The organism is Tautonia sp. JC769, from assembly GCF_040717455.1.
Lineage (GTDB): Bacteria > Planctomycetota > Planctomycetia > Isosphaerales > Isosphaeraceae > Tautonia.
Window position 1 is genome coordinate 115343 of sequence record NZ_JBFEFH010000009.1, and the last position, 57671, is coordinate 173013.

The 57671-nt window shown below is 66.7% G+C and carries 45 protein-coding genes, 3 tRNA genes and 2 pseudogenes (1 of these 50 cut by a window edge); 21 read left to right on the forward strand and 29 right to left on the reverse strand.

Annotated elements, in window-relative coordinates; translation table 11 throughout:
- A protein-coding gene (locus tag AB1L88_RS11560) for a 2-oxoacid:acceptor oxidoreductase subunit alpha (RefSeq protein WP_367096812.1) crosses the window boundary here: on the forward strand, positions 1 to 166 show its 3' end. Its footprint begins 1796 nt before the window's first position; the window shows 166 of its 1962 coding nt (coding positions 1797–1962); the start codon falls outside the window, past its left edge; the stop codon is at positions 164 to 166.
- 78 nt (positions 167 to 244) lie between these two features.
- The gene (locus tag AB1L88_RS11565; RefSeq protein ID WP_367096813.1) at positions 245 to 1300 is read left to right on the forward strand and encodes a 2-oxoacid:ferredoxin oxidoreductase subunit beta; all 1056 of its coding nucleotides are present in this window, start codon (positions 245 to 247) and stop codon (positions 1298 to 1300) included.
- 204 nt (positions 1301 to 1504) lie between these two features.
- On the opposite strand, the gene AB1L88_RS11570 is transcribed toward AB1L88_RS11565, so the two are convergent.
- The 4 genes from AB1L88_RS11570 to AB1L88_RS11585 all read right to left on the reverse strand — a co-directional run bounded on the left by AB1L88_RS11570 (position 1505) and on the right by AB1L88_RS11585 (position 3981).
- Positions 1505 to 1672, reverse strand: coding sequence for a hypothetical protein (locus AB1L88_RS11570; RefSeq protein WP_367096814.1), 168 nt, complete (start codon positions 1670 to 1672; stop codon positions 1505 to 1507).
- 274 nt (positions 1673 to 1946) lie between these two features.
- Entirely contained in the window at positions 1947 to 2321 is a 375-nt protein-coding gene (locus AB1L88_RS11575) for a hypothetical protein (RefSeq protein WP_367096815.1), read from the reverse strand.
- Between the two features lie 203 nt (positions 2322 to 2524).
- Entirely contained in the window at positions 2525 to 2746 is a 222-nt protein-coding gene (locus AB1L88_RS11580) for a hypothetical protein (RefSeq protein ID WP_367096816.1), read from the reverse strand.
- 392 nt (positions 2747 to 3138) lie between these two features.
- Positions 3139 to 3981, reverse strand: coding sequence for an MOSC N-terminal beta barrel domain-containing protein (locus AB1L88_RS11585; RefSeq protein WP_367096817.1), 843 nt, complete (start codon positions 3979 to 3981; stop codon positions 3139 to 3141).
- 1017 nt (positions 3982 to 4998) lie between these two features.
- On the opposite strand from AB1L88_RS11585, the gene AB1L88_RS11590 reads away from it, so the two are divergent.
- On the forward strand, positions 4999 to 5256 hold the full coding sequence (locus tag AB1L88_RS11590; protein WP_367096818.1) for a hypothetical protein: 258 nt from the start codon (positions 4999 to 5001) through the stop codon (positions 5254 to 5256).
- A 204-nt stretch (positions 5257 to 5460) separates the two neighbouring features.
- Here AB1L88_RS11590 and AB1L88_RS11595 read toward each other — a convergent pair.
- Positions 5461 to 5534 (reverse strand) — tRNA-Ile (locus AB1L88_RS11595).
- A gap of 483 nt (positions 5535 to 6017) precedes the next feature.
- Here AB1L88_RS11595 and AB1L88_RS11600 point away from each other — a divergent pair.
- Positions 6018 to 6090 (forward strand) — tRNA-Phe (locus tag AB1L88_RS11600).
- 271 nt (positions 6091 to 6361) lie between these two features.
- Here the strand turns inward: AB1L88_RS11600 and AB1L88_RS11605 are convergent.
- The 6 genes and pseudogenes from AB1L88_RS11605 to AB1L88_RS11630 form a co-directional block, all read right to left on the reverse strand.
- Positions 6362 to 7504: pseudogene (locus AB1L88_RS11605) on the reverse strand (tyrosine-type recombinase/integrase); the annotation flags it as partial.
- A 6-nt stretch (positions 7505 to 7510) separates the two neighbouring features.
- Positions 7511 to 7729 carry a helix-turn-helix transcriptional regulator gene (locus tag AB1L88_RS11610; protein WP_367096819.1) on the reverse strand — a complete coding sequence of 73 codons (219 nt, stop codon included), beginning with the start codon at positions 7727 to 7729 and terminating at the stop codon, positions 7511 to 7513.
- Positions 7730 to 7783: 54 nt separating this feature from the next.
- Positions 7784 to 8971 carry a CHC2 zinc finger domain-containing protein gene (locus AB1L88_RS11615; RefSeq protein WP_367096820.1) on the reverse strand — a complete coding sequence of 396 codons (1188 nt, stop codon included), beginning with the start codon at positions 8969 to 8971 and terminating at the stop codon, positions 7784 to 7786.
- Between the two features lie 207 nt (positions 8972 to 9178).
- Entirely contained in the window at positions 9179 to 10408 is a 1230-nt protein-coding gene (locus AB1L88_RS11620) for an AAA family ATPase (protein ID WP_367096821.1), read from the reverse strand.
- Positions 10405 to 10623, reverse strand: coding sequence for a helix-turn-helix domain-containing protein (locus tag AB1L88_RS11625; protein ID WP_367096822.1), 219 nt, complete (start codon positions 10621 to 10623; stop codon positions 10405 to 10407). Before AB1L88_RS11625 ends, AB1L88_RS11620 begins: the two co-directional genes overlap by 4 nt.
- A gap of 403 nt (positions 10624 to 11026) precedes the next feature.
- Entirely contained in the window at positions 11027 to 12082 is a 1056-nt protein-coding gene (locus AB1L88_RS11630; protein WP_367096823.1) for a hypothetical protein, read from the reverse strand.
- Positions 12083 to 12481: 399 nt separating this feature from the next.
- On the opposite strand from AB1L88_RS11630, the gene AB1L88_RS11635 reads away from it, so the two are divergent.
- Together AB1L88_RS11635 and AB1L88_RS11640 are read left to right on the forward strand one after the other, a co-directional pair.
- Positions 12482 to 12943 (forward strand): hypothetical protein, encoded by a 462-nt coding sequence (locus AB1L88_RS11635; protein ID WP_367096824.1) that lies wholly within the window; start codon positions 12482 to 12484, stop codon positions 12941 to 12943.
- Positions 12927 to 13226 (forward strand): hypothetical protein, encoded by a 300-nt coding sequence (locus tag AB1L88_RS11640; protein WP_367096825.1) that lies wholly within the window; start codon positions 12927 to 12929, stop codon positions 13224 to 13226. Before AB1L88_RS11635 ends, AB1L88_RS11640 begins: the two co-directional genes overlap by 17 nt.
- A 77-nt stretch (positions 13227 to 13303) precedes the next feature.
- Here the strand turns inward: AB1L88_RS11640 and AB1L88_RS11645 are convergent, their stop codons facing one another.
- A complete protein-coding gene (locus AB1L88_RS11645) occupies positions 13304 to 13588 on the reverse strand; it encodes a hypothetical protein (RefSeq protein WP_367096826.1) in 285 nt (94 codons plus the stop codon).
- 469 nt (positions 13589 to 14057) lie between these two features.
- Between AB1L88_RS11645 and AB1L88_RS11650 the strand changes: the two genes are divergently transcribed.
- Positions 14058 to 17054, forward strand: a complete 2997-nt coding sequence (locus AB1L88_RS11650; RefSeq protein ID WP_367096827.1) for a BPTD_3080 family restriction endonuclease — start codon at positions 14058 to 14060, stop codon at positions 17052 to 17054.
- Complete coding sequence (locus tag AB1L88_RS11655; protein WP_367096828.1) at positions 17054 to 19732, forward strand: DNA methyltransferase; 2679 nt, start codon at positions 17054 to 17056, stop codon at positions 19730 to 19732. Before AB1L88_RS11650 ends, AB1L88_RS11655 begins: the two co-directional genes overlap by 1 nt.
- Positions 19733 to 19774: 42 nt before the next feature.
- On the opposite strand, the gene AB1L88_RS11660 is transcribed toward AB1L88_RS11655, so the two are convergent.
- Genes AB1L88_RS11660 through AB1L88_RS11670 form a run of 3 tightly spaced genes read right to left on the reverse strand, consistent with a single transcriptional unit; the run spans position 19775 to position 22369 of the window.
- Entirely contained in the window at positions 19775 to 20500 is a 726-nt protein-coding gene (locus tag AB1L88_RS11660; RefSeq protein ID WP_367096829.1) for a hypothetical protein, read from the reverse strand.
- Positions 20501 to 20555: 55 nt separating this feature from the next.
- The gene (locus AB1L88_RS11665) at positions 20556 to 21650 is read right to left on the reverse strand and encodes a hypothetical protein (RefSeq protein ID WP_367096830.1); all 1095 of its coding nucleotides are present in this window, start codon (positions 21648 to 21650) and stop codon (positions 20556 to 20558) included.
- Positions 21650 to 22369, reverse strand: coding sequence for a hypothetical protein (locus tag AB1L88_RS11670; protein ID WP_367096831.1), 720 nt, complete (start codon positions 22367 to 22369; stop codon positions 21650 to 21652). The genes AB1L88_RS11665 and AB1L88_RS11670 overlap by 1 nt, the downstream gene beginning before the upstream one ends.
- A gap of 629 nt (positions 22370 to 22998) precedes the next feature.
- Here AB1L88_RS11670 and AB1L88_RS11675 point away from each other — a divergent pair.
- Entirely contained in the window at positions 22999 to 23250 is a 252-nt protein-coding gene (locus AB1L88_RS11675) for a hypothetical protein (protein WP_367096832.1), read from the forward strand.
- Between the two features lie 71 nt (positions 23251 to 23321).
- A complete protein-coding gene (locus AB1L88_RS11680) occupies positions 23322 to 23621 on the forward strand; it encodes a hypothetical protein (protein ID WP_367096833.1) in 300 nt (99 codons plus the stop codon).
- A 278-nt stretch (positions 23622 to 23899) separates the two neighbouring features.
- Here the strand turns inward: AB1L88_RS11680 and AB1L88_RS11685 are convergent, their stop codons facing one another.
- From AB1L88_RS11685 to AB1L88_RS11705, 5 genes are all read right to left on the reverse strand, one after another.
- The gene (locus AB1L88_RS11685; protein WP_367096834.1) at positions 23900 to 24142 is read right to left on the reverse strand and encodes a hypothetical protein; all 243 of its coding nucleotides are present in this window, start codon (positions 24140 to 24142) and stop codon (positions 23900 to 23902) included.
- Positions 24139 to 24414, reverse strand: a complete 276-nt coding sequence (locus AB1L88_RS11690; RefSeq protein WP_367096835.1) for a hypothetical protein — start codon at positions 24412 to 24414, stop codon at positions 24139 to 24141. Before AB1L88_RS11690 ends, AB1L88_RS11685 begins: the two co-directional genes overlap by 4 nt.
- 84 nt (positions 24415 to 24498) lie before the next feature.
- Positions 24499 to 25299: a hypothetical protein gene (locus tag AB1L88_RS11695; RefSeq protein ID WP_367096836.1), complete on the reverse strand. Its 801-nt coding sequence runs from the start codon at positions 25297 to 25299 to the stop codon at positions 24499 to 24501.
- 270 nt (positions 25300 to 25569) lie between these two features.
- Positions 25570 to 25866 carry a helix-turn-helix domain-containing protein gene (locus AB1L88_RS11700; RefSeq protein ID WP_367096837.1) on the reverse strand — a complete coding sequence of 99 codons (297 nt, stop codon included), beginning with the start codon at positions 25864 to 25866 and terminating at the stop codon, positions 25570 to 25572.
- Entirely contained in the window at positions 25853 to 26296 is a 444-nt protein-coding gene (locus tag AB1L88_RS11705; RefSeq protein WP_367096838.1) for a hypothetical protein, read from the reverse strand. The genes AB1L88_RS11700 and AB1L88_RS11705 overlap by 14 nt, the downstream gene beginning before the upstream one ends.
- A 170-nt stretch (positions 26297 to 26466) precedes the next feature.
- On the opposite strand from AB1L88_RS11705, the gene AB1L88_RS11710 reads away from it, so the two are divergent.
- The 4 genes from AB1L88_RS11710 to AB1L88_RS11725 all read left to right on the forward strand — a co-directional run bounded on the left by AB1L88_RS11710 (position 26467) and on the right by AB1L88_RS11725 (position 30050).
- Positions 26467 to 26540 (forward strand) — tRNA-Phe (locus tag AB1L88_RS11710).
- Between the two features lie 72 nt (positions 26541 to 26612).
- Complete coding sequence (locus tag AB1L88_RS11715; RefSeq protein ID WP_367096839.1) at positions 26613 to 26954, forward strand: hypothetical protein; 342 nt, start codon at positions 26613 to 26615, stop codon at positions 26952 to 26954.
- 118 nt (positions 26955 to 27072) lie between these two features.
- Positions 27073 to 27687: a tyrosine-type recombinase/integrase gene (locus AB1L88_RS11720; protein WP_367096840.1), complete on the forward strand. Its 615-nt coding sequence runs from the start codon at positions 27073 to 27075 to the stop codon at positions 27685 to 27687.
- Positions 27688 to 29261: 1574 nt separating this feature from the next.
- Complete coding sequence (locus AB1L88_RS11725) at positions 29262 to 30050, forward strand: hypothetical protein (RefSeq protein WP_367096841.1); 789 nt, start codon at positions 29262 to 29264, stop codon at positions 30048 to 30050.
- Positions 30051 to 30315: 265 nt separating this feature from the next.
- On the opposite strand, the gene AB1L88_RS11730 is transcribed toward AB1L88_RS11725, so the two are convergent.
- Positions 30316 to 31170 (reverse strand): DUF692 domain-containing protein, encoded by an 855-nt coding sequence (locus AB1L88_RS11730; RefSeq protein ID WP_367096842.1) that lies wholly within the window; start codon positions 31168 to 31170, stop codon positions 30316 to 30318.
- Positions 31170 to 32042 (reverse strand): TIGR04222 domain-containing membrane protein, encoded by an 873-nt coding sequence (locus AB1L88_RS11735; protein ID WP_367096843.1) that lies wholly within the window; start codon positions 32040 to 32042, stop codon positions 31170 to 31172. The genes AB1L88_RS11730 and AB1L88_RS11735 overlap by 1 nt, the downstream gene beginning before the upstream one ends.
- Positions 32043 to 32432: 390 nt before the next feature.
- On the opposite strand from AB1L88_RS11735, the pseudogene AB1L88_RS11740 reads away from it, so the two are divergent.
- A pseudogene (locus tag AB1L88_RS11740) lies at positions 32433 to 32603 on the forward strand (helix-turn-helix domain-containing protein); the annotation flags it as partial.
- Positions 32604 to 32622: 19 nt separating this feature from the next.
- Complete coding sequence (locus AB1L88_RS11745) at positions 32623 to 33330, forward strand: hypothetical protein (RefSeq protein WP_367096887.1); 708 nt, start codon at positions 32623 to 32625, stop codon at positions 33328 to 33330.
- On the opposite strand, the gene AB1L88_RS11750 is transcribed toward AB1L88_RS11745, so the two are convergent.
- The 4 genes from AB1L88_RS11750 to AB1L88_RS11765 form a co-directional block, all read right to left on the reverse strand.
- Complete coding sequence (locus AB1L88_RS11750; protein WP_367096844.1) at positions 33239 to 36415, reverse strand: multidrug efflux RND transporter permease subunit; 3177 nt, start codon at positions 36413 to 36415, stop codon at positions 33239 to 33241. The genes AB1L88_RS11745 and AB1L88_RS11750 overlap by 92 nt on opposite strands.
- On the reverse strand, positions 36412 to 37653 hold the full coding sequence (locus AB1L88_RS11755; protein WP_367096845.1) for an efflux RND transporter periplasmic adaptor subunit: 1242 nt from the start codon (positions 37651 to 37653) through the stop codon (positions 36412 to 36414). Before AB1L88_RS11755 ends, AB1L88_RS11750 begins: the two co-directional genes overlap by 4 nt.
- Positions 37654 to 37754: 101 nt before the next feature.
- A complete protein-coding gene (locus AB1L88_RS11760; RefSeq protein ID WP_367096846.1) occupies positions 37755 to 38849 on the reverse strand; it encodes an alkene reductase in 1095 nt (364 codons plus the stop codon).
- 151 nt (positions 38850 to 39000) lie between these two features.
- A complete protein-coding gene (locus tag AB1L88_RS11765) occupies positions 39001 to 39594 on the reverse strand; it encodes a TetR family transcriptional regulator C-terminal domain-containing protein (protein WP_367096847.1) in 594 nt (197 codons plus the stop codon).
- A 400-nt stretch (positions 39595 to 39994) separates the two neighbouring features.
- On the opposite strand from AB1L88_RS11765, the gene AB1L88_RS11770 reads away from it, so the two are divergent.
- Positions 39995 to 43264 (forward strand): DUF6797 domain-containing protein, encoded by a 3270-nt coding sequence (locus AB1L88_RS11770; protein ID WP_367096848.1) that lies wholly within the window; start codon positions 39995 to 39997, stop codon positions 43262 to 43264.
- A gap of 588 nt (positions 43265 to 43852) precedes the next feature.
- On the opposite strand, the gene AB1L88_RS11775 is transcribed toward AB1L88_RS11770, so the two are convergent.
- The 3 genes from AB1L88_RS11775 to AB1L88_RS11785 form a co-directional block, all read right to left on the reverse strand.
- Positions 43853 to 44011, reverse strand: coding sequence for a hypothetical protein (locus AB1L88_RS11775; RefSeq protein ID WP_367096849.1), 159 nt, complete (start codon positions 44009 to 44011; stop codon positions 43853 to 43855).
- Between the two features lie 44 nt (positions 44012 to 44055).
- The gene (locus tag AB1L88_RS11780) at positions 44056 to 45435 is read right to left on the reverse strand and encodes an OFA family MFS transporter (protein WP_367096850.1); all 1380 of its coding nucleotides are present in this window, start codon (positions 45433 to 45435) and stop codon (positions 44056 to 44058) included.
- A gap of 189 nt (positions 45436 to 45624) precedes the next feature.
- Complete coding sequence (locus AB1L88_RS11785) at positions 45625 to 47193, reverse strand: TolC family protein (protein WP_367096851.1); 1569 nt, start codon at positions 47191 to 47193, stop codon at positions 45625 to 45627.
- A 381-nt stretch (positions 47194 to 47574) separates the two neighbouring features.
- On the opposite strand from AB1L88_RS11785, the gene AB1L88_RS11790 reads away from it, so the two are divergent.
- The 4 genes from AB1L88_RS11790 (at position 47575) to AB1L88_RS11805 (ending at position 56300) form a co-directional block, all read left to right on the forward strand.
- Positions 47575 to 50553, forward strand: a complete 2979-nt coding sequence (locus AB1L88_RS11790) for a DUF1592 domain-containing protein (RefSeq protein WP_367096852.1) — start codon at positions 47575 to 47577, stop codon at positions 50551 to 50553.
- A 7-nt stretch (positions 50554 to 50560) separates the two neighbouring features.
- A complete protein-coding gene (locus tag AB1L88_RS11795) occupies positions 50561 to 51919 on the forward strand; it encodes a DUF1552 domain-containing protein (RefSeq protein WP_367096853.1) in 1359 nt (452 codons plus the stop codon).
- 123 nt (positions 51920 to 52042) lie between these two features.
- Positions 52043 to 54781, forward strand: a complete 2739-nt coding sequence (locus AB1L88_RS11800; protein ID WP_367096854.1) for a DUF1553 domain-containing protein — start codon at positions 52043 to 52045, stop codon at positions 54779 to 54781.
- A gap of 52 nt (positions 54782 to 54833) precedes the next feature.
- The gene (locus AB1L88_RS11805) at positions 54834 to 56300 is read left to right on the forward strand and encodes a DUF1501 domain-containing protein (RefSeq protein ID WP_367096855.1); all 1467 of its coding nucleotides are present in this window, start codon (positions 54834 to 54836) and stop codon (positions 56298 to 56300) included.
- The last annotated feature ends 1371 nt before the right edge of the window (positions 56301 to 57671 follow it).

Genomic DNA, 57671 nt, shown 5'->3' on the forward strand with positions numbered 1-57671 from the left:
CCTGATCTCCGTGACCCATTACAACGGCACGCCCATCGCCGCGGCCGACATCGCCGGGCCGATCGCCGACTGGGAGCGCTCGTTCCACCACGACGGATCGCTCACCACGCCCTCGAAGGCCCCCAGCGAGCCCCGCGCCGCCGGTCCGGTCGTCTCGACGGAGTAGCGGACGACCTCCCCCTGTCCTCGGTCTCCTGTCCTCTTGGAATCTGTCAACGGCCATCTTCCGGGGGTTTCAAGGATCATGTCGAACGCCGAAGCGACCATCGCGGTCCGATCCAACGGCCACGCCCTGAGCCTGCCCGTCGTGGCCTTCCAGGGCTCGCCGTCGACCCTGTGCAAGGGCTGCGGCCACAACAGCATCACCAGCCGGCTGATCGACGCGGCGAAGGCCGTCGGGCTGAACCCGTACACCACGGCCAAGCTCAGCGGCATCGGGTGTTCGAGCAAGACGCCGGCCTACTTCCTCAACTACAGCCACGGGTTCAACGCCCTGCACGGCCGCATGCCCAGCGTGGCCACCGGCGCCTTGCTGGCCAACCATCGCTTGACCATGATCGGCATCAGCGGCGACGGCGACACGGCCAACATCGGCCTCGGCCAGTTCAAGCACGCCTGCCGCCGGAACCTGCCGATGCTCTACATCGTCGAGAACAACGGCTGCTACGGCCTGACCAAGGGCCAGTTCTCCGCCACCGCCGACCTCCGCGCCAGGCTCCGCCGCGCCAGTGGCGAGGAGAACCCGGCCGCCCCCTTCGACCTCTGCCTGGAGGCCATCGTCGGCGGCGCGACGTTCGTCGCCCGCTCCTTCGCCGGCGACAAGAAGCAGCTCGACGCGCTCCTGAAGGCGGCCCTGTCGCACAAGGGGCTGGCCTTCCTGGACATCATCAGCCCTTGCGTGACCTTCAACGACTTCCCCGAGTCCACCAAGAGCTGGGCCTGGGGACGCGAACACAACGAGCCGATCCAGGAGATCGGCTTCGTCCCCCGGCTCCCCGAGATCGAGATCGAGCAGCAGGCCGGCCAGGCCACGCAGGTCCGGCTCCACGACGGCTCGACCATCACGCTGCGGGCCCTCCGGGAGGACCACCACGACGTCCGCAGCCGGGCCTCGGCGATGGACCTGATCCTCACGAGCCAGGAGCACAACGAGTTCCTCACCGGTCTGCTCTACGTGGCTCCCGAGAAGCCCGATTTCCTCGACACGCTCGGCATGACCGACACGCCGCTGGCCCACCTCCCCGACGAGGCCCTCCGACCCGGACCGGAGGCCCTGGCCGACGCGATGGAGGCCTTCTGATCGTCCGGTCGCGGCGATCGTCGGACCATTGGATCGGGCGTGACTCGACCCTTCGCCAGCCGTGCGAATCGGCAGGGCCGGGGCCGGGTTACCCCGATCGGATCAGGTGGCAGGCGGGCTGGATTGGGTTTCTGAAGGCCCCGATCGCCAACAGGCGACGAGGCAGGCGACGCAGAAGGCCGCGGGCAAATCGAAGCCGATCGTCTACGAGCCGGTCGCCTGGCGGACGAGGCCGAGCAGCAAGGGTGGGGAGAATCCGCCGAGCCCCCCGGCGGCGCCGACCAGCCCGGTGACGCTGCCGATGGCCTTCGGGTACTGCTCGGGCACGAGCGTGATGACCGCCCCGTTGCCCAGGCCGATGGCCGCCGCCATGCCCAAGGGCGCCGATGGTGAAGGTGCTCCTCATCGGGCAGGCCAGGAAGACGGCCATCACCCCCGTGATCGGGAAGACCCAGAGGAGGATGCGTCTCCCGCCGATCCGATCGGCCAGGGCCCCCCGATCGGCCGGACGACGGTCGCCAGGACGATGAACCCGGCGGTCCTGAAGCTGAGTCTCGCGGTGACAGGCCGAAGATCTCCGTCAGCAAGGTCGGCAGGTCGACGGCCATCGCGACGAAGCCGCCGATGGTCAGGAAGGAGTAGAGACTCAGGAGCCAGCCCCTCCGTTGCGTGATCGATCGTCGAACGAGGAATTGAGGGGCCGGTCAGGGCATCGGGCCGGCGGGCGTCGTGAATCCCGGCTCGTCGCCCGCTCGCCCCGGCGGCCGACGTCCTTGTAGACGCCGACGCCCAGTTGCGCCAGCCGCTGGAAGATGTGGAAGAACTTGCCGAACGGGAGCCAGAGCAGCGTGAAGCTCACCGTGATCGCGTACAGGATCGTCAGGAATTCATACGCATACCCCTTCATCCGGGTGTAGCATGCGGTGAGCATCAGGCCCGTCACGCTGATGGCGAACAGCAGGATCAAGGGCAGGAAGTCCTCGCCGAACTGCTGCACGGCCGCGGCCCCGTGCTCTCGCATCCGGCGTCGCATCGCCAGCATCACGCCGCCGATGACCAGGAACGACGCCCAGACCAGGACGTGGAAGACCAGGAACGCGAAGGTCGACTCGACCGGGAACGTGCTCGCCGGGAATCCGAAGACGAACGCCTGATACGTCGAGAAATGACCAGGCGCTGCCTAAGCTCCGCCAGATTGACGCCGATCCACCTCGGTCTCAGGAATCACCGCCACCCCCGACTCCAGTAGAGTGCCGTCGGTGGCCGCTGAAGCCACATCGCGTCGCGGTAGACGATGCCGAACGCGGCGAAGAGCGTGGCAAAGCGATAGCCGACCAGGACCGCGTCGAAGTGCGCCAGGTTCCTCGACCCCGCGACGATCAGAACGGCAAGCGAGGGCGTCGCGAGCGGCCCCCAGGCTGCCGCCTTGATCTTCTCAACGGGCATGCAGCCACCTCCCCATTTGCCTGCCTTGGCCATCGGTCAGCCCCGGACATCGAGGAATGCTCAACGATCTGAATGCAGCCCCGGAGACCCTCGACCCCCTCGGCACATCAAGGGCCGAGGGCTGCCCCGGAAGGGCCTGTGGCATGTCTTCAACCATTGAAAAAGCCCCGGCGTGCGGCAGGCCGCGCCTCGGGGCCTACCTGGCCGGGTCCCTCCGCCCGTCGCGGGCGGGAGGATTCGCCCCATAATCGGATATTGGAGTCCTAAATTCGAGTTTTCTGCGAAACGTGATTGAACCATCTCGACCGTCGCTCAGGTGGGAGTGATTCGCATTCGAGTCCGCTGGCGTCCTCTGCTCCCTGGGGCAGCCCTTCTCCGGCCCGCCCCGACACTCACCCGGCCTCATGTCCGTCCGGGGATGCGGAGCATCGATCCCCGCGACAGACCTCGCCCCCGTCGACAACCGCGGCGTAGACGCCCACGTGGCCGCCGTGATGACGCACCGCGGCCCGGAGGATGCCCGGGTCCTTGGGCAAGTCCGATTGCGGGAGCGTCGTCATCACGCAGCGCGGGCACGGTCCGGTGACCTCCAGGCGTACCGTGCCGCCGAGATTCAGGAGCCGGCCGATCCAGCCGTCCTCGACAAACCCCGCCTCCCCCCCCGGTGTGGCGACGACGAGATTCGGCCGGAACCGCCGCACCTCGAACCGCCCGGCCGGCTCGACCCGGCGCAATGCGTCGAGCGTCGCCGTGGTCAGCAGGTGAATCGTCGCCAGGTCGAAGAAGGTGCCCGGCGGCATCGCCTCGTCGGTGAACGTGTCGCGATGAGCGAGGCCCTCGATGTCCGGCCAGTATTCCTCCAGGCGGGGCGACTCGGGGGCCGAGGCGATGAGCCGGACCGCTCGGCCGAGCAGTTCGGAAAGGGCCCGGTCGACGTCGTCCCGGTCGCTGCGGAGTTCCCGACCGTCGGGCAGCGTGATCCGCACAGGGGGCGGCGGAGAGCCCGGTGCCGGCTCGTCGAGCAGCGCGGCCCGGCAGTCGAAGAGCCGACGATACTTATGTGGGCTCTTGGCGCTGGCAATTCGACCCTCTTCGACGTCGATCACCGCATAGGCCCGGTCGCCGAGCAGGCCGCGCCTGAGGATCTCGGCGGCGTTGCGTTCCTCTCCCATCATCGACTTGACCGGGTATCGCCAGAGCGCGACGAGTTCGCCCAACAGATCCTGAGTGGCCATCACCATCCCTCCACCCCTCTCGAGATTCGGATCCGGATCAGCCTGGGGAGTCGGCCCGAGGCCCTTCGATGACTCGTGGTCCCCCGCCGCCGGTCACGACCCGGGGGGACACCCGCGCCGCGATGGCCCGCTCGACACCCGCTCGGAAGATGTCTCAGCCCCGTCTGGATCGGGGTTCGATGTCGCGACGGTCTTCCGCGATTCGTCAAGCCTCCCCAGATCCAACGAGCCCATCGCCCCGACCGCGCATTCCCAGCGGCCTTCTGCGCAAAGGCCACGCAAGCCGGCGTCCTCGTACGCCTCGACCGCCGCCTTCAGCAACGCCTCGCGAATTCGCTCGCAGTGTTCGCCCGCCCTCGCGTCCATCGCATTCCCCCACCAGACTCCACCCCTCCGCGCCCGCCACATGCCAGGCGAGCCCGTCTCACGATGACCGAGACTCCCTGCCAGCCCCCGGGGATTCCAGTTCGAGCGTGTGCAGCACCGGAGCGTCCTGACCCGTCCCGACCGCGTTGTGTTCGCCTGCCGCGCGGTCGAGCATCTGCCCGGCACGCAACACCTGCGAACGGCCGAGGGCGCCGAAATCGACCGCCCCGTCCAGACGCTGGACGGGGCCCTCGCCACGTGCCCGATGTTCCGCGATCACCTTGCTCGCCGGGAGCATCGGGCGTAATGACCTCGATTCGATCGGTATGGATCAATGCCGTGGTGATCGACTGAGTCCGGACCTCTCCGAGCGGTCGGGTGTCGATCAGTTCGCCCGACGATGCGTGCGGAATGGCCGCGGCCCATCTCCTCGCCAGGTTCCCTCGTTCTGCCACGCGATTCTTCGGCTCTCGACCGAGCATACCAGCAGTCTCCCCCACGATTCCAGGAATTCATGGGACATTCCGCGAAGGGTTTCTCTTTCCTTGAGAATATGATGTGGACTTATTCTTAAGTGGTTTGTCGCGGCGAGAAATGCGGGTCGGCCGGCGAACTCGAACCGGAGAGATGCTCCCAGTAAAGAAATCATACATGAGCAACAATGGTGACGTCCGGAAGGTGGGCCAGGAACGACACGAACTGGCGACACCGATCCCGAAGTTCGAGGGGACCAGCCAGAAGGCGAGGCGTCCCCCGATCCTGGCGAAGGCGGATGCGGACGCAGGCTCGGGCGGTCCGAATCGGACCGACGATCGCATCGACGAGGCATTCGGGTGCCTCGCCATGACCATCGAGCAGCGACGCAGCGAATCGTGCGGCGTGGGTCCCGTGAGGCGTCGGACGGCGTGAGGCGGCCGCCGCCGCCGGTGGAGAAGTTGCCGAGTGGCGAGCAGGAGGCCCGGATCATTGCCAAGCGTCCGGGGCATTCCAGGCCGGTCATGTCAACCGGACATCGCGGCTTCTGACCCGGAAGGAAGGTATGCAGGATTGTCAGAATGCCTGTCACACAAACCAGGCAAGATCAAATGACTACGCTTGCGTGGTTCAAAATAGTGGGCGCACCAGGATTCGAACCTGGGACCTCACCCTTATCAGGGGTGCGCTCTGACCAACTGAGCTATGCGCCCGGCTCACGACTGTGATGGCACGATTCTACCGACTCTGTGCCGGGTGTCAACCATCCAGCGATCTCGAGTTCCCCGATCGCGCCTCTCACCCTTCGACTGCCTCTTCTCGATCGTCCTCGCCTTGCCCCGCATCGTGCGTCCCAGGCCGCTTGCTCTCGAACGCTTGCTCGTTCGCGCCTCCCTCCGCCCTGGCGCCCGGTGGATGAGTTCTCTCGATCGGCGAACCTTACCGATCGGCTCCCGTGTCTCCCTGCTCGACTCGACCGGCTCGATAACGGTGCTCCCGCTTTTTCCTCGCACCGTCCATTCGCACCGATCGTCACCCCGCCTCTGCGGGCTCCGATCTGTTTGCTCGCGATCTCCAGAATGTTGACCAGATACCGCCGTGGAGACCCGAATGAACGCCAGCATTTCTTCACCGCACCGGACCATTGACAGACCCCCACCGACCTCGTAGGATGATCTCTCCTGACATGGCTTCATGGGCAGATAGCTCAGCTGGTAGAGCACAGGACTGAAAATCCTGGTGTCGCCGGTTCGATCCCGGCTCTGCCCACTCCCGACTCAATGCGACCCGAGGCGTCTAAACCCGTCTCGGGTTTCTCTTTGCGCTGATCAGATGCGGCGGATAAGACATCAGTTGTTCCGCCGGTTTCCGACACGATCCGCCCCATGCCGTCCCCTGCGCGCTGCCCCTGCGCTGCCAGGATGCGGCCGTCGGTGCCCGTTGCGGCCAGCTTCGCGGCCTCCGTTCGGTCGGGTTGGCCAGTCAGGTCGGGCAGCGCTTCCACCGCGCCAGTCAGGTCGTGAATCGACGCCTTTGCGTAGACGCCGATCGTCAGGGCGGGCGTCGAATGTCGGGCGAGAACCTGGCACGTCTTGACCGAGGCCCCGGAGCGTACCACCGCGCTGACGTATGAGACGCGGAGCGAATGGAAGTCGACGACTCCTGAATCGGTTTCGTAATCGAGGCCGGCGGCGGTCAGATCGCGACGGATCATCTCGGCCGTCCGGGTCGCGGGCATGGCCCCGAATACCTGACCCGGTGATTTCTGGGCCAGATAGGGCTTCAACAGGGCGGCCAGGGTTTCCGGGATTGGCTGCTCGGCGAGATGGCCGTTTTTCGTGTAGGCCGCTTCGCAGACGATCACCGGCGGCTCGGAGTCGAGTCGGAAGGACGCCAGGGTCAAGCTCCTGAGTTCTTCCCGCCGGAATCCCGTCGCCAGAGCCACCCGGTAGAGCATGGCGCGGTCTGAGCCGGACATTCCTCGATATGCGGGGGCGTGTTCGGCGGCGTTTACGAGCCGGGTTGCCTCCTCGGGCGTCAGGGAACGGCGTCGATGTCGGCGGTCGGATTCGGGATTGACGGTCGCCAGATGGGCCAGTGCGTGCTCTCGGGTGCGGCCATCCTTCCAGGCCCATCGCGAGAACGCCTTGATCGCCCGGACGTGATGGTTGATCGTCTCTCGGCTCGTCCCGGAATTCCGGAGGGTGGCCAGGGCCGGTTGGATCCGTCCTTCGGTCAAGTCGCTCAGGCGGGCGGCGGCCAGGTGCCCCGCGATGACTCGATCGGCGGCCGCGCGGACTTCGCGAGTTGCACCGGCCGGCGGAGGCGAGATCGACTCCAATCGGGCGCCGCAGACCAATGCCACGAGTCGAGCCACCCGCTTTCGGGACACTTCGGCATGGGCCGAAGTGCTCCCTTTCGCGATCAGGTAGGAGTGCCAGTCATCCAGATGTCCGCCTAACGGTCGCGTCTCATGCTCCCGGTAGGCGTCGGCCTTGGGATCAATCACCCCTCGACGACGAAGCTCCGCCTCGGATTCCAGCTTGCGAGCCATCGCCTCGGTGGCGGCCTTATCAGGGCATCCCTTGACCATCCGTCGGCGCCCGTGCTCATCGGTGTAAGCGATGTACCACGAGGCCCCCTTACGCTGTCGATCCCGAGCTTTCTTGAAAACGCTCGCCATCGCTCGTCACCCCTCCGGTTGTTCATTCGACTCGACAACGATCGACAGTCCCAGCAGCTCCGCCAGACGATCGAGGGTCTCCAGACTCATCCCGCCCTTACCGCTCATGAACCGGCTCATCGCCCCCTGATTGAAGCCAATGGTCTTGCAGATGGCGTAGCGACTCATTCCTGAAACATTCACCGCGTCCCTGATCTGATCGCTCAAACGCTGTCGGTTGTTCATGTTGATCCATCGTAGCGATTGCTTTGCGCAGAGGCAAGCAGTGTCGGGCTTTCATCAATCGAGGGGTGGCTCGTCGGCCAGGAGATTCGGCGGCTCGTCGATGTCGGCCGGGTCGGACCATTCGGCGTCGGCCACCTCGGGGAAGGTGAACGGGGGAGGCCGATCGACGCCGGCCAGGATCTCGCCCCACCATCGGAGGAGGTTGACGCCCTCGGCCTTTGCCTCGGTCCAGTCGTTGTACGGCTCGGGAGGACGGACCCGACGCGCGGACTTGGGCCAGGTCTCGGCCGCCTTGTCGCCGGCATCGTCGGCATCGGTGGCGATGAACCAGGGGGCGGCGGAGAGCATCATCCCGAGGATCGAGGGGGTCGGGCGGGCCGAGGCGCTCCCCAGGGTCACGACGGCGGCCACGTCGCCGAGTTCCTGGCCGAGCAGGAGGGCATCGAATTCGCCTTCGGTGACGATGAGCGGCCGGCCAGGACGGATCGATCCGGGGCCGGGGAAGATGCCGGTGAGTCGGGCCCGATCGCGAAACGTTTCGTGATACTTCGGGCGCCGGCCTTTCGGCTGGCGAATCTTGACGAGGACCGGCCTCGATCCGAGGAACCACGGCACGACGATCCCCCTCGGCTGGCCGGGCAGGTCGAGGGGGGGCGTCACCCCGAGTCGAGCGGCCCGGATCGTTTCGGCAGTCAGGCCGCGCGAGGGCCCCATCAGGTAGGAGAGGGCCGAGGCCCCCTCGGGAGTCCAGAGGCGTTCGGCGGCGGCATCGACGAGGGCTGAGGCCGTTTCGGCGGGAATCCCCGACGGCTCGGGCCTCGGAGCATCCTGCGGCGTTGTTCGACGTCGTTCGGCCGGTTTCGGTTCCTTGCTCGGGCGGATCGGCCGCGCAACGGTCCCCGACGAGGCGAGCTTCCCCCGGACCAGATGGTCCAGAGCATCGGGGAAAGACAAGCCCTGCACCTTCATGACCAGCGTGGCGGCGTCGCCATGCTCCCCGCAACCGTAGCAGCGCCACCAGGGCTTGCCGGGCTCGACGCAGAACGACGGGTTGGAATCTTCGTGGAACGGGCATCTCCACCAGAGACGCCGGCGATTCTCGCCCCGGCGGCCCGGGGCCGGCCCGAGGAGGGAGGTCGTCACGGCGGCCAGGTCGATCTTCTCGCGCTCGGCCTTCCAGTCGATCCGGGGCTTGTCCCGGCCGACGGTGGTCTTCCAGACCTCCGAGACCTTCACTCCCATGGCGCCGACTCCGACGAGGTTCCGACCGGCCACCATCCCGGCCCGAGATCGATCCGCCAGGGACCGACCCGAGGCGACCCCGGCCCCGTGTCGCTTGTCGGAGTTTCAAAGACCCTATAGGGTTCCGACAACTCCGACAACCGGGAGTCGTTTGTCGGAGTATGTCTCGACGCGAACTCTGACAACCTCGACAACTCCGACAGGGGATCAGGATGCGGCATCGTCGCCATGATCGGCGGCCTCCGAGGGCGTGGGGAGCTTCCACCATTTTCGGCCATCCAAGGTGTACTCATCGGCACTGAGGGCGTCTCGGGCTCCATAGAGGGTCCCGGCCGAGAAGTTCTCCGCCTCGGCATCACGCCGCACATCGACGACCATCGAGGGGGTCGTGAGGCGTTCAGCCAGCCATGTCTTGCACGCTTCCAGCTTCTCGGGAGATGGGCCTCGCTTGCGCGATCGGGGCTCGGGGCCGGTGGGAGGGGTGAAGTCGAAGGTGCAGCCCTCGTCCCCGAAGGTCATTCCCAGGGGGGCCGGCTTCACCGTCAGAGACTTGTCGACCCAGACCCGTCGGCGGTCGGGTTGCTTCTCGGGGTCGGGGGTGGTCATCTTCCAGACCACGCGACAGGCGCCGGTGAAGCGCCGGCCGAGGGCCTCCCCGCTGCTGCTCAGGTGAGTCAGCAGGAGGAACGCCCTGCCCGTAGCCTGGGCGATGTCCATGAGCGGCCCGAAGTAGGCGTTGGCATCCTCGGGCTTGCACAGGTTCCGCCCGGTGCTCATGCCGACGGTGTCGACGATGACCAGTCCGGGCTTCTCGCTCACGATCCGGTCGGCCAGCTTCGTTAGTTCGGCCGGGTCGTCCAGGTCGAAGCCGGTCGTCGGGTCGTCGGGCGAGGCGTTGAACAGAAGGGCCTCGTCGGGCAGCTTGTAGGAGGCGGCCAGGTCCATCAACTGCGAATAGTGACGATCGCCCGGGACCCAGAGGGTCCGCGTCCCCTCGGGGAAGGTGTTGGGCTGGCCGTCTGGCCAGGGTTCACCGAACCAGAGGCGCCGGGCCAGGTCGGCGGCCATGACGGTCTTCCCCGTCCCAGGATCGGCCGCCAGGCCATTGAGTGCTCCGGCCAGGAGCCATTGCTCCCAATGCCAGCCGGCGCTGGCGACGAGGCTCCGCACGTCGGCCAACGTGGCGCAGGACCGGGCCGGCTCGGGCTCGGGAGGGGGGCCGAGCGGATCAACGGCAGAGAGCGCGACGGTCAACTCGTCCGCATCGGCCCGCCCGCAGAGGAAACCATTCCAGGCCGCTTGTCGTCCTTGGGGGTCAAGCTCGTCGAGGTGCTCGGCGATGCGAAGGAACGGGTCGGAGAGGGATTCTCGCTCCCCGTTGATTTCGCCGCCGGCCAGCATCCGGCGGATCACCCAGGCGTCGAGAGATCGGATCACTTGATCCCTCCTGAGGCGATCCAATGGCGGATCGTCGTCGGTTGCCAGCGCGGCATCCGGCCGATTCGAAGGTCGGGTTTGGGCAGCTTGCCGGCCGAGAGCATCCGCTCGATCGTGCGGCGGCCACAATTGAGCAAACGGCCCAAGTCGTCGATCGACAGGAGGGGCTCGACAGGCGCGGAGGGCGGTTCCGAGATGATCGAAGGTTTGCTCATCGGGCATCTCCTCGCCCGACAGGTTGGGGATGGAACGTGACGCGGAAGCCGTAAGCGTCCAACGCCCCTTGGGCCTCGACCGCGCGGGGCAAGTCACCCCGTTTCAATGCGTTGACCAACTCGGCAAACCAGACAATCGGCGAGATTCCATCAATCGGCGGCCTGCCGTTGGAGTCTGGGAATTCCCTGCGAATCCTGAGAGTCATTGAGTGATCCTCAAAGGTTCAACGATACCTCCGTAGGATCACACTGGATTGCGCCTGCGCTGCGCAGGAACTCGATGAATTCCGGTCTTTGCTGGGCATAACCGCACAACGGACGCCATATAAAGCGGCAAAATTTTTCGGTCAGATTGCGCCAGGCGTTGCGCACGCGATCGTGTGCGCAACATCGGCGGGGAAGATCAGGCTTGCCATGCTTCGAAGGCGCCGTCGCGATCCTTGCGACCTTTCGGGACGTCGCTGGCGTTGACCGCCCGGAATCTCTCTCGGATCGGCTTGAGGATCCGGGAGACATATCCGGGATCGGCCCCGACCTCCTGGGCGATTTGGGCGTTGGACCAGTCGTTATGTTCGTAGAACACGCCCACGATTCTCGACGACTTGGAGATGTGCCGGGGCCCCTGACGCCCGGCCTCCGGATAATCTCCGTCGAGTCCAAATGTTGCCGTCATGAGCAGGCGTTCGGGCCCGGGCGGCAACATCAACCGATGACCTTGAGCGACAGGAGAGTCACCATCGACCGGCTCGGGGTCGAGCAAACCGATCGCTCGCCTCAATGCCTCCACCTCTGCCGGATCGATCGACCACCGGCTTTTAAACATGTAGGCGTTAACACAAACTTCCCGAGGGGATAGGTCTCCAAATTCCTCGCGAAGTTGCTCCGAGATCCGATTGAGCATCTCCAACTCTTCGTCCAACGCAGGAATGAGCACGAACCCGATATGAAGGGCCGACGACTCTGTCTCCCACTTGGCAATCATCCGGCGTACAGACCGCTCAAACGCTTCGTCGCGTTTATGGGGACTTCCTTCCTCGATTGTCGATACGTCGGTTAAGATCGGCATTCCTTCCACGTCATCCGATTCGTCCCAAAAAGCAATGAGCGAACCGACGAACGTGAAAGGAGAGGGTTCTTCTCGGTCATCGAGCCAGCGATCGCTGAGCCTCCGAAGCAGGTTACGCAGCCAAGCCAAGCCAACCGAAGCCTCTCCTGTTGGGCCGTTTCCGGAGATGGTCGTGCAGCCCTCCTCCGACCAGTTCAGGAGGAATCCCAGGACTGCATGCCAGCTCAGGATACTGCCCATGCCAAACTCGGCCGGGTAGCCGGGCAGGTTTTGAAGAGGCTCGCCGTCGCCAGCCAAATGCTCCTCGATCTCGCTGAGGAGGTTTCTTGCGGCATAAACGACGTCTTTAATGTATTCCGCAGACTGGAAGTACGGGTCCAAGGGCTCGGACATGGCTCCCCCTATCGATCGGGCCGGACCCAAGCCAGCCGGCGTGATAGGGGTTCCGCCGTGCCGGCCGGGTCCGCTCAGTCCGGCCGCTTGCAAGTCGGGCGGACTCACCCGAGACGCAATTATAACAAGGGCCTCGGTCGATCAGGCAGGGTAGTCGGTAGGGGTAAGCCTCTTAATTCCTGATCCGAAGCGATCGGACAGACTCGACCGCCTCGGGGGTGTTCTCCCGACCTCACGCTGGCTTGGGGCCCTTGACGGTCGCTTCCCCGGCGACGCACACTAGAACGCATGTCCACAATGATCGGGCCAGGACCGATTGACGGCCAACGCTCCATCGGTTAAGCGTGGCGGATGGCACGGCAGGGAGGCCGGCCTTTGGACCGCCCCAGGAACGCGACCATGTCCACTGTGGGTCCCAGAGAGATCGAGCAGTATCTCGCCGCATACTCAGAGCAGGCCGAGCGATGGAAGCTCGACCATGACGAGGCGATGGCGTGCGTCGATCTGGAGCAGTTTCTCGTTTTGGGTCTGACCCTGGCCTTCTCGATCGACATGATCGATACGAACTGGCGAACGGCCATGCTCGCCGGCCAGGTCGAATACGATCCCGCCGAGGAAGCCGAAATCCAGGGTCGCTATCGCTCCTGGCTCGCCCCTTCGGCCGACATCCTGAACCGGATCGAGGGGATGGAGGCGAAGGGCTACAAGGTCCGATGGGCCGACGAGTTCCGACGCGCCTATCGGGATGCGGTGTCCCTGTTCGTCCCCGATGCCGAATTCTTCTCCGGCGACGCCCTGGTAGAGCTGCGGGACGCGGCCATCGATGCCCAACGGGCCGGTTCTCATGAGCACGGCGAATAAGAACGTCCGCACCGCCGCCTATCGGGCGATGGAGGGGAAGTTACCCCCTGCCATCCGCAAGTTGGCAGAGATCGTGTTTACGACGTTCCAGCGCAACCCAGACCACCCGGCGCTTCGGCGGCATCAGCTCGACGACATGGCCAAAGGGAGGCATCGCTCCGGGACGTGGTCCGTGTCGATCAACATGAAGTACCGGGCCCTGTACGTCGTCGATGGCGACACGAACGTCTGGTACTGGGTCGGGAGCCACAACGACTTCGAGAACTTCGTTGGGCGGAAGTGACCCCTGATCCGTGCCCAGACGGGTTGCCTTTCGGAGAATCCATGACGCAACACGAAGTCGGCGGGATGCCGAGCGTGTTAGGAACGATCCGGATGGCGCTCGACCAGCGCGTTGATCCGTTTCCACTCTGGCGATGCCTCTCGTGCGGCCCGTGCTTCGTCCCAGATGACCTGAGAGGCCCCGCGCCGGATGTCCTCTTCGGCCTGTTTGGCTTCTTCCGGTTCCAATGCCGGTCGCGGAGAGTCGCTCCAGACCCAGGCCAGGAATTCGGCCTTCTGCGTCTGGTTCAACCGTTCCCACAGGCCGCGAATGAGTTTGTCCGGACGTGCCCTCCACCATTGTTCGGCGAGCGACCGCTCCAAGAGCCCCCGATACCGGATTTCATCGCGCCTCGTCCTCATTGCTCAACCCCCTGTCAAGCTGGGCAATTTCATCCAAAAGGAGAGTCTCTTGTACCCCGTGACTGTTCCCCTGACAGTCCGGAGAAAAACCGTCCGGGAAGGACCCGCGACGGCCTTGGAGGCGGAACAGCGATCGGACGCCGATCGCTACGTTTTCAATACAGGCGATTGACATCCACAAGGATATAGAAATTCATCTCCGAAGGCGATGGAATCCGACCGGGAGGGAAGGTCGGAACGCCTGTTGCATCCATGACCTGTATCGGCTATTTCAGGGGGAGCGCGCTGCGTGGTGTCGGTTGATCTCGGTGTGTCGAAAATGCCGCTCGTCAATCCGGACCCCGGAAGATTGCTCAAGTCGTGGCAAGCCGATCCCGAGTGAAACAAGATGTGGCCGAGATTGTGTCGTCGTGGGGCAGGATCGTGATTCATGGCCGATGTCGTCATTGAGAACCCGATCCTCAACTCCCCCTTCTCCGAGCCGACGCGGCATTTCCGATTCGACGACGAGGGGATCACCAACGAGGTCGTCTCGGGCCGGCGGAGCAGCTCCTACTTCGTGCCGATCCCCCGGCCGAAGAAGAAGGGGAAGCAACTCCAGTTCGACACCGAATGGACGCAAGACCGGGTCGAGGAAAACCCGGTCGTCAACCGCATCCGGCAACGGGTCGGCATGTGGCGCGAGGCGGGCTATCCCGACGCCACCCCCGTCACCCGGCGCCTCCTCGAATACTGGACCGACCCCGAGCGCGAGAAGAAGCTCTTCTTCTGCCAGGTCGAGGCCGTCGAGACGGCCATCTACATCGCCGAGGCGGCCGTGAAGCGGGGCGATGCCTGGATCGTCACCGCGATTCAGGAGGCCAACGAGGGGGCCAATCCCGGCCTCTTCCGGGTCGCGATGAAGATGGCGACGGGCAGCGGGAAGACCGTGGTCATGGCAATGTTGGTCGCCTGGCACGCCCTGAACAAGGCGGCCCGACCGCAAGACCCCCGGTTCTCCGACTCGTTCCTGATCGTCTGCCCCGGCATCACGATCCGCGACCGGCTCCGCGTCCTCTTGCCGAACGACCCCGAGAACTACTACCGTCAGCGCGACATCCTCCCGCCCGAGCAGATGGAGCAGCTCGGCCGCGCGAAGATCGTCATCATCAACCGCCACGTCTTCAAGCTCCGCGAGCGCGGCGACGCCTCCCGGCTCACCAAGGCGCTGCTCACCAACGGCCAGCCGGGCGCCTTCACCGAGACGCCGGCCCAGATGGTCAACCGCGTCTGCCGGGAACTCGGGACGAAGAAGAACATCGTCGTCCTCAACGACGAGGCCCACCACTGCTATCGACGCAAGCCCGACGGCCTCGACGAGAAGCTTACCGGCGACGAGCGCACCGAGGCCGAGCAGCGCAACGAAGGCGCCCGGATGTGGCTCTCGGGCCTGGAAGCGATCCGGGAGAAGCTCGGCATCAAGGCGATCTACGACCTCTCGGCCACCCCCTTCTTCCTCAAGGGATCGGGCTACCCCGAGGGCACGCTCTTCCCCTGGGTCGTCTCCGACTTCTCCCTGATCGACGCCATCGAGTCGGGCATCGTCAAGGTCCCCCGCGTCCCCGTCTCCGACGACTCGATGCAGGGGGACCAGCCGACCTATCGGAGCCTCTGGCTTCGCATCCGGGAAGGACTGCCCCGGAAGGGACGAAAGACCGAGGCTCACGAAGGAAAGCCGACCATCCCCCTCGAACTCCAGGGGGCCATCCACAGCCTTTTCAGCAATTACGAGAATTACTTCCGCCTCTGGGAAGGCAGCGCCGAGGCGCAGGCCAAGGGGCTCACCCCGCCCGTCTTCATCGTTGTCTGCAACAACACGAATGTCTCGAAGCTCGTCTTCGACTACATCGCCGGTTGGGAGAAGGGACTCCCCGACGGCTCGACCGCCCTCGTCCCCGGCGAGTTGCCCCTGTTCAGCAACGTCGAGGATGGCCGGTGGAGCCCCCGGCCCAAGACGATCCTCGTCGACAGCGAGCAGCTCGAATCGGGCGAGGCCATGAGCGCCGAGTTCAAGAAGATCGCGGCCGTCGAGATCGAGGAGTTCAAGGCCGAATACCGCGCCCGGTTCCCCGGCCGGAGTACGGACGACCTGGCCGACGAGGACCTGCTCCGCGAGGTGATGAACACCGTCGGCAAGCGCGGCAAGCTCGGCGAGCAGGTCCGATGCGTCGTCAGCGTCTCGATGCTCACCGAAGGGTGGGACGCCAACACCGTCACCCACATCCTCGGGGTCCGGGCCTTCGGCACGCAGCTCCTCTGCGAGCAGGTCGTCGGCCGCGCCCTCCGCCGGATGAGCTACGCCGCGAACGACGAGGGGCGCTTCGAGCCCGAGTATGCCGAGGTCTACGGCGTCCCCTTCTCGTTCATCCCCTGTTCCGGCTCGACCCAGGAACCGAAGCCCGGCCCGATGCCGACCCGCGTCCGGTCGCTCGACTCCCGGATCGATTGCGAGATCACCTGGCCCCGCCTCGTCGGCTATCGCTACGAGCTCCCCTCCGAGCGGCTCACGGCCACCTTCTCCGACGATTCGACGCTCGCCCTCACCACCTTTGACGTTCCCACCAAGACCGAAAACGCCCCGATCGTCGGCCAGGCCAGCATCCACACCCTCGACGACCTGAAACGGCGACGGCCCAACGAGGTCGCCTTCCTCCTGGCCAAGCTCACCCTCGACCAGTATTTCCGCGACGACGAGGGGGCCGAGAAGCCCTGGCTCTTCCCGCAACTGCTCGGGATCGCCAAGCGCTGGATGGACGAGTGCCTCGTCTGCAAAGGGGGCACGTTCCCGCAACTGCTCCTCCTTGCCCAGCACGCACACGCGGCGGCCGACCGCATCTACAAGGCGATCGTGGCCTCGACCGAGGGCACGCCCTCGCTCAAACCGATCCTCCGCCCGTATGACACGCTCGGGACGACCCGTTTCGTCGACTTCGACACCACGAAGCCAACCTACGCCACCCGCGCCGACAAGTGCCACGTCTCCCACGTCGTCGCCGACACCGACACCTGGGAGCAGAAGATGGCGCAGGTCCTCGAAGACATGGACGAGGTCGCCAGCTACGTCAAGAACCACAACCTCGGCTTCATCATCCCCTATGTCATCGACGGCCAGGAGCGGCGCTACCATCCCGACTTCATCGCCCGGATCGACGACGGCCGGGGGCCGGATGACCTGCTCAACCTCGTCATCGAGGTCACGGGCGAGCGGAAGAAGGACAAGGCGGCCAAGGTCTCGACCGCCCGAACGCTCTGGGTCCCGGCCGTGAACAACCACGGCGGTTTCGGCCGGTGGGCGTTCGTCGAGATCGCCGACCCCTGGGATTCCGAGAGCGTCATCCGCGCGAGCCTGCTCGCCCCGATCGCCCAAGCCACCGAAGGGGGTGCCTGATGGCCCGGAAGAAAGCCGAGAACGGCAAGGCCGATGCCTCGACGAAGAAGAAGGGGACCAACGGCCGGCTTGAGGTCGAGTCGCTCCGCCACCGCAAGGACGAGCGCGTGAACATCCCGACCGAGGAACTCCGCGACTTTGTGGCGAGTGACGAGGCCGCCCCCTCTTCGGTCCTCTACCCCCGCGATCCCTCGCTCGACCCGCAGCTCGTCTGGAAGGGCAAGGACGAGCAGGACCGCGCCGACCTGGCCGTGCCCAGCGTCCCGATCTACGTCCAGGAGAAGATCCACCCCCAGGCGATCATCGAGGCCGTCCGCTCCCAGGCCCGCAAGGACGAGCCCGACGACTCCTTGCCCGGCCTCTTCGACGACTTCAACGGCCTCGACGACTTCGACAAGAAGATCGACTTCTACCAGCACGCCCAGCACTGGACCAACCGCCTCATCCTCGGCGACTCGCTCCACGTCATGACGAGCCTGGCCGACAAGGAGGGGCTCAAGGGCAAGGTCCAGACGATTTTCATCGATCCGCCCTACGGGATCAGGTTCGGGTCGAATTGGCAGGTCTCGACTCGAAGGCGAGATGTCAAAGACGGAAAGCCCGAGGATGCCACTCGACAGCCGGAGCAAGTGAGAGCATTTCGTGACACTTGGGAATTAGGCATCCATTCATACTTGGCATATTTGCGGGATCGGCTTACGGCGGCTTCCGAATTGCTCACGGAAACCGGGAGCATCTTCGTTCAGATTGGCGACGAAAATGTCCACCTCGTCAGATCAATTCTCGACGAAATATTTGGCAGCGAAAATTTTTGCTCCTTGATTACGGTTTCAAAAACGGGTGGACAAACCGCAGAGTTGCTGGGTGGAGTATGTGATTACTTGCTATGGTATGCAAAAAATCGTGACATTGTAAAATTTCGACGTGTATTGATTGAGAAGGGGTTGGCGTCGGACTCCGCAGGAGTATATCGATGGGTCCAAGAGCCATCAGGGAATACCCGGCGACTTACCAAAGACGAACTCGCCTTGCCGGAACGATTGCCGGATGGTTGCAGAATATTTCGGGTCGACAACATCACGTCACAACGACCACCGGGAGATTTTCCGGTCAAATTTCAGGGCAAGACATACGGCCCGGGAAAAGGGTACTGGAAGACCGGCGAAGAGGGGATGGCCAAGCTCATCTCCGCTAATCGCGTCGTTGTGTCAGGAAACTTCCTTGCGTACAAGCGTTTTCTAGATGACTTCTTGGCGCAAGAAATTGCCAACCTATGGACAGACACCGGCACAGGCAGTTTTACCGATCCAAAGATTTACGTGGTCCAGACCGGGACCAAGGTGATTCAACGCTGCTTGCTGATGACCACCGACCCCGGCGACCTCGTCCTCGACCCGACCTGCGGCTCGGGCACAACCGCCTATGTCGCCGAGCAATGGGGCCGGCGCTGGATCACGATCGACACGAGCCGCGTCGCCCTGGCGCTGGCCCGGACCCGCCTGATGGCGGCCAAGTATCCCTATTACCTGCTCGCCGACTCGCCCGAGGGAGTCAAGAGGGAGGCCGAGATCACCGGCCAGGCCCCCCCGGACTACCCGACCGAGGGGGACATCCGCAAGGGTTTCGTCTACCGGCGCGTGCCCCACGTCACGCTCAAGAGCATCGCCAACAACCCGGACATCCGGGAGGGGATGACCCGCGCCGAGATCGACGCCGCCATCGCCCGCCACGCCGACACCGAGACCCTCTACGACAAGCCGTATGAGGACCCCAAGCGCCTCCGCGTCACCGGCCCCTTCACCGTCGAGAGCCTCTCCCCCCACCGCGTCCTCTCGACCGACCCCGACCGCCCCGCCTCCGAGGCCGACGGCCGCGCCTCCTCCGCCCCCTCGGCCGGCGCAGCGTCGTATGAGTCGATGATCCTCGACAACCTCCGCAAGGCCGGCGTCCAGAACACGAAGAAGGCCGAGCGCCTCGTCTTCGACCGCCTCGACCCCTATGCCGGAACCTGGCTCCACGCGACCGGCGCCTACACCGACACCGACGGCCAGCCCCGCCGCGTCGCCGTCTCCCTCGGCCCCGAGCACGGCACCGTCGGCCCCCAGCACGTCAAGGAGGCCGCCAAGGAGGCCGTCCAGGGCCTCGGCTTCGACCTTTTACTCGTCTGCGGCTTCGCCTTCGATCCCCACGTCTCCGAGGAGACCAAGCGCTACGGCACGCTCACCATCCAGCCCGTCCGCATGAACCCCGATCTCTCGATGGGCGACGAACTGCTCAAGAAGACCGGCGCCGGCAACCTCTTCATGATCTTCGGCGAGCCCGACATCTCCCTCGACCCCCTGCCCGACGGACGCCTCACCGTCACCATCCACGGCCTCGACATCTACGACCCCACCACCGGCCAGATCCGCTCCTCCTCCACCGACGACATCGCCTGCTGGTTCCTCGACACCTCCTACGACGCCGAATCCTTCTTCGCCCGCCACGCCTATTTCACCGGCTCCGACGACCCCTACTCCAAGCTCAAACGCGCCCTCCGCTCCGAGATCGACGAGGCCCACTGGTCCAGCCTCTACTCCACCACCAGCTACCCCTTCGATCCGCCCAAGACCGGGAAGATTGCGGTGAAGGTCATCAACCACTACGGGGATGAGGTGCTCAAGGTGTACTGCCTTTGAGTGGCAGTAGTCGAGGTCAAAGGAATCGCCTAAAAAATTCAGTTAAGCGGGTGGTTCATCGGAAACAATCGGCAGGGGAACGAAAAAACCGTGATCTCGATAGCCGGACCAGTCAGCAAGATTAAGAGGATAGCGAGCAAGCCGGAACGCATGTGCTAGGTAACTTGGGTTTAATCTTTTGAAGGGTGTCTGTTGAACATGGCCTGGGCCAATGTGCCTTGTAAGCATCGCTTCAAATTTTCTTCTTTCCTCATCGGAAATGAATTCAATGTTGGCAAAATTGATCAAAGGCTTCTTCGCTTCTTTGTAACAATCATGCACGAATGTCGCACATGTGAACGCATACATCCCTTCTGCTCTGTCGTAAAGAGGATGAGTTTTTCTCGAAGGATTACCAAAATAATATCTGCTAAGATTGTCTTTGATGATAGATGGTTTTGAATTATGTGTTTTTGCTGCCGTGTCAATTATTTTTGATCTTCTTGGTCCTCCGAGATCTTCGCAAGATCCAAACAAGTTAATGTAGCAGCAAGAACCAGCGTCGCGACATTTCCAGTAGTCGCGTTCTACTTGGGTTAATGTCATATGATACACAAGCACCTGCATGCTTGAGATGTCCCGACCTGGGTGATCTCTTGCTGCTAGCCCAACATGAGCGGTTTTGGTTTTTACCCAATTGCCAGCATCTTCGTCAGCCAAGTAAAATAGGACATCGCCTTTGCGGATTGGCTGAGATGCCGCACGCATCATCAAATTATGAATAGCCAAGGTAAGCGCTCGCCGCACAACAAGCCTTTGGAAGTCCTGCTACACTGTTACAGTCCTAATTTGTGAGCACTCCCGTAACAAACGCCGCGAACCGAGGCACAACCTTGGCCAGCACTGCTTTATCCCCGTCTTGCATCATCACGGCGAGCATGTCTTGAAACTCTGAAAACAAATCAGATTTTAGCAGGATGATACTTCCTGTCGCATACCATTCCACGCGTTCACTGCGAGGAAGAAATGTGATTGGATGTCCGATAAAGAGGTAGAGGATGTCTGCTCTCAAGGGGTGAGATTCAATTTGGCCTAATTTGTCTTTCAGGGTGGCCTCACAACGGCCCGTTATTTCTAACAGGCGAGCAACGATGCCGGGGATGTTAGTGTAGTCATCCTCACTGGCGGTTACGAAATGCTCGAACAGCTTCTTGCTCGTTGCTTTTAATTCATTGCACCAATCGAGGTTACTTAATTTTCGTGTAGCAACGACGATAGCATCGAGCACGGCTGTAAGGTCATTCTCTTCGTGAAGAGATTCGATATGTCGACAAATTGGCCCCAATGCTTCTCTCGGTGAGATCTCTGATAAGGTTCTAAAGATTTCTACGCAAAGTCTTCCCCAGTTATGCTGCATTGATTCGTTATCGGCAGCTTCCTCCATCGTTCTTACGATCAATCCCGCTACACGCTCACACTGTTCCGCAAGCTGGTACTCAGCAGACCTGGCGAGCGCAATTAGGTATAAATGATCATCTCCTAACGCGCAAGTAAGACTTGACTCAATCAACTCCGCCGTTGACGGAAAGTTGAACATCGACAGAACTTCGATTGCAGCGATTCGGTTCGCAAGGTTCTGACTGGAACCGTGTATCGACATCTTGATCTTGGTTGCAAGGGCCCGGAGCAGAATCGGCTGATGGATTGGTTCTTGCTTTTCCAATAGGTCAACAAGGCGAAATGCGACGCCCGCTATTTCGTCTTGTCGACAGGTTAAAAGCCTGTCAATCTGCCAAGAAATGGAAGAACCTGAAGATGTTTTTGCCCCCAACTTCCGCCCTTTGGTCTCCTCAGAGCGCTTCCAGGGGTGTCCGGCAGTTTTTCGAGACGCCGGAAAACACTCCTGTCTGTCGGTGTTATGAAGAGTTGCGAGGCCCATTAGGCAGATCCTTCGACTGAGTCTTGGTCCGGGTCGTTTTCCTCAACCTCAAGGGCTGGGAGACCCAGTTTGCTATGAAGCTCCGAAATTAATCTTCCTTTTGACCGAGCCCGCTCTAACTGTAATTGAAGCTCCTTTAAATTCCTGGAATCCAAAGAAAAATACATCGTAGAGATAGAACCATTGCTCATGTATTCCAGGCACAATGTGTTGGTTACTATGTCAAAATATAGTTCGTGTCCAGGATCGTCGAAAACTGGTCGAACATCGGTAAATATGCTTAATTTCTGTACTCGATTTGGTCTCATTGCCAACAAAGATTTGGCCTTGGCTTCTCGTTGCAAGAGCGAGTTAGCGAACAGACGAATTATAGCCTCGCGAGTTCGCTCCCACTTCTTCGCATATTCGGCTGGCCACTGTTCTGGCTTGAGGGTACTTAATGACTCCGACAGTGTTAAAAACAGATCGTCGGGTGACAATTCCAACGCATGACGAAGATCATGAACGGGGTAAACAAATTCACTGAGAATGGTTTCCAAGGAGGGGATAAGGGTGCTGTCGTTTAGGCCCTCCGAAATTTGAAGCGCACGAATTTCTGTTGGGGCGAGACTAGGTTTCGATTCGCCCAAAAATTGCGTTATGCCGATAATTTTCTCTTCTCCGAAGTCAAGAAGAGATCGGATGGCGTATACAGCCTCTCTGGGCAATCTAAGAGGCATCCGTACAATCTCCGGAAACCAAGAGGTTTGAAGCTGAGCAAAAGGATTATCCAGGAAACTCTGAAGTTTCGGTAGAGATGATTTTACCCACGATAGCACCTTTGCTCTTGGGAGCAAGACCCAGAAAAACTCATTCTGCTCAAATGGAGGTTGTCGGGTTTAACTCTTTGGGCCCACGCCTGCACGAATAATTCGAGTGTCAGGAGCAATTTCGTTGGCCGATTGAGTCATAAACCTTTTCGGTTTCGCCACCTAGCCTCATCTGGTCGGTGGCGGAGGTAGTTCTCGCTGTCTTGCCCATTCTCTAACGCCACTGGCGATGATGTCGGCCGCATCTTGACCAGTCTGATCTGCAATTTCGCGAAGCCACGCGACCCACTCGGGCCGGGCTCGGATCTGCACAAACTTCGACCGGGGATTCTCCGACGGGGGGCGACCCCGCCCTCGCTTCGGCTCTGCCATTGCGCTCGCCCTCGATGTTTTTTGTCACTACGTTATTGATTTGGCGTAGTGACAGAATTATGCTCCCCTCAGACGGGCGAGCAAAGGGCGAGCCCGCAAATGAGAGGGGGCCGGGTGACTGGTACTCACCCGACCCCCGAGGGCAAGGCTGATAGAGAGCCCCACCCATGACCATCCTCTTTGATTCCACCCGCCCCGCCAAGACCAACCGCCGCTTCGCCCGGTGCCTCGGGCGCCCGACCGACGCCTACGGCAACCCGCTCCGCCGGGCCCGTTACTCGGCCTCCGATGCGGCCTGGCACGCCGCGCAGGGCGGCGACTTCCACTCCCTCGACACCGACACCGCCTCGATCCTCTGGGAGCAGGCAGAGGCCGACGCAGATGCCCAGCGCCGCGTCGAGTCCCCCTTCTACCTCTGACCGGCCCGGGGCCGGGGGCCACGCTGCTCCCGGTCCCGATCGCTCCCCACCCCTTCCCGGAGGATCACCCTATGAGCATCCCGACTCGACACCCCCGCCGCTCCGCCGCCTCGACCTGGCCGGCCTGGACAGACGAGGTCCGCTGGACCCTCGGCCCCACCTCCCCCGACCTCGACGACCCCGACTCGCCCCCCTCGGGCCGCCTCGTCTGCTCGTGCGGTCGCGTCTTGGTCGAGTCCGATCTCCCCGGCCCCGACCAGATCGCCGACGGCGCCTGCTATACCTGCGGAGCGGCTGAACGACCCTCTCTCGACGAGCCTTGCTCCATCGCCTTCGACAAGGCCCCCGAGGATAGCTCCTCGCCCTTCTGAGCCCCGAGGGAACGCCGGTCACGCGAACCGCCCCGATCCGTCTGGCGCCTGGCGCCGACGGGCCGGGGCAGGTTCTTTGGTCGACCCGGACCAGTCCCCGCATCGGGAACAGTCACGGGTTAGACAGAGTTGGTTGCCCAGGTAGGTTCTTCCGCGAGGGTGAAAGCCACCCCTGTTAGGGGAAACCTCGCAGTATAAGACACACTTTCTTTTAGGAGAGTTGCAGCCGATAACGTCGCCACGCGCGAGCCGGAATCCGGCAGCGTCGCGACCGATGCTCAGTAGGCGGGCCTCCTGCCCTCGGAGGCATCCTCGGCGCCCTGGCGGAGCAACTCCATCGCTTCGGGGCTCCGGTCCCATCCCCTGCGAATGGCGTACTCCTCGACCGTCGGGGGGAGTCGTCGGCCGAACCTCGCCCGGTCGGCGCCCCCATCTCGGGCATCTGCCACGAGCCGATAGGCCGCTCGATAGATGAGGCAGGCTTCCATCTCGGCCGAATTGGACTCCTCGCCGTGGTTCATCGCGTGGCACCCTTCTCGCAGTCGGCCAGCTTCCGCTCGGCCTGCTCCCGGTGGGCTTGCTCGACTTCGAGGGTTGCCGTCAGCTCTTCGACCTCGACGGCCAGGGCCTCTGCCTCCTCGATCGCCGCGTCGCGTTCGTCCTGCGTGGCCTCCAACTCCATCTCCAACTGACGCTCGCGAGCCGTACTCAGGGGGCGGTGAACGTCGAAACCGACCGCCAATGCGAGGGCAAGGAAGGCGACGGGCCAGAGCATCAGTCGGAATCGACGCATCAAATGGGGTCCTCTCCTCGGGCATCGCGGCCAGTTCCGGGACGACCAGCAACAGGATAACCCCGAGGAACCGGGCCGAACAAATTAGGATGCGCCTGTGCGCGTTCGGGTCTGCTCCGGGGCCGATGCCATACCCGAGGGGGGCCGACCTTCCGCATGACGCGCGTCGACATTGATCTGCAACGCCATGAACGACTCGGGCAGATGGCGTTGGACGGTGTGGAGCGTCTTCAAGGCCCGTTGGAGGCGCTTCTCCGCCCGATCGATGGCCCGATCCCGCCGGGCGTCCCCTCGCGGGTGGAAGCCGGCGAAGAGCCAATCGAAATAGGCCACCGAGGCGGAGAAGGCCAATGCCCGGACGATCGGCGACGGGTCCGGGCCGGCCAACTCTCCGGCGAAGCTCAGCAGGTCTGCCTTGAATCGATCGGCCATCGCCCGATCATCGGGATCCCTCCCCTGCCCCGTGGCCGAGTTCACGACACGATCGAGCATGGCCCGTTCCATCATCCGCCGCAGCTCCAGGGGCTCGACGGGCGCAGGGGTCGTCTTGGGGGTCGTCTCGCTCATGCTGCGTCTCCTGCGTCGCCTGCGTCGCCAGGGGCCCCGATTGGGGCGATGGAAGCCGGCGGCGCGGAGCGCCCACTCCGCCAGCGTCCGGGACAGATTGAAAAGGTCGTTGAAGGCGCGATCGGCGGATGCCTCGGCCTCGCGCCGGGCGCGGTCGGATTGCCTCTCCGCTCGCCTGGCCGCTCGTCGAGCGACGAGGGATTCGGCCGCCCGAAGGGCCGACGCGCCGGAGCCGAGGTAGACCGTTCGCACCCGCCTTCCCTCACGACGGCTCTCGTAGAAGTAGCAGAGACCGCCTCGTCGTCGCTTCCAGGGCATTAGACATCTCTGGACAGATTTCGGCCGTGTTGCCCTACACCGATCGTCGTTGCACCACTTCGGAAGATTGAGGCCGGATCCAAGGTTGCCAGCCCCGGAATTCCCGAGGCGTCGGGGGCAGGATAGCCGGCTCGATTTTGGCACCGCCAATCACTGTTCTTTCCGTTGCTTGCAGTGAAGCGCGACGACAAAACCTCCCCCACGAAATCGAGCCCCGTCGTCCTCCGGGATCCGACTCGGTCGATTGCGACTCCACCCCGCGAGCTTGCCTCAGATGATCCCTCGCTTGAGCAGTTTCAGCGCGATTGGGGCGATCTCTCGCCCCCAACCGGCCAATCGCTCGGCCGTTACCACCGCCTCGGCCAGATCAGCAAAACGAGGATCGCCGGCGCGGCCCGACTTGATCCAGCGTTGCAGCGTCCGCTTGCTGATCCCGGCCGCCTCCGCCGCCTCGTCCCGGGTGAGTCCCTCGGCGATCCCCCGGAAGAGAGAGACGAGCCGACCCGGCGTGTAGATGCTCGGCCGGCCGCCCCGGTTCGTACTCCGTCCTTTTTTATGGTGCGTCATTGATGCGGAAACCCTCCTCTCGGAGCCGCTCAATCGTCCGATGGTACGCTACCCACCGCCCCCGACTGGCCAGCCAGCCCAACCGGCGTCGCCAGTATTCGCAGGGTCCCAGACGCTCCAACCACCATCGCTGACGGGCCGCCTTGAACCGCTGCCATCGCTCCTTCGACTCGGCCTCCTGCCGCTGCCAGGATTCCTCGATCCTCTGCTCTCGAATGAGGCCCGCGACGAGGTCGAATCGCTCGGCCCACGTCGAGAACCCCTCTTCCCCGGCACGTCCTCGTCGGAGCCACTCTTGCAACGTCCGCCAGCCGACCCCGACCCGAGCGGCGATCTCTCGCCTCGGTACGCTTTGGCGCAGGAGGTCGATGATCGTCTCCCCCAGCTCGGCCGAGAACTTCGTCGGCCGGCCTCCTCGGTTCGGCGTCATCGCCCGCTCCCCTTCCCCGAGGCGGCCCGGACCATCGCGAGGATCCCGGCCTTCACGGCCTCGGGCAGCGCTTCCCACGAGTCGACGACTTCGCCCAATGCCGGGTTCATCGGCGTGGCGCGCTGCCCATGCGCTGCCCGGGCTGTTATGCGATGGCGTAACGGCTTGATGGGAATTGGCTTAGGGGTGGAGTCGCACAGGACTGAAAATCCTGGTGTCGCCGGTTCGATCCCGGCTCTGCCCACTTGGACTTACGTCACGTCACCCCCTCGAATCGACACGGTACCCGACACGCTATCCGGGTAGTCCGTGTTCGATGCCCAGGGAACCGAAGCCGTGGCTCTGGAAAGCCCGGAAGGCTTACTACGCCCAGATCGCGGGCGTCCAGGTGCGTCTCTGCAGTCAAGATCAAGGCAAGGCAGAGGCCCAGCGTGAACTCTACCGGCGGTTGGCCGACCGCGGCATGGCGTCGATCGCCAGGTCGCTCAGTGTCCGCGAACTGTTCAATGAGTTCCTCGAAGATGTTTCTCGCCGCGTCGAACGCGGGGAGCGATCGCAATCGACCTGCGACGGCTATCGCCGCTTCCTCAAGCCGGCCGCCGAGGTCCTGGGGGCCCGTCGTCCGGAAGACGTCCGGCCGATCGACGTCCAGCGCTGAGTTGAGGCCCCGAGCTTGTCCTGGATGCCACGACGCGTTTTAACGCCATCCCGCGGTTGAGGCGGCCTTCTCCTGGGGCCGCAAGGCCGGCCTGCTGCGTACCAATAGGATCGAGCGGATGGAACGACCAACGCCCCTGCGGCGGGAGTCGGTGCCGACCGAGGATGAGGTGCGTGCTCTCATCGCGGGCGCCGGCGCCCAGCCGTTTCGCGACCTGCTGACGGCGCTCTGGGAGACCGGTTGCCGGCCCCACGAGGTGATCACCCTCGAAGCGGATCGAGTGGACCTCGACGCCACGTTCCGGCTCGTGCTGAACAAGACGCGGGGGAAGACCGGGGCCCGCGATCGACGCGTACCGATCAACGATCGCGTCGCGGAGATCAGCCGTCGTCTCTGCACGCAATGGCCCACCGGGCCGATCTTCCGCAGCCGGGACGGCAACCCCTGGACCCGTCACGCGATCACCTGGCGCTTCAAGCGGCTCCGTGACGGGCTCGGCCTGTCGGCGGGATTGACCAGCTACGGGCTCCGGCACCTCTTCGGCAAGGCGAGCCTGAAGGCGGGCAACACGTCGTCGGAGACGGCGGCCTTGATGAGGTACCGTGATGCCCGGATGGTCGATCGGCCTTACGGGCACTGGGACGACCAGGATGAGATCGTCCGGAAGGCGGCCCGGCGGGTCCGGCCGGGCGAGGCAACCCCGCCCGGTGGACCGGACCATCAGGAAAGATGATCGCGGGCCGGGCGTGCGGGCGATTCGTGGCCGGCGCAGGACTGCCGGTAGTCGAGCAGGTCGGCCTCGTCGATCCGGTAACGTGCCCGCGGAGCACCACCCTTCGGGCACGGATCTGCCCGTCGCGGATCAGGTCGTAGACCGTCGAGATCGCCAGGTTCAGGCGCACGGTCGCCTCGGCCACGGTATATGGCGTGCCGTCGACGCGCCGCCGTCTGGATTTCCTTGCGTCAGTGCTCATCGCTCGTGACGCCCTCCACTCCGAAGGCAATGGCGCCGGCGATGCCAGCCCCAGCTCAGGCGATCGGTTCGGTGAAGAATCTCTCGTTGGGAGGGTACGGCCGAAGCCGTGCGACCGGCTTGGGCGCAGGAACGAGCACCCCCAGGGCAATGCCCTGCCATGGTGATCGAGTTTGTGCAGATGGCTCCAGATCCGGAAACCCAGGATGCCGATGGTCTCGATCGGGGCCGGAAACAGTGGACTCAGGGGGTCAGCGGTGCCACCGCCGAAAAGTTGATCGCGCGTTGGCGCGAGTCCAACACAGGAGCACCCGGGTGAAAACATAGGATCTGGACCCGGGTCAAGGGACTGCTGTCCCTGATGGCATTCGCGATGCGTATCTTGTAATCGTGAACATTAATAATGAAATGGCCTGGGCTGACTCTCGGAGGACGAGACTCGAAGAACCTGCATGCGCCGCAAGGGAAATCGGCATCAGGACACGCTGACCTCTTGAAGAAGACGACGGATGCCGCGTCATCATGCAGGAGCGTTCCCCGGAATTGGTTCCTGAGCCATCCGAGGCGACGGACGTGACTCTCCGAGTTGCATGAGTTCCCTTCATCCTCCGCGGTCCTCGGAGGACCCATCAGGCCTGCGCTGGGTACGCGGCCGTGCTGCGCCCTGATCGTTGCTGACACAAGCCGTTCAGTCGCTCTCTGCTGGCGCCTTCTCGCCGGAACCGTTGCTGGCATCGGTCCCACTTCTCTGATCCAGGGCCGATTTTCCCCTTCGATCTCGAGTGACCTGGAGATCTCGTCTCCGACCTTCCTGGTGATCCCCGAGCGGGCGTCACGTCGCGCGGCCCTCGCCGCCACCCCCGCACGCCCTCGCCCCGGCATCCTGACTTGCGCTCGCCGCGTGACCGGGTTCGCCCGCTGAAGGCCGGAGACGGCCGGTCGAGATCGGATGGGGCCGGCAACGCCCGACTTGTCCTTGATCGCTTCGGCCTGGTCATCTCTTGCCGGCCGTTGCGCTCCGGCGTCGCCACGTCACCGGCGCGTGAGTCCGGAGCCGTCAATGTGCGATCCTTCACGCCATTCGATCGATGAGGGGAGGGGTCGCAACGCGGGGCGAGCACCAGTACAGGTCCCGCGAAGACGCGATCCTTCCGGTCAAGATTATTAGGATGTCCTGACCCATGCCTTTGGTGTCTCGAACCTCGATTGAGCCTGCCGGTCCGAGTGGTGAGGATCAGGAGGCAAACGCCTCGATCGCCCCGGGTTGTCACGCTCATCGCGACGATCCTGCGCGACCGGCCGAGGCTGCCGGGACCATTGACTCTCCCTCCGCAATGCAACGGGTCTGGGCCGAAGCGGCCGAGGCGCTCGCAGGCTGGACACTCAGCCAGATGGCCGTGCGCCGCGATGTCTACGGGCACTACGACGACCAGGGTCTGTTGCGGACCTGCATCGGACCGACCAAGGTCGCCCTGATCGAGCATTGCCGGGGCGAATCGGTCGTCGCGCCGCACACGACCTCGTCGGAGAATCAAGTCCGGCTCCTGACGATCGACCTCGACGCGAACGGCGAGGCCGCCGACAGCGCGATTGGTGTGCGAGACCGGGACCATGGACTCCTCGAGGCACGTCAGCTCCAGGATCGAGGGCTGGAGGTCTGGCTGCTCGACTCCGATGGCCGAGCCGGCGATCACCTGAAGGCCTGGCCCCACCGCGCCACGGAACGCCTCGGAGTGATCCGCCGAGAATCCCCGCGGCTCGACGGCGACGGCACCGTCTCCCTCACGGCTGCCTCGGGCGGCTCCGAGCGGTGGACCTTTGCCGGATATCGCGCGAATGCGATGTTCGTGGCCGGGCTCTCACTCCTCACCCGATGCCGCGTCGCGTTCGACAACCTCGCGACCACATTCGACCGGTCCTTGGATTTCGAACTGATGGACGCCGATCCCCGGCCACCGCAGCGCCACGACGAGGGATCGAGCCTGCCGCAGGAGGGTCACCCTGACGAGAGGCCAGCGACGGGGATGCAACCCGTCACGCGTCACGCGAAACCGGAGGTCGACGGCGAGTCGTTCGAGCCGGGCCGCGTCGGTAAGCCGATCATCCTGGCCGAGCCATCGTGAGAATTGATGGCCGTCGGCCAACGGACCGCCCCTTGATGGGCGAGGGGTCTGAGAGGCGTATTCGGCGAATAGACCCCCGAAGCTGTCGCCCAGGGCCGTGGACTGCGCCGGCCACGCCCGGGCGACTTCACTCGCCCGCTTGCGGGCGAGGGACCGGGCCGCGGCCTCGAACCGCTTGGGCTCGAAGCCCGGAGGGGGAGGCCCTCCCGCCGTGAGCGCGCGGACGAGCAGCTCCTGACGATCGCGCAGTTCTTGATCGATCCATTCATCGGCCATCGACGGGCCCCCTTGACCGCCCCCGATCCAGGGCGTCCCGAATCGCGTCCAGCTCGGCGAGGATCGCATCGTCGGTCGGGAAGCGATCATCGCGTTCGAGCAGTGCGCCCGGGACGGGGCCCCTGGCCGAGAGCTCCTCGAGCAAGCCGAAGACGGGAGCGGGGACCGGGTGGGCATGCGTGTCGTGGTAGAACCCCTCCCGATCGACGCCGCCTCCGAGGTGGACGTAGGCGATCCGATCGAGCGGGAGGGCGTCGAGGAAGGCGATCGCATCCCCGCCGTGATTCCGGGCGTTCGCGTAGATGTTGGCCACGTCGAGCAGGAGGAGGGCGCCGGTGCGGTCGAGCAACTCGGCCAGGAACTCGGCCTCGCCCATGACCGGCTCCGGCCACTCGACCAGCGTCGAGACGTTCTCCAGAGCAAGTGGCACTGGCAGGGCGTCCTGCACCCGGCGGACGCGGTCGACGAGCAGATCGAGCATTTTCGGGGACCTCGGGACCGGGAGCAAGTGACCGGCCTCAACCCCTCCGGCCCGGACGAAGGCGACGTGCTCGCTGACGACGGGAGCCTCCAGCCGGGTCGCCAGCGTCGCGAGGGCCGCCAACCTCGATCGGTCCAGCGGCCCGGCCCCGCCGATCGAGAGCGAGATCCCGTGCGGCACGACCCGGACGCCGCGCTCCCGCAGCCGTTCCATCGCCGCCGGCAGCGGTCCCTCGGGATCCAGGCCCTCGGCGATGACTTCCACGAACCCGAGCCCGCGATGACGTTCGATCAGCCAGGCCAGCTCCGGTCGCCAGCCCAGCCCCAGCCCCAGCTCCACGTCCGGGTCGATGGTACGGCTCATCACCCGCCTCCGCCCCCGCACCCACCACAGCCACCACCACCTCCTCCTCCATCACCGCCACCGCCAGGACCTCCGCCCGACGAACTCGACGGGGGATCGAGGGTCAGCCGTAGTGGGTCCAGGAGGCCACCCACGAGCACACCGGTACCGAACAGCGCCACCGCCCTGGCCACCTCGCGTGGCTGGAGCGACTCGGATCGCGTCTGGCTCGTCTTCTTCAAAGCGTAGTTGCTCCTTCGGAGACGCTCCAGCAGGCGATAGCCCCGACGGGTGTGATGCGGCCTGAGGAACAGGAAAATCGCCCCGAAGACGGCCGTGAGAACGCAGAGGGCGACGAGGAACCCGACGGGCCGGTCGCGTGCCAGGCCGACCTGGATCTTCATCAGCCCCAGGACCAGCAGGAGCAGGACCGGGATCCCGGAGGCGAGCTGGATGACCCGGGCTCTGTGGTGATCGACGACCAGCCCGAGATCGATCAGATCGTCGCGGTAGGCGTGGAGCACCGGCCTGGCGTCGCGATAGATCGCGTCGAGTTCGCGCTGCGCCCCGCCCGCCTTCACGGAGGAGAGGACCGTACGCTCGAGTTCATCGAGCGGCTCCGGCGGCGGCTCCTGGGCCACGAAGGTGCGTTTCTTGCGGTTGACGGCCAGCGCACCGGCCTGGACCAGGCTCGCGATCGCGGCGTTGACGGCGTAATTTCCCCGCTCGGCGAGGTGCGCCATCCGGTACTCGTCGAGGTCCGGGCTCTCCGGGCCCAGTTCGATCGGGGTGCGGAGCATCCATCGAAGGATCAGGGAGCCGGTGACGACACACATCAGGAGCGTGACGTACAGGGCGAGGAAATCCGGGCCGTTCAGATTGAGGGGATTCATGCTCAGGACTCCGTTTCCGAGATCTTCAGGGCAGGAGTGAACTCGGCCGGAACAGATGGAAACAGACGGAAGGCGCCCCGAACCCCATGGTCGGCATGAGGAGCGCCGATGCGATCATCCCCATGAGACCCGACCGGGCCTCAAGCTTACAGGGTGCCCGTCTTTCGGGCCCCGATCGCCCGATCAGAATGTGGCCGACGACCAACCGTCGAGGGAGGGAGAAGCGACACGCCGTGGGTTATTGCCCGGCCCGGCGGGTGTCCAGGCTTGCCTGGCCGAGATCGTCGGACCCCAAGAGAAATGTCCGGTGTTTGGCCCCAACAGAAATGTCCGGTCGATGCGATCTCCAGCCCAAGCCTGGAGGTCGCCATGAACCCCGATCGGATTGCCATGAGTCAGCGTGATCGCGAGCCCCTCACCGTCCTCAGGCCGGTCCTCGATGGACCCCGCTCCCAGGCCGAGGCCGCCCGGCTGCTCGGCAAGAGCACCAGGCAGGTCCGACGCCTCCTCGCTCGCCTGAAAGACGAGGGAGAGGCCGGGCTTGATCCACAAGCTCCGAGATCGCCCCTCGAGTCGAAGAATGAAAACAACAACAAAATGCAATATTCTCTCGTTCTGCGAGGAGCATCTCCGGGACTTCGGCCCCCCGCTCGCCGCGGAAACCCTCGCCGAAGTGGGCCTGCAGGTCGGCCTCGAGACCCTCAGGCGATGGCTCACGGCCGAGGGGCTCTGGCAGCCGGCCCCGCGACCCGACACCCACCGCACTCGACGCCCGCGACGCGCCTGCTTCGGCGAGTTGATCCAGCTCGACGCCTCGATCCACGAGTGGACCGAGGGACGCGGCGAGGCCATGGCCCTCTCGGCCATGATCGACGACGCCACCGGCCGCGTCCTGGCCCGCTTCGCCCCGGCCGAGATCCCCGACCACGTCCTCCGCAACGTTACCGAAAACCGCCGGACCATGAGGTTTCACGATTTCGGCTTCGAGGAGGAGTCACCGCGGGGAGTCTCTCATGGCCACGTCGGCAGCGGCGGCAACTGCTCATGCCGATCGTGGTCTTCCAAGACGAGGACAGCCGCCGAGGTCGGCAGCGTCATGCCGGTCTCGACGGTCTCGATCCCGATCGTGAGCCGGAGGGGGCAGGCCGTCGGCCCGCGGCCGCCCCTCCGCAGGGGCCCGATCGACCGGGAACGGGTCAGACGGCCGCGTTCGACTCGGGTTCGGGTGTGGGGGCGGGCGTGCGTCCCTCGGCCATCCGTCGGACGACGACGTAGAAGACCGGCGTGAAGAGGAGGCCGAAGAAGGTCACGCCGAGCATCCCGAAGAAGACGACCGTGCCGAGGGCCCGTCGCATCTCGGCTCCGGCCCCGGTGGCGATCAGGAGCGGGATGACGCCGAGCACGAACGAGAAGCTGGTCATCAGGATCGGCCGCAGCCGCAGCCGGCTCGCCTCGATCGCGGCCGAGACGCGGTCGAGCCCCTCGTCCTGCTTGGCCTTGGCGAACTCGACGATCAGGATCGCGTTCTTGCTCGCCAGGCCCATCAGCACGACGAAGCCGATCTGGGTGAGCAGGTTGTTGTCCTGGCCCCGGAGGATCACCCCGGCGATGCCCGAGAGCAGGCACATCGGGACGATCAGGATGATCGCCATCGGCAGGCCGAGGCTCTCGTACTGCGCCGCCAGGACGAGGAAGACGAACAGGACGCAGAGCGGGAAGATGTAGGCCGCCGTGTCGCCCTGCTGCCGCTCCTGGTAGGCGATGTCGGTCCACTCGTACGAGATGCCTCGGGGCAGTTGGTCGGCGGCGAGCGCCTCCATCGTCTCCAGCGACTCGCCGGAGCTGAAGCCGGGGAGCGTGTCGCCGGAGAGGTCCGCGGCGGGGTAGAGGTTGTAGCGGATCACGCGGTCGGGGGCGGTGATCTCCTGCATCTCGACCAGCGACCCGAGCGGCACCGCCGCACCCTGGGCGCCGAGCACCCGGAGCCGAGCGATGTCCTCCTCCTCGTTGCGGAACGGGACGTCGGCCTGGGCCGCCACCCGGTAGGTCCTGCCGAGCAGGTTGAAGTCGTTCACGTAGACCGACCCGAGGTAGACCTGCAACGCCTCGAAGACCCGCTCGAGCGGGACGTCGAGCATCCGGGCCTTGGTCCGGTCGATGTCGGCGTAGAGCTGGGGGGTGGCGGCCCGGAAGGTGGAGAAGACCTGGACCAGGCCCGGGGCCTGGTTCGCGGCCATCGCCAGGCCCTCGGTCGACCGCTGGAGGGCGTCGTAGCCGAGGCCGGCGCGGTCCTGGACCATCATCTTGAATCCGCCGCCGGTGCCGAGCCCCCGCACCGGGGGGGGCGGGATGACGAAGACCTGGGCCGCGGCGATCGAGGACATCTTGCCGCGGAGCTCGCCGAGGACCGCGTCGTGCTCGACCCCCTTCCTCGTCCGCTCCGGGAAGGGCTCGAGCGTGACGAAGACGGCCGCCGCGTTCGCGCTGTTGACCCGGGTCGCCCCCGAGAAGCCGGCGAAGGCCACCGCCCCGGCCACGCCGTCGGTCCCCCGCGCGAGCGCGACGATCTCTCGGGTCACCTCGTCCGTCCGGGCGAGCGAGGCGCCGTCGGGGAGCTGGGCGGCGACGATCAGGTAGCCCTGGTCCTGGGCCGGGATGAAGCCGGTCGGCACCGATCGGAACCCGTACCCGGTCGCGACCATCAGGCCGACGTAGGCGACCAGCGCCACCGCCGCCCCGCGGACGACCCGGCGGAGCAGGAAGGCGTAGGCGTCGGTCGAGCGGTCGAGCGTCCAGTTGAACCCCCGGAAGAACCAGCCGAAGAGGAAGTTCCAGAGGCGGTCGAAGGGATCGGGCTTGGCCGCCCGGGGCTTCAGCAGCAGGGCGCAGAGGGCCGGGCTGAGCGTCAGGGACACGAAGGTCGAGATCGACACCGACACGGCGATCGTCAGGGCGAACTGCCGGTAGAACTGCCCGCTGATCCCCGAGAGGAACGAGGTGGGCACGAAGACGGCGATCAGCACCAGCGTGGTGGCCACGAGGGCCCCGCTGATCTCGTCCATCGACCTGCGGGTCGCATCGCGAGGGGAGAGCCCGTCGGCGATGTTCCGCTCGACGTTCTCGACGACGACGATGGCGTCGTCGACCACCGTGCCGATCGCCAGCACCAGGCCGAAGAGCGACAGGTTGTTCAGCGAGAACCCGAGCAGCTGCATCGCCGCGAAGGTGCCGACGAGCGAGACGGGGATCGCCGCCAGGGGGATGATCGTCGCCCGCCAGCTCTGAAGGAAGATCAGGACCGTCATCGCCACCAGGCCGGTGGCGATGAAGAGGGTCTCGAAGACCTCGTCGATCGAGTCCTGGATGTACTCGGTCGGGTTGTAGATGAGCCGGTAGACCAGGCCCGGGGGGAAGTCGAGGGCCATCCCGTCGAGCGCCGAGACGACGTCGCGGGCCGTCTGGACGGCGTTCGAGCCGGGCTGCTGGAAGACGACGACCGCGACGGCCTCGTCCTCGTTCAGGTAGCTGTTGACCGAGTAATCCCAGGCCCCCAGCTCGACGCGGGCCACGTCGCCGACGCGGACGAGGCGGCCCTCCTCGCCGGTGCGGACGATGACGTCGGCGAACTGCTGGGGGTCGGTGAGGCGTCCGAGCGTGTTGACCGGCAGCAGCAGCTCGTTCTCCGGGCCGATCGGCGACCGGCCGATGGCGCCGGCGGCCACCTGGACGTTCTGGCCGCGCAGGGCTTCCACCACCTGGCCGGCGGTCATGCCGAGCGAGGCGAGCTTGTCGGCGTCGAGCCAGACCCGGATGCTGTATTCTCGGGCTCCGAAGATGCGGACGTCGCCCACCCCCTCGATCCGGGCGAGCACGTCCCGGACGCGGAGCAGGCCGTAGTTGCTGATGTAGAGCTGGTCGAAGGTCTTGTCGGGGGAGGTCAGGTGGGCCACGAGCAGCAGGTCGGGCGACTGCTTGCGCGTGGTGATGCCGATGCGGCGGACCTCCTCCGGCAGCCTCGGCTCGGCGACCGCGACGCGGTTCTGGACCAGCACCTGGGCGACGTCCAGGTCGGTGCCCAGCTCGAAGGTGATCGTGATGTTCATGGAGCCGTCGTTGGCCGACTGGGACTCCATGTACATCATCCCCTCGACGCCGTTGATCTCCTGCTCCAGCGGCGTGGCCACCGTGCGGGCGATGACGTCGGGCGAAGCCCCGGGGTACTGGGCGCTGACCACGACCGTCGGCGGCGCGACGTCGGGGTACTGGGCGACCGGCAAGCTCGCGAACGACAGGCCGCCGACGATCGTGATGACGATCGACAGCACGCCCGCGAAGATCGGCCGGTCGACGAAGAAGTGGGCGAAGCTCCTCACGGGGCGTACCTCCTGCCCGGCATGAAGCCGACGGGGCCCGCCCCGGTCGGGTAGATCTGCTCGATCGGCATCTCTCGGTCCCAGGTCGCTTCGTCGACGTCGATCGTCCCCCGCTCGGGGCGGACCTCGACGCCGTCCCTGATCGCCTGGATGCCCTCGATGATCACCGTCTCCTCCGGGCCGACCCCCCCCCGGATGACCCTCAGCCCGGCCACGGCCCGGCCGATCTCGACGCGGCGGCGGACGGCCTTGGCCCCCTCGTCGAGCACGAACACGAAGGCCTGGGACTGGTCCCGGACGATCGCACCGTCGGGCAGCAGGGTGGCACGATACGGGGCGCTGCCCGGCAACCTGACCTTGGCGAAGAGGCCGGGGGTCAGGACCTGATCCGGGTTCGGGAGGATCGCCCGGCCCCGCATCGTGCCGGTGAACTGGTCGACCCGGTTGTCGACGAAGTCCATCTTCCCGGGGTGGGGGAAGCCGTCCTCGTCGGCGAGCTGGACGGCGATCGGCGTGGCGTAGTCCCGCGAGCTGGGCCGGGAGCCGTCCTTGGAGCTCCTGACGTATTTGAGGTAGTCGCGTTCGTTGGCGTCGAAATAGACGTGGATCGGGTCGAGCGAGACGATCGTCGTCAGCAGGGTGGCCTGGCCGGCTTCCGCGTTGACGAGGTTCCCCACGGCGATCAGGTGTCGTCCGATCCGGCCGGAGACGGGCGCCTCGATCGTGCAGAACTCGACGTCCAGCTCGGCCGCCTCCAGGGCCGCCTCCGCGGCGGCGACGTCGGCCTCCGCCTGGCGGACCTGGCTGGCCTTGATCTCGTACTCCTCCTGGGTCTCGGCGTTGCGCCGGACGAGCTGGGCCGAGCGGCTCTCCTCGCGTCGGGCGAGCTCGAGCTGCGCCTGGGCCTGCTCGAGCCGGGCGCGGGCCTGGTCCCACGCGGCCTCGTAGGGGCGAGGATCGATCGTGAACAGGAGGTCCCCCTCCGCCACCATGTCGCCGTCGGTGAAGTGGATCTCGTCCAGATAGCCGGACACGCGGGCCCGGACCTCCACCTCGTCGACCGCCTGGAGACGGCCGGTGAAGTAGTCCCACTCGATGACCTCCCGGACGACCGGCTCCGAGACGACGACCGCCGGCGGCGGCATGGTCGGCGACGGAGCGGCCTCCCGGCAGCCGGCCAGCGCGGCCAGCAGGCCGAGCGTCGGCCCCGCCGCCGCGACGCGAACCCAAAGACTCATGATCGTTCGTTCCCCTGATCTCGATCGACCCGGCGGCCCCGGGCGGACTCCCGCCCCGCTCGACCGCCGAGCCCCCACGCCCTCCCGGGCCGATCTCGTCGTCACTCGCCGATCCCCGCCGGCTCGAGCGCGGGATAGTCGGTGTAGCCGCGCTCGTCTCCGCCGTAGAAGCTGGACGGGTCGGGCGTGTTGAGCGGCGCCCCAATCCGGAGGCGCTCGGGCAGGTCCGGGTTCGCGATGAACGGCACGCCGAACGCGACGAGGTCGGCGTCTTCGGCCCGGAGCACCGCCTCGGCCCGGCCCCGGTCGTACCCGCCGTTGGCGATGATCGCCTTGCGGAAGAGCGGCCGGAAGAATGCCGAGTCGAGCCGGCCGGTCGCACCGTGCCGGACGTCCCCCGGCAGCGCCTCGACCAGATGGAGGTAGGCCAGGCCGAGGCCGTCGAGCCCCCGGGCCGCGACGCCGAAGGTGGCGGCAGGGTCCGAGTCGCCCATGTCGTTGAAGGTGCCGTTGGGGGAGAGCCGCACGCCCACCCGGTCCGGCCCCCAGACCCCGACGACGGCCTCGGCCACCTCCAGGAGCAGGCGGGCCCGGTTCTCCGGCGGGCCGCCGTAGGCGTCGTCCCGGTGATTCGTGCCGTCTCGCAGGAACTGGTCGAGCAGGTAGCCGTTCGCGCCGTGGATCTCGACCCCGTCGAACCCGGCCTCGAGCGCGAGCCGGGCCCCCCGGCGGTACATGTCGACCACGCCGGGCAGCTCCCCCTCCTCCAACGCCCGGGGGACGACGTACGGCTTGGGCCCCCCGGGCGTGTTCACCGTCCCCGACGGCGCGATCGCGGAGGGGGCCACGGGGAGGCCCCCGTCGGGCTGGAAGTCCGGGTGCGAGACCCGGCCGACGTGCCAGAGCTGGAGGAAGATCCGGCCGCCCCGGCCGTGCACCGCTCCGGTGACGAGCCGCCACCCCTCGACCTGTTCCCGGGAGTGGATGCCCGGCGTCGAGGGATAGCCCTGGCCGGTCGGGTCGACCTGGGTCGCCTCGCTGACGATCAGCCCCGCCCCGGCACGCTGGGCGTAGTAGGTCGCGTTCATCGGCCCGGGCACGTTACCCGCGCCGGCCCGGCACCGGGTCAGCGGGGCCATCACCACCCGGTTCGGCAGGATCATCGGCCCCAATCGCAGGGGCTGCATCAGCATCATCTCTCGGGAATCCGCGGAGGACATGGTCTCGATCCCTTATGTTTGCCCGGAGGCCCGCCCGCCGGGGGACGGACGCCGGGCGGGAACGCCCCGCCCGGACGCTCGAACGAACGGCCCTCGGCAAGGGCCCGACCCGGTCGGCCCCCCGCGGTCAGTCCGGGGGCCGGAGGATCGGGCCGAACATCAGGTCGACGAAGCTCCGGAGCGGCCGGGGGCTCTGGAGCGTCTTGGCCCGGAGCAGTGCCCCCTGCCAGCCGTCGGCCAGCAGCTCGGCCAGGGCCCGGGCGTCGAGGTCGGCCCGCAGCTCGCCGCCCTCCTGGGCCTCGCGCAGGCAGGCGGCGAGGCGATCGGTCCAGGCGTCGAGGGCCTCGGAGAGCCGGGTCCGGAAGGCCTCGCTCTGCTCGGCCATCTCCTGGCTGAGCTTGCCGATCAGGCAGCCGCTGCGGCACCGGCCCGCCTCGAACCGCTCGGCCGAGGCGTCGAAGTAGCGTCGCAGCCGCACCATCGGGGGGAGCCCGCGCTCGCTCAGGGTCGCCTCGAGCTGCTCGGACGAATCGCGGACGAACGAGTCGACCACGGCCAGGCCGAACTCCTCCTTGCTGCCGAAGTAGTAGTAGAACGAACCCTTCGGCACGCCCGCCGTCCTCAGCACCGCCTCCAGGCCGGCCGCGTTGTACCCCTTCTCCAGGAACACCTTGCGGCCAACCTCGAGCAGCACCTCCCGGGTCCGATCTCGGTCTCTCATGGGTTCCTCCAGGGGCGTTCCCCGGTGCGACGATGCAATATAGTAGACCGGTCGTCTAGAAGGTCAAGGCCCGCCGAACCGGCCGGGGAGCTTCTCATCCAATCTTCACGCGCCCCGGATCGTCAAGGCCAGGGGGAGTGTCACGACGCGCCGGAGCGACGCGGGGCGAGGCGGTCGCCGGGTGATCGCTCCCGACGCGATTCGGCGGCCGAAATTCAATCGCACGGGCATGCGAATTGGGCCGTCACCGATGCCACGAACAAGAACTCCGGAAGCCGTATTCCTCCCGATGAATGGGAGGCGCGTCGCGGCATCCCCGGAGGTAGAATGACACGCCTCGTGCCCGTTGTTCTTGATGACGAGCGTCTGGCCCGCCGAGTGTTTCCAGCCGGGGTCCGCGATGGTCTGCTGCCGAACGACCGCCTGGGGCGTCACCTGTCTCGCCGTCCTCCTCGCAACAACTCCCCGGACCGCGATGGCCCAGCCAAATCCCCTCGAGACCGAACTGCTCCGCGAGGGGCCGCGCTCGCTGGCGGAGGCGGCCCGATCGCAGGGCGATCCGATCCGGGGCGCGGCCCTGTTCGCTCAGGCGCAGCTGGCCTGCGTCACCTGCCACTCCTGTGGCGGGCCGGACGACGCGTCGCCGCTGGGGCCTGACCTGGCCCGACCGGCGCCGGGGACGACCGCGGCCGAGGTCGTCCGGTCGTTGCTCGACCCTTCGGAGACGATCCGAGAGGGCTTCGAGACGGTGACGATCGCCCGGATCGACGGGGAGGTCCTCGCCGGCCTGCTGGGCGAGGAACGCGAGGACGCCCTCGTCCTCCGAGGCGCGACCCGGGGCGGTGGGGAGCTGGTCATCCCGAAGGCGGAGATCGAGGAGCGGGCGATCTCCCCGACCTCGATCATGCCCACCGGCCTGGTCAACCTGCTGGCCGATCGCCAGCAGTTCCTGGACCTGGCCTCCTACCTGATCGAGGCGGCCGAGTTCGGCCCGGCTCGCGCCCGATCCCTGCGGCCGGACCCCTCGGTCATCGACCCTCCCCTGCCGGCCTACGAGGCCGACCTCGATCACGCCGGCCTGATCGCCGCCCTCGACGACGACGCCTTCCGCCGCGGCGAGCTCCTGTACGCGAGGAACTGTGCGAGCTGCCACGGGACCCAGGACCAGCCGGGATCGATGCCGACCTCCCTGCGGTTCTCCGAGGGCCAGTTCCGCAACGGCAAGGATCCGGCAAGCCTCTACCGGACCCTCACCGTCGGCTTCGGGATGATGCCCGCCCAGTCGATGCTGGTGCCGAGCCAGAAGTACGACGTGATCCACTACCTCCGCGAGGCGTACCTCCGGCCGTTCAACCCCTCGCAGTACGTCCCCGCCGACGCCGACTACCTCGCGACCCTGCCCGAAGGGGGCAGCCGGGGTCCGGTCCCGCCCGAGGGTGAGCCCTGGCTGCGGGCCGACTACGGGCCGAGCCTGACCGGCACCTATGAGATCGGGGGCGCCGGGAACATCGCCCGGAAAGGAGTGGCTGTCCGGCTCGACCCCGGTCCCGGTGGCGTGGCCACGGGCCGCGCCTGGTCGGTCTTCGAGCACGATACCCTGCGTGTCGCGGGGGCCTGGACCGGCCCGGGCTTCATCGACTGGAATGGCATCCACTTCAACGGCCGCCACGGGGTCCACCCCCGGGCCGTCGGCGAGGTCGCCTTCGAGACGGCCGCCGGCCCGGGCTGGGCCGATCCCGTCACCGGCTCCTTCGACGATCCGAGGCCGATCGGCCGGGATGGCCGACCCTACGGCCCCTTGCCCCGATCCTGGGGGCGCTTCCGGGGACGATACGACGCGGCCGATCGGACCATCCTCTCGTACATGGTCGGCAACGCCGAGGTGCTGGAGAGCCCCGGCCTCTCCGGCCCGGCCGACCGGCCGGTCTTCCTCCGGTCGATCGAGATCGGCCCGAGGGACACCCCGATGACCCTCCGTTTGCTCCGACTCCCCGATGGGGAGGCCGAAGTCGGCCGGTTCGGGAAGGGATCGGTGGTCGTGCTCGATGACCCCTCGGACGAGGATCGACCGGCTCGAGTCGTCGGTCTCCTGGGGATGTCTCTCGGGACGGACTGGGCGACGGAAGGCGGGCACCTGCTGCTCCGCGTCCCGGCGGGGGAGGATCGCCTACGGTTCACGGTCTGGGTCGCCCGCCTTGAGAGAGGGGCCGACCCCGAGCTGCTCGCGGCGACGGTGTCGGAGGAGGCCGGGCCGCTCGACCTGACCGCGATGACGACCGGGGGCGGCCCGCCCCGCTGGCAGGAGGAATCGATCGTCGATCTCGAACCCGGCCCGGAGGACGGGCCGTTCGCCGTGGACACCTTGCCGGTCCCGTCCGAGAACCCGTGGCGCGTGCAGCTCCGCCTCAGCGGGCTCGACTTCCTGCCCGGCGGCGATGCGATGGCCGCCTGCACCTGGGACGGCGACGTCTGGCGGGTCTCCGGGCTCGATCGGGCCGACGGGCAACTGACCTGGCGTCGGATCGCCAGCGGCCTGTTCCAGCCCCTCGGCCTGAAGGTGGTGGACGGGGCGATCTTCGTCGGCTGCCGGGACCAGATCGCCATCCTCCGCGACCTCGATGGAAACGGCGAGACCGACTTCTATGAATGCTTCAACAGCGACCACCAGGTCACCGAGCACTTCCATGAGTTCGCCATGGGGCTGCAAACCGACGAGGACGGGAACTTCCTCTACGCGAAGGGGGCCCGCCACGCCAAGACGGCGGTCCTGCCCCACCACGGGACCTTGCTGCGGGTCAGCCGGGACGGTTCGAGGACCGAGATCCTTGCGACCGGCTTCCGCGCCCCCAACGGGGTCTGCGTGAACCCGGACGGCACCTTCTTCGTGACGGACCAGGAAGGGCACTGGGTCCCCAAGAACCGGATCAACTGGGTCCGGCCCGATGGCCGATTCTTCGGCAACCTCTGGGGATATACCGATGTGACCGACCCCTCCGATGCCTCCCAGGAGGAGCCGATGTGCTGGATCACCAATCGGTTCGACCGCTCGCCCGCCGAACCGCTGTGGGTCGAGAGCCGCGCCTGGGGAGGTCTGGATGGGGCCTTGCTGAGCCTCTCCTACGGTTACGGCAAGGTCTATGTGGTGCCGCACGAAACGATCGACGACGGGATGCAGGGCGGGATGGTGGCGTTGCCCATCCCCATGTTCCCGACCGGCGTGATGCGAGGCCGGTTCCGCCCGGCCGACGGGCACCTCTACCTTTGCGGCATGTATTCCTGGGCCGGCAACCAGCAGGCCCCCGGCGGCCTGTACCGCATCCGAGCCACCGGCAAGCCGGCCCATCTGCCGGTCGGGTTCCGCGCCACTCGGGAGGGTCTGGCCCTGACCTTCAGCGATCCGCTTCATCCCGACACCGCCGCCAGCCCTCGCGACTTCGGCCTGAAGGCCTGGGACCTGATCCGGTCTGAGCGGTACGGCTCCCCCCACGTCGATGAACGTCCCTTGGAAGTGACGGACGCTCGGCTCTCCGACGATCGGCGGACGCTGACCCTCACCATTCCGGGGCTCCGACCCACCCGGGGGCTCGAACTCTGGTATTCGGTCCTCGGCGCGGACGGTCAGCAGGTCGATGGGCTCCTCCACGGCACGATCCACCGCCTCCCCGAGTGACTCCGTGGCACCATGCATGCCACCTGGGCGTTCAGGGATCGAGGGGATGCTCCCGATTGCTGTGGTGTCCCGCGCCGAGCTCCCGCCGCTCATACTCGATGCAAGTCATCGTGCCGTCCCACGTCGTGGCCGACCCATCAAACGCCCCTGTCCGCCCTTCGAGCCATCGCGTCACGTCGTTCATGCCGAGGGCCACCCGAGAGCCCGCCTCCCCGCCGACTCCCGACCGGGCCCCAAGGCCCGGTTCACCCCGAAGTCCTGCTTGCAGGCCGAGGAGATCTCCCCACCAGATCACCGTCCCCTGATCCGAAGAGTCGGCCCTCGCCGATCGCCCAGACGCCGCTCCCGCCCCGATGGGCCTGTCTCTCCTGGCATCAGCGGGTAGCACTCGACGATCCGGCGTTCCCATCCGAGGCCGTCTCTTCGCATCGGCTCGCGCCAAGACGGGGTCCGGTCGACGGGTCGCTGGAAGCGATTTGGGGTGATCGGGTGGCGCGGGGGGCGGTCGATCTTCCCGCGTCATGAGAAGCGGTTCGGCCCCGGACGGCGTGCCGGCGAGCGGCGCGATCGGGCGGGGTGAGGACATGGTCAATCCCCGGCCCGGGGGACGTCCGGGGCGGGGGTCGCGGTGAGGAGCGGGAGCGACGTGATCACGCTCCGAGAGATCCCCCATCCCAGCGGGATCAGCACGAGAACCCAGTAGATCACGAGCCGGAGCGGCGACCGGCCAGGCGGATGTTCGGCCATGCTCGGCCTCCAGGGGCGTCCAGGGTCGTTTGATTCGGGGATTCTCACGACGCGCTCGTCGTCGAGGGGCCGTCGGGCGGTTGCCCCGCCGATCGCCCTGCAGCCACCGGGCGGACCAGGAGGTTGCAGACCAGCCCCGCCAGCAGCAGCCCGGCCATCAGGTACATCGTCAGGTTGTACGCCTCGGCCCTCGGGACCCCCCGCGCGATCCGATAGGTCGAGAGATAGTTCACCAGCTGGGGCCCGAGCAAGGCGGCCACCGACCAGGCGGTGATCAGCCTCCCGTGGATCGCCCCCAGGTGCAGCGTCCCGAACAGGTCGCGTAAATACGCAGGGATCGTCGCGAACCCTCCCCCGTACATCGAGATGATCAACGCCGTCAGGACGACGAACGGCGCGACGCTCCCCGACTCCTGGGTCAGGGGGATCAGGGCGTAGAGCACCGCCCCCAGCAGGAAGTAGACCGCGTAAATCACCTTCCTCCCGGTCAGGTCGGAGAGCGACGACCACGCCAGCCGCCCTCCCATGTTGGCCAGGCTCAACAGGCCCGCGAATCCGCCCCCCACGGCCGCGCTGACCGCGAACATGTCCTGGCACATCAACGATGCCTGCCCGAGGATGCCGATGCCCGCCGTCACGTTCAGGCAGAGCACCAGCCAGAGCAGCCAGAACTGCCGGGTCCTCCAGGCCCGCTCCACCGGGATGTCCGAGCGGGCCATCATGCTCTTGCGCCGGATCGCCGGGTCATACCCCTGTGGCAGCCATCCCGCCTCCGGCACCCGGACCGCGACGGCGCCGAAGATCATGTAGGCGAAGTAGACCGTCCCCATCACCAGGAACGCCTCCTTCACCCCCACCGAGGTCCCCGACGCGAAGGATCCCATCAGCTTCACCCCGAGCGGTGCGCCGATCAGCGCCCCGCCGCCGAAGCCCATGATCGCCAGGCCCGTCGCCATGCCGGGGCGATCCGGGAACCACCGGACGAGCGTCGAGACCGGGGCGATGTAGCCGAGCCCCAGCCCCAGCCCGCCGATGACTCCATAGCCGAGGTAGAGCAAGCCGATGCTGTGCCACTCGACCGCCAGGCCCGAGAGCCACAGGCCGCCGCAGAAGCAGCAGGCCGCCGCCAGCATCGCCTTCCTCGGCCCGGCCCGCTCGACCCATCGGCCGAGGACCGCCGCCGACAGGCCGAGCATCACCAGCGCGATCGAATACGCCCAGCCCACCTGCGGGATCGTCCAGTCCTTGCCCGGGATCGGCCGGTCGATCCCCAGCACGCGGGTCAGCGGCTCATTGAAGACGCTGAATCCGTACACCTGGCCGATGCACAGGTGGACGGCCAGCGCCGCCGGCGGGATCAGCCAACGGTTGTATCCCGCCGGTGCGACCGTGCGGTCGCGATCGAGGAAGCGAAGACGGGGCATGGTGTCGGCCAGTTCGAGACGTCAAGGGGCCGGGGGGCGATCACCGACCGGGCCGGGAGCATCCGCGGGTGGTCGTCGGACGGCTCGCGTCGCCACGATTCGGCCGCCAGCGTACCCGAGCGGCCGGGGCGATTCCAAGGCCCGTCGCACCTCCCGGACGAGGAACGACCCTCGCCCCGGGCAGGCGACTCAGGGAAAGACCCGCGTCCCCACGGCCGTATTCAGGCGGAACATCGACCGGCGGTGACGGACCAGGGCATCGAGGTACTGGCGGGCGATCTCGCCGAAGGCCCGTTGCGCTTCGATCTGGGAAATCGGGTCCGGCCCCTCCGTGCCCCGCTTCGCGAGGCTCAATTCCAGGTTCTCCCGGGCCGCGGGCAGGGTCTCCTCCTGCAGCCGCGTGATCGTGGCGAGCGTCACCGAATAGGCCGCCTCGGCGCGCTGGACTTCGAGGATCACCTGCCGTTCCAGGTTCTCCAACTGGGTCTGCGTCTGCACCACCGTATGCTGCGCCCGGGCGATATTCCCCTGATTGCGGTTGAAGATCGGGACGGGGATCGTCACCCCCATCGCCCACGAGGTCGCCATCCGCTCCCCCGGCACCAACGCCTCCTGCGCCGTGAACGGTTGATAGAGCAGGAAGACGTCGTCCACCCGGTTGGCCCGGGCCAGGCGGACCTCCGACTGCGCCCGGTGCACCCCGAGCCGGAACGCGGCCAGGTCGGGCCGGATCGCCCTGGCCTGCTCGATCAGCAACTCAATCGGCGGGCTCGGCAGGTCGAACCCGCGCAAGGTCCCCCGCACCGGGAAGGTCTCGGCCTCTTCGAGCGGGATGAGCAGGAGCGCGGCGAGGGTCCGCTTCGCGTCCTCGAAGGTCTCGAGTGCCTCCAGGAGCGTCAAATCGGTGCTATCGATCAGGATTTCGAGGTTGTTGAACTCGGTCCGGCTCATCGCCCCGTCGCGGACCCGCTGCTCGGTCATCCGCTTCTGCGTCTCCAGGCTCTCCAGCCCCGCCTTGAGGAATTGAATCGTCGCCTGCGCGGCGAGCACGTCGATCCAGGCCGTGTAGAGGTTGTCGATCTGCAGCCGGACGGCATCCTGATACAACGCCTCGGTCACTTCCTGGGCCCGGACGGCCGCCTCGATCCGACGCCTCCTTTTGCCGTTCAGGTCGATCGGCAGGGTGATGTTCAGGTCGTACTGGGTCGGGCCGCCCGCGGTCCCGTCGAAATCCCCGTAGGGGACCAGCGAGGCGTCGGTATAGATCAGCGGGTTGCCCCGCAACCCGGCCGTCAGGACATCCGCCCGGGCCTTGGAAATCTCCATCGCCTGCGCCCGCAGCTCGAGGTTGATCGCCAGCAGCCGATCGATCGCCTGGTCGATGGTCAGGCCATCGTCCGGGCCTTCCAGCTCGTCGAGCGGGACCGCCCCCAGCCGCCCGCCGACCGGCAAGCTCGACTCGACCAGCGGCGTGCTCGACTCGATCCCCAGGCCGTCCTGCAATCCGAACGGTTCCGGCGGCTGGGTGATCCCCCTCGGCACCCTCGGGTAGCTCGGACCCGGGCCGACCGGGATCACCTGTTCCACGCCCCCCGATCCCCCCAGGTCGACCGCCCCGCTCGCCCCCGGGGCATCTCCCAGGGCCGACGACGACGGGTCGCCCGGCGTGACCGACTGGGCCGGGACACCGCTCGCGACGAGCAGCGACGCAACGGACATGATCGCGAGGGCTTGCACGCGGATCAGGCTGAGTCTCATGAACGTCCCTCGCATCCTGATCCATCCCGCCGGGTCGACTCCGCCGGTTCGGCCGGCGAACTGCTCCAACCCTGAAAATCGGCCGATCCCCCGAGGGTGATCCAATCCTTCCGGAAAATCTCCGGCGATCGCCTCCCGTCCCGTGTCGATCGAGGGCGTCTTGACGGTCGACGTTGCCGGGAACGACCCCTTCGGAACCGGCCGGCGACGGCCGAGTCCCTCCCCCATCCGTCGAGCGCCGCGCCATCCTCTCCCGATCCGGATCGCCCCCGCACCCGCAAGGCCGATTCCCCAAAGCGATTGCCCCATCCGCCTCGACCGGCTAGTGTAATCCTTTGTTGAATTTTGCACGGCCGGGGATTGAGGACGGAGGGGCATCGCGTGTTGCGGACGATCCTGCTGATGATGATCGCGGGCCTCGGCCCCGTCCTGGCCCTCGCCGGCCGCGAGCCGCCCGACGAACGCCCGGCCCCCCAGGCCTCGACGACCGATGCGGGCTTCACCGAGCAGGTCCGGCCGTTCCTGGAGACCTATTGCCTCGGCTGCCACGGGGCCGACGCCCCCAAGGCGGGGCTCGACCTGAGCGGCTACGACTCGGCCGACTCCGTGCTCGACGATCTCGCCCTCTGGGAGATCGTCCTCGAACAGCTCGAGGCCGAGGCCATGCCCCCGCCCCGGGCCGACGCCCACCCGGACGCGACGGCCCGCCACCAGGTCATCGCCTGGATCAACGACCTGCGCCGCCTCGAAGCCGAGCGCAACGCCGGCGACCCCGGCCCGGTCCCCGCCCGTCGCCTCAGCAACGCCGAGTACGACCACTCGATCCGCGACCTGACCGGCGTCGATCTGCGGCCGACCCGCACCTTCCCCGTCGACCCGGCCAACGAGGCCGGCTTCGACAACTCGGCCGAATCGCTCACGATGTCGCCCGCCCTGGTCAAGAAGTACCTCGACGCCGCCCGGGAGGTCGCCGATCACCTCGTCCTCACCCCCGACGGCCTCGCCTTCGCCCCCCACCCCGTCATCGCGGCCACCGACCGCGACAAGTACTCCGTCAACCGCATCATCGACTTCTACACCCGCCACGAGGTCGACCTGGCCGACTACGTCCTCGCCGCCTGGCAGTACCGCCACCGCGAGGCCCTCGGCCGGCCCGATTCCTCCCTCAAGGCGATCGCGACCGATCGGGGCCTCAGCCCCCGCTACCTCGAAACCGTCTGGACCCTGCTCAACAAGCCGCCCGAGGCCGAGACCGGCCCCATCGTCGCCCTCCAGGCCCTCTGGGACGAACTCCCCCCTCCCGAAGGTGACGACCCGGAATCGGCCCGCCCGGCCTGCGAGCGGCTCCGGGATGTCGTGGTCGATCTCCGCGAGCAACTCACCCCGGAAGTCGAGAACCTCACCTCCCGGGGGATCAGCAACGGCACGCAGCCCTTCGTCCTCTGGAAGAACCGGCAGATGGCCGCCAACCGCATGCGCTACGCCGGCGGCGCGGCCGACCTGAACCCGACCGGCCTCGACCCCGACAGCCCCGCCGCCCTGGCCCTCGCCCCGCCCGATGACCCCGACGCCCTCGCCCGCTTCGAGGCCACCTTCGAGCCCTTCTGCCGGGTCTTCCCCGACGCCTTCGTCGTCACCGAACGGGCCCGGATCTACCTCGATCCCGACCAGGACAAGAACAACACCGGACGCCTCCTCTCGGCCGGCTTCCACAGCATGACCGGCTACTTCCGCGACGACCAACCCCTGTACGACCTGGTCCTCGACGACGCCCAGCGCCAGGAACTCGACCGCCTCTGGACCGAGTTCAACCTCATCAGCGACCTGCCCATGCGGCAGTTCTCCAGCTATCTCTGGTACGAGCGGGCTGAGACCGGCTTCATGCGCGGCGACCCCGACTTCGACTTCGTCCGCGCCGAGGACCGCGACGCCGCCTCCGAGGCCAAGATGACCCGCCTGGCCGACGTCTACCTCGCCAAGGCCCGCCGTATCGGCGCCAGCGACCGGGCGATCCAGGCCATCGCCGACCAGTTCGCCATCATCTCCCGGGAGATCCGCCGCGTCGAACGGCTCCGCGCCGAGGCCGAGCCGCACCACGTCGCCGCCCTCGCCGACCTCGCCGAGCGGGCCTACCGCCGCCGCCTCTCGCCCGCCGAACGCGACGGGGTGGCCGCCTTCTACCAGGCCCTCCGCTCCGAGGACGGCCTGGACCACGAGGACGCCGTCCGCGACACGGTCGTCAGCATCCTCATGTCGCCCCACTTCCTCTACCGCGTCGACCTGCCGCAGGAGGAAGGTTCGGGCATCCAGCCCCTCTCCCCGAACGACCTGGCCAGCCGCCTGAGCTACTTCCTCTGGGCGAGCATGCCCGACGACGAACTGATGACCCTGGCCGATTCGGGCGAATTGCAGGATCCCGAGGTCCTCGCCGCCCAGGCCCGCCGGATGCTCCGCGACGATCGCGTCCGCGGCCTCGCCACCGAGTTCGCCGGCAACTGGCTCGACTTCCGCCGCTTCGAGGCCCACAACAGCGTCGACCGGACGCGCTTCCCGGCCTTCGACGACACGCTGCGGCGGTCGATGTTCGAGGAGCCGATCCGCCTGTTCCTCGACCTCGTCCAGTACGACCGGCCGGTCGACGACCTGCTCACCGGCACCCGGACCTTCGTCAACCCCCCCCTGGCCCGCCACTACGGCATCCCCATTCCCGAGGGCGGCCCCGACACCTGGGTCGAGATCGCCGACGCCACTCCTTATGGCCGCGGCGGACTCCTGCCGATGGCCGTCTTCCTGACCCAGAACTCCCCCGGCCTGCGGACCAGCCCGGTCAAGCGCGGGTACTGGGTCGTCCGCCGCCTGCTCGGCGAGCACATCCCCCCCCCTCCCCCCGACGTGCCCGAGCTTCCCGACGACGAGGCCGACCTCGGCTCCTTGACACTCCGCGAGGCCCTCGCCCGCCACCGGGCCGACCCGGCCTGCGCCGTCTGCCACGACCGCTTCGACGGCATCGGCGTCGCCTTCGAGGGATTCGGGCCGGTCGGCGAGCTGCGGACGGTCGACCTCGGCGGCCGACCCGTCGAGACCGAGGCCGAATTCCCGCGCGGCGGCCAGGGGACCGGGGTCGAGGGGCTGCGCGCCTACCTCGAACAGGAGCGTCGGGACGAGTTCGTCGAGAACCTCTGCCGGAAGCTGCTCGCCTACGCCCTCGGCCGGACCCTGATCCCCTCCGACGACGCCACGATTCAACGCATGCAGGCCCGACTCCTGGCCGAAGAGGGGCGGTTCGGCGCCCTGGTCGAGGCCATCGTCCTCAGCCCCCAGTTCCGGAACACGCGCGTCGAGCGCGACCTTGCGGAGTGAAAAGCCGATGAAGCGACCCTCGAACCCGGCGGCCGACCCGAATCAAGGCGATCGCCTCTCGACCTCGCGGCGGATGTTCCTCCGGGGGGCCGGCGTGACGATGGCCCTCCCCTGGCTCGAATCCCTCCCCGCCTGGGGGGCCGACGCCTCGGGCGAGGTCGCCCCCGGCCCGAAGCGGTTCGCCGCCATGTTCATGGGTTGCGGCGTGAACCCCGACCAGTGGTGGGCGAAGCAGGCCGGCCCCGAGATCGAGCTGGGGCCGTCGCTCGAACCGCTCTCGGGCGTGAAGTCCAAGATCAACGTCATCAACGGGCTTTTTAATCAGCACGCCCTCGGCGTCGGCATCCACCCCGGCCAGACCGGCAACATCCTCTCCGGCGCCGCACTGAAGCGCGGGGCCGAGCTGAAGGGGGGCATCAGCGTCGACCAGATGCTCGCCCGCCATTTGGGCGAGGACACGATCCAGCCGAGCATCGTCCTGGGCTGCGAGCAGCCGATCACCGGCTACCACGAGACGAACTTCTCGATGGCCTACAGCTCGCACATCTCCTGGCAGAGTGCCACTTCTCCGGTCCCGATGGAGGTCTACCCCTCCCTCGCCTTCGACAGCCTCTTCGACAACCGGGGAAGTCTCCGCAACCGGAGCATCCTCGACCGCGTCCGCGAGGAGGCCGCCGCCCTGAACCGCCGCGTCAGCGTGGCCGACCGCGCGAAGCTCGACGAGTACTTGACCAGCGTCCGCGACGTCGAGCAGCGTGCCGCCGCCATGCGCGCCTCGAAGCAACTCGCCGACGAGCGAGCCCAGGGCCGCGACCGTCCGGCCCTCGCCATGCCCCGCCCCGACAACGGCCTGCCCGAGGACATCCGCGAGCACATGCGCCTGATGTGCGACCTCATCGCCCTCGGCTTCCAGACCGACAAGACCCGGATCGCCTCGCTCCTGCTCTGCCGCGACATCTCGGGACTCTTCTATCCGTTCCTCGACGTCAGCGCCGCCCACCACGGGGCCTCGCACGACGACACCTCCGAGTCCTACGGCCGGGTCACGCAGTTCTACGTCAGCCAGCTCGCATACCTCGCCGAGCGGCTCGACGCGATGCCCGAGGGGGACGGCACGGTGCTCGACCACTCCTGCCTCCTGTTCATCAACAGCCTCTGGTCGGGCACCCAGCACGACGCCCGCAAGGTGCCGGTCGTCCTCGCCGGCGGCCTCGGCGGCACCCTCCAGACCGGCCGCGTGCTCGACTACTCCGACCGCCCCGACGACGACCGCCGCCTCTGCTCCCTCTACCTCGGCATCATGGACCGCATGGGCGTCGAGCTGGATTCCTTCGGCGACGCCGACGAACGCCTGGCGACTCTTTGATCGGTGGATGCGATCCCGAGCGGCCGGGGGGGCGGTCCCATCCCCTCCCCCGGCCCGATCGCGACGCGACGCGGATGATGGCATGAGCATGCCAGGGGTTAGGGATTGATGAGGGTTGCAGCCGTGCGAATCTCCCAATGGCTTCTCCTGCTCCTCGTGGCCTGGGGGGCCTTCGGCCCAGGCCGCTCGGCGTGGGGAGACGATACCTACCCGACCCGCATCAAGCCCCTGCTGCGGGAGCGTTGCTACTCCTGCCATGGCGCCCTGAAGCAAGAGGCCGGCTTGCGGCTCGACACGGTGGATCTCATGCTCCGCGGGGGCGATGCCGGCCCGGTCGTCGTGGCGGGCAGTGCCGACGAGAGCGAGCTGCTGGCCCGGGTCTCCACCGCCGACCCCTTCGACCGGATGCCCCCCGAGCACGAGGGGGAGCTGTTCACCGCCGAACAGGTCGCCTTGCTCCGCGACTGGATCGCCGCCGGGGCCCCTGCCCCGCCGGACGAAGCCCCCGAGCGCGACCCGGCCGAGCACTGGGCCTTCCAGGCGATCGTCCGGCCTCCCGTCCCCATGATCGAAGGGGCTGCCAACCCGATCGACGCCTTCATCGCCCGCAAGCATGCCGAGCTGGGGCTGGTCCCCCAGGGGGAGGCCGACCGCCTGCTCCTGCTCCGTCGGCTCTCGATCGACCTGATCGGCCTGCCCCCGACGCTGGAGGAGATCGCCGACACCCAGGGCGACGCCTCCCCCGACTGGTACGACCGGGCCGTCGACCGCCTGCTCGACGACCCCCGCCACGGCGAACGCTGGGCACGGCACTGGATGGACATCTGGCGATACAGCGATTGGTGGGGCCTGGGCGAGCAGTTGCGCAACAGCCAGCCGCACATCTGGCACTGGCGCGACTGGATCGTCGAGGCGCTCAACGCCGACCTGCCGTACGACGAGATGGTCCGCTCGATGCTCGCCGCCGACGAGCTGTACCCGAACGACCTCGACCGCCTGCGGGCCTCGGGCTTCCTGGCACGCAACTACTTCCTGTTCAATCGGCATCAGTGGATGGACGAGACGGTCGAGCATGTGTCGAAGGCCTTCCTCGGCCTGACCACCAACTGTGCCAAGTGCCACGACCACAAGTACGACCCTATCTCCCAGGCCGACTACTACCGCATGCGGGCCTTCTTCGAGCCGTATCACGTGCGGCTCGACGTGGTGCCGGGCGAGGCGGACCTGGGCCGCGACGGCATCCCGCGGGCCTTCGACGGCGTCCCGGAGACCCCCACGTACCTGTTCATCCGGGGCGAGGAGCGCAACCCCGCCACCTCCAACCCGCTGGTCCCCGACCTGCCCGAGATCCTCCGCTTCAAGCCGCTCGAAATCGAGCCGGTCGTCCTTCCGGTCGAGGCCTGGCAGCCGGAGCGCCGCCCGTGGGTGGCCGAGGCGTATCGGCGCGCGGCCCTCGAAACCCTGGAGGCCGCCGAGGCCAAACTCGCGGACGCCCGGGGGGCGATCGACGCGACCTGCCGGGACGGTGCCGACGCCGCCGGCCCGGACGAGACGACCGAGGAGGCGCGGCTGACCCTGCTCGTGACCGAGCGGAACCGAGATGCGGCCGAGGCCGAGCTGCGGAGCATCGAACGTCGGATCGCCGCCATGCAGGCCGCCTGGGACCGGGACGATCAGACCGATGTTGAGGAGGCCGACGCCCTGGCCGAACGGGCCGTCGCCGCCGCCCGCGAGGCCGCTCGGGCGGAACGGGAGGCGAAGGTGGCCCAGGCCCGGCTCGCCCTGGCCGAGGCCGAGTTGAAGCTGGCCCGTGCGGCCGAAGGCGACCGGGAAGCGGCCGGAAAGGCGGTCGAATCGGCCCGCGCGGCCCTCGACGAGGCGGTCAAAGGGGCCGAGGAACCGGGCGACCGGTTCACCCCGCTGGTCGGGGCGAAATGGACCCCGACGCGGTTCCTGAACTCGGGCCAGGACGACCCGGCCATCCCCTTCCTGCCGCAGAGCACCGGCCGTCGCTCGGCCCTGGCAGACTGGATCACCGACGCCCGGAACCCGCTGACGGCCCGGGTGGCGGTCAACCACGTCTGGACGAGGCACTTCGGCACCCCCCTGGTGCCGACCGTCTTCGACTTCGGCCGCAACGGCCAGCCGCCGACCCATCCCGACTTGCTCGACTGGCTGGCTGCGGAGTTGATCGAGCATGACTGGAGCCTCAAGCATCTGCATCGGTTGATCGTCCGGTCGGATGCCTATCGCCGGTCGTCGGGGATGGCCGACGCCGAGGGGAACCTGGCGATCGACCCGGATAACCGATTCCTCTGGCGTCGGGACCCGATCCGGATCGAGTCGCAGGCGGTCCGCGACGCGGTCCTCAGCCTGGCGGGCACGCTCGACCCGGGCCTCGGAGGCCCCCCGGTCCCGAAAGCCGAGCAAGAAGGCTCGGCCCGCCGCAGCCTCTACTTCTTCCACTCGAACAACGAACGGAACCGGTTCCTGACCATGTTCGACGAGGCACTCGTGAAGGAGTGCTACCGGAGGGCGCAGAGCATCGTGCCGCAGCAGGCCCTGGCGCTGAGCAACAGTCACCTGGTCCTGGATGCGTCTCCCCGCATCGCCGCCCGCATCGCCGGGGCGATGGCCGACCAGGGGCACGAGGCCGACGATGACGAGGCGTTCCTCAGGATGGCGTTCGTCCTGATCCTGGGGAGCGAGCCGAGCGACGCCGAAGCGGCGGCCGGCCTGAGGGCCATCGACGACTGGAAGGCGCTTGAAGATTCATCGCAAGATCAAGATTCCCTCGCGTTTGCGCGTGAGCAACTGATCTGGGTCCTGCTGAATCACACCGACTTCGTGACCCTTCGCTGACCGTGACCGACGACGGATCGAACGACCCGAACCGAAACCGAGACGAAGTACGATGCTCAACATTCCTCGACGGCCGGAATGGCCCGCGGCTCCGGGGCTGGTCACGCCTTCGCGGAGGTCGTTCCTCTCGGGATTCGCCTCGCTCGCGATCGGGGCCATGCTGCATCGGGACGGGGTGGCACGAGACGGCGGATGGGCACCTCCTGATGGGAAGCCGCACTTCGCGCCGAAGGCCAAGAGCGTGATCTGGCTGTTCATGAACGGCGGCGTGAGCCACATGGAGAGCTTCGACCCGAAGCCGATGCTCACCCGGTACGGCGGCAAGACGATCGCCGAGACGCCGTTCGCCGACGCGCAGGACCCGGAGAAGCTGGCCCTCGAACGCCTGGTCGTGCCCGACGGGAACGGGAACCAGCGGAACACGCTCTACCCGCTCCAGGTCGGCTACCGCAAGCACGGCGAGAGCGGGATCGAGGTCAGCGACTGGTTCCCGCACATCGCCCGGCACGTGGACCGCCTGGCGATCATCCGCTCGATGTGGACGACCGACAGCAACCACGGCGCCCAGACGCAGTTCCACTCGGGCCGCCACCTGAACGACGGCGACTACCCGAACCTCGGGGCCTGGGTCCACTACGGCCTGGGGTCGCTCAACGACAACTTGCCTCAGTATATCTCCATCGGCAATCGCGAATACTGGAACCTGAAGGACGGCCACTACCTCGGCCCGGCTCATGACGCGGTCCCGATGCGGGTGGACCCGGACAACCCGCTCGATTTCGGCCGGCCGGAACGTCCGATCTCGGACTCGGCCCGGTCGGTCGGGATCGACCTGCTCGAACGGCTTCATGCCGAGCGGCTGGCCGAATCGCCCCGCGACGCGGCGGTCGCGGCGCGGGTGGCCTCGTACGAGCTGGCGTTCCGGATGCAGCAGTCGGTGCCCGAGGCGGTCGACTTCTCGCAGGAGTCGGACGAGACGAAGTCCCTTTATGGGTTGGATCTGCCGCACTGCCGCGAGTTCGGCATGCAGATGCTGGCGGCCCGTCGCCTGGTCGAGCGCGGGGTCCGGTTCATCCAGGTCCAGCACGGGGCCGGCGGGGCGGGGCGCTGGGACGCCCACGGGGGATTGCGGGCGAATCACGAGCAGAATGCTTTGGCGGTCGACCGGCCGATCGGTGGGCTGATCGAGGACCTGGCCCGGCGCGGGTTGCTCGATGAGACGCTGGTCGTCTTCGCCACCGAGTTCGGCCGCACGCCGGGCTCGCAGGGGTCCGACGGCCGCGACCACCACATCTTCGGCTTCAGCGTCTGGATGGCCGGCGGCGGCATCAAGGGGGGCGTCGTGCACGGGGCGACCGACGAGATCGGCTTCCACGCCGTCGAGGACCGCCACTACGTCACCGACGTCCACGCCACGATCCTCAAGCAACTGGGGCTCGACTCACGGAAGCTGGAACTGCCGGGCCGGAAGCGCCTGGAGGTCGATCACGGAACGCCGATCGACGCGATCATCGCATAGGAATTGTCAAAGAGCCTGCTTCGGGGCGTCCGGTCACCAGGGGAACGGCCGGTCATCGGTCAGGCGGTGACGGCGATCGCCGGTCGGGCCGGGCGACGGCGACACCTCGCGAGACGCTGGGGCTGAGGGGTGCCCCGGGCGTCGTTGCGTGGCAACGAGCCGGGCTGCCAGATTGGCAAGCAGCTTTGTTTGGCGGTGTGGTCTTGGGACTGGTTGCTGCCAGATTGGCATGTGGCTTTGTTCGGCGAACCGGCCCAAGTGTGCGTTTGCTGCCAGATTGGCATGTGGCTTTGTTTGGTTGAGCGGCCAGGGTTGAGGGCGAGCGGAGCGCCGGTGCACGGTCGAGGGGGTGGCCCGGTGCGCCGAGGGGGTGTGGTGGAAATTGTGATGGTGGAACGGGTTCGGTCGTATGGGAGTATTCGTTTCGGGAATTGAGGGGGCGAGCCGCCCAGGGGATCCGCGAAGGGCCGGATCGAGCGGAAGGGGCGAGCGGCGGTGCGCCGCGGTGCGCGGTCGGCGAGGGACTGGTGCGCCAGGGCGACGTGTCGTAAACCTTGTTCGAGATGTCGGTTGTGGTGTTTTTTGGTGTTCGTTTCGGGAAAAGAGCGGGTCGGGTGGAGCGAGAATTCGGAGGCGAATGAGGGGGGCGGGACCAGGGGGAGGAGGAGCGACCTGGAGGACAGGTGGAGAAGTAAGGTGGCCCAGGAGTCGGGTTGGTTGCGTGTTTGGGTGTGTTGGTTTTGCGAGGAGTTTGCTCGTTGTCAGTTTGGCGGAGGAGAAGTGGGAGGCTGAAGGGTTCATGAGTCGGCAGAGGTTGGGGTCGATCGGGAGGAAGGGGCTCTCTGTTAGTCTCGGGAAATTCGGGGGGGCCAGTCACAAAAGGTTCGAGGGGGGGCGTCGAATTTTCGGGACGGGGGATCGGCGTTTAACTCTTGTTGGACGGCAATGGGGGCGCTAGCATGGGGCGCGTCGGGACGGACGCGCAAGAGGGGAACGATTGTGCTTCGGTGCGTGATCTCGAGCGAAGGGAGGAGGAGGGAGGGGTGACGGGGCTTGGGCGAAGTGCCGGGCTGGGCGTCGAACGCGAGGACCCCTCACCCCGGCCCTCTCCCCGCGGGCGGGGAGAGGGGGGAAGAGCCGATTCGACGCTCGGCCCGGCGCGGTCGACCGACGCTCGGCCCGGCGAGATCAGACGTTCGCACTCGCGAGATCAGACGCTCGCCCCGAGAGGTCGATGCTCGCACCGAGAGTGGGGGAGAGGGTGGCTGAGAGCGAGGCTGGGCGACGAGGACGAAGCATCGAACGCGTCGCCTCGCGAGCCGATCGAGGGCCCGGCGCACCGGCGGGAGGGGCGGGGAGAGGGGGATGGAC

Bases quoted from the DNA above. Each gene is read 5' to 3' on its own strand.
- AB1L88_RS11565 (WP_367096813.1), top strand. From the start codon at position 245: ATGTCGAACGCCGAAGCGACCATCGCGGTCCGATCCAACGGCCACGCC.
- AB1L88_RS11570 (WP_367096814.1), bottom strand. From the start codon at position 1,672: ATGGCGGCGGCCATCGGCCTGGGCAACGGGGCGGTCATCACGCTCGTG.
- AB1L88_RS11575 (WP_367096815.1), bottom strand. From the start codon at position 2,321: ATGCGAGAGCACGGGGCCGCGGCCGTGCAGCAGTTCGGCGAGGACTTC.
- AB1L88_RS11580 (WP_367096816.1), bottom strand. From the start codon at position 2,746: ATGCCCGTTGAGAAGATCAAGGCGGCAGCCTGGGGGCCGCTCGCGACG.
- AB1L88_RS11585 (WP_367096817.1), bottom strand. From the start codon at position 3,981: ATGGCCACTCAGGATCTGTTGGGCGAACTCGTCGCGCTCTGGCGATAC.
- AB1L88_RS11590 (WP_367096818.1), top strand. From the start codon at position 4,999: ATGAGCAACAATGGTGACGTCCGGAAGGTGGGCCAGGAACGACACGAA.
- AB1L88_RS11610 (WP_367096819.1), bottom strand. From the start codon at position 7,729: ATGAACAACCGACAGCGTTTGAGCGATCAGATCAGGGACGCGGTGAAT.
- AB1L88_RS11615 (WP_367096820.1), bottom strand. From the start codon at position 8,971: ATGGGAGTGAAGGTCTCGGAGGTCTGGAAGACCACCGTCGGCCGGGAC.
- AB1L88_RS11625 (WP_367096822.1), bottom strand. From the start codon at position 10,623: ATGAGCAAACCTTCGATCATCTCGGAACCGCCCTCCGCGCCTGTCGAG.
- AB1L88_RS11630 (WP_367096823.1), bottom strand. From the start codon at position 12,082: ATGTCCGAGCCCTTGGACCCGTACTTCCAGTCTGCGGAATACATTAAA.
- AB1L88_RS11635 (WP_367096824.1), top strand. From the start codon at position 12,482: ATGTCCACTGTGGGTCCCAGAGAGATCGAGCAGTATCTCGCCGCATAC.
- AB1L88_RS11640 (WP_367096825.1), top strand. From the start codon at position 12,927: ATGAGCACGGCGAATAAGAACGTCCGCACCGCCGCCTATCGGGCGATG.
- AB1L88_RS11650 (WP_367096827.1), top strand. From the start codon at position 14,058: ATGGCCGATGTCGTCATTGAGAACCCGATCCTCAACTCCCCCTTCTCC.
- AB1L88_RS11655 (WP_367096828.1), top strand. From the start codon at position 17,054: ATGGCCCGGAAGAAAGCCGAGAACGGCAAGGCCGATGCCTCGACGAAG.
- AB1L88_RS11665 (WP_367096830.1), bottom strand. From the start codon at position 21,650: ATGGGCCTCGCAACTCTTCATAACACCGACAGACAGGAGTGTTTTCCG.
- AB1L88_RS11670 (WP_367096831.1), bottom strand. From the start codon at position 22,369: ATGCCTCTTAGATTGCCCAGAGAGGCTGTATACGCCATCCGATCTCTT.
- AB1L88_RS11675 (WP_367096832.1), top strand. From the start codon at position 22,999: ATGACCATCCTCTTTGATTCCACCCGCCCCGCCAAGACCAACCGCCGC.
- AB1L88_RS11680 (WP_367096833.1), top strand. From the start codon at position 23,322: ATGAGCATCCCGACTCGACACCCCCGCCGCTCCGCCGCCTCGACCTGG.
- AB1L88_RS11685 (WP_367096834.1), bottom strand. From the start codon at position 24,142: ATGAACCACGGCGAGGAGTCCAATTCGGCCGAGATGGAAGCCTGCCTC.
- AB1L88_RS11690 (WP_367096835.1), bottom strand. From the start codon at position 24,414: ATGCGTCGATTCCGACTGATGCTCTGGCCCGTCGCCTTCCTTGCCCTC.
- AB1L88_RS11695 (WP_367096836.1), bottom strand. From the start codon at position 25,299: ATGCCCTGGAAGCGACGACGAGGCGGTCTCTGCTACTTCTACGAGAGC.
- AB1L88_RS11700 (WP_367096837.1), bottom strand. From the start codon at position 25,866: ATGACGCACCATAAAAAAGGACGGAGTACGAACCGGGGCGGCCGGCCG.
- AB1L88_RS11705 (WP_367096838.1), bottom strand. From the start codon at position 26,296: ATGACGCCGAACCGAGGAGGCCGGCCGACGAAGTTCTCGGCCGAGCTG.
- AB1L88_RS11715 (WP_367096839.1), top strand. From the start codon at position 26,613: ATGCCCAGGGAACCGAAGCCGTGGCTCTGGAAAGCCCGGAAGGCTTAC.
- AB1L88_RS11720 (WP_367096840.1), top strand. From the start codon at position 27,073: ATGGAACGACCAACGCCCCTGCGGCGGGAGTCGGTGCCGACCGAGGAT.
- AB1L88_RS11725 (WP_367096841.1), top strand. From the start codon at position 29,262: ATGCAACGGGTCTGGGCCGAAGCGGCCGAGGCGCTCGCAGGCTGGACA.
- AB1L88_RS11730 (WP_367096842.1), bottom strand. From the start codon at position 31,170: ATGAGCCGTACCATCGACCCGGACGTGGAGCTGGGGCTGGGGCTGGGC.
- AB1L88_RS11735 (WP_367096843.1), bottom strand. From the start codon at position 32,042: ATGAATCCCCTCAATCTGAACGGCCCGGATTTCCTCGCCCTGTACGTC.
- AB1L88_RS11745 (WP_367096887.1), top strand. From the start codon at position 32,623: ATGAAAACAACAACAAAATGCAATATTCTCTCGTTCTGCGAGGAGCAT.
- AB1L88_RS11755 (WP_367096845.1), bottom strand. From the start codon at position 37,653: ATGAGTCTTTGGGTTCGCGTCGCGGCGGCGGGGCCGACGCTCGGCCTG.
- AB1L88_RS11760 (WP_367096846.1), bottom strand. From the start codon at position 38,849: ATGATGCTGATGCAGCCCCTGCGATTGGGGCCGATGATCCTGCCGAAC.
- AB1L88_RS11765 (WP_367096847.1), bottom strand. From the start codon at position 39,594: ATGAGAGACCGAGATCGGACCCGGGAGGTGCTGCTCGAGGTTGGCCGC.
- AB1L88_RS11770 (WP_367096848.1), top strand. From the start codon at position 39,995: ATGGTCTGCTGCCGAACGACCGCCTGGGGCGTCACCTGTCTCGCCGTC.
- AB1L88_RS11775 (WP_367096849.1), bottom strand. From the start codon at position 44,011: ATGGCCGAACATCCGCCTGGCCGGTCGCCGCTCCGGCTCGTGATCTAC.
- AB1L88_RS11780 (WP_367096850.1), bottom strand. From the start codon at position 45,435: ATGCCCCGTCTTCGCTTCCTCGATCGCGACCGCACGGTCGCACCGGCG.
- AB1L88_RS11785 (WP_367096851.1), bottom strand. From the start codon at position 47,193: ATGAGACTCAGCCTGATCCGCGTGCAAGCCCTCGCGATCATGTCCGTT.
- AB1L88_RS11795 (WP_367096853.1), top strand. From the start codon at position 50,561: ATGAAGCGACCCTCGAACCCGGCGGCCGACCCGAATCAAGGCGATCGC.
- AB1L88_RS11805 (WP_367096855.1), top strand. From the start codon at position 54,834: ATGCTCAACATTCCTCGACGGCCGGAATGGCCCGCGGCTCCGGGGCTG.